This window comes from Desulfurobacterium sp. (assembly GCF_027028515.1).
Lineage (GTDB): Bacteria > Aquificota > Aquificia > Desulfurobacteriales > Desulfurobacteriaceae > Desulfurobacterium_A.
Map to the genome: position 1 here is coordinate 1 of NZ_JALVIW010000110.1, position 47,857 is coordinate 47,857.

At 40.9% G+C, this 47,857-nt stretch carries 50 protein-coding genes and 4 tRNA genes; 32 read left to right on the plus strand and 22 right to left on the minus strand.

Annotated elements, in window-relative coordinates:
- A partial coding sequence (locus tag MV676_RS09150; protein ID WP_297447049.1) for a polyprenyl synthetase family protein occupies window positions 1-881 on the plus strand: 881 nt, incomplete at its 5' end.
- Between the two features lie 295 nt (window positions 882-1,176).
- Here the strand turns inward: MV676_RS09150 and MV676_RS09155 are convergent.
- Window positions 1,177-1,416, minus strand: a complete 240-nt coding sequence (locus tag MV676_RS09155) for a hypothetical protein (RefSeq protein ID WP_297447051.1) — start codon at window positions 1,414-1,416, stop codon at window positions 1,177-1,179.
- A 92-nt stretch (window positions 1,417-1,508) separates the two neighbouring features.
- Here MV676_RS09155 and MV676_RS09160 point away from each other — a divergent pair, with 92 nt between their 5' ends.
- The 4 genes from MV676_RS09160 to MV676_RS09175 are packed head-to-tail and all read left to right on the plus strand — an operon-like array spanning window position 1,509 to window position 5,533.
- The gene (locus MV676_RS09160; RefSeq protein ID WP_297447053.1) at window positions 1,509-2,162 is read left to right on the plus strand and encodes a phosphoribosyltransferase family protein; all 654 of its coding nucleotides are present in this window, start codon (window positions 1,509-1,511) and stop codon (window positions 2,160-2,162) included.
- Window positions 2,159-3,451, plus strand: a complete 1,293-nt coding sequence (locus MV676_RS09165) for a replication-associated recombination protein A (protein WP_297447055.1) — start codon at window positions 2,159-2,161, stop codon at window positions 3,449-3,451. Before MV676_RS09160 ends, MV676_RS09165 begins: the two co-directional genes overlap by 4 nt.
- On the plus strand, window positions 3,426-4,265 hold the full coding sequence (locus MV676_RS09170) for a shikimate dehydrogenase (protein ID WP_297447056.1): 840 nt from the start codon (window positions 3,426-3,428) through the stop codon (window positions 4,263-4,265). Before MV676_RS09165 ends, MV676_RS09170 begins: the two co-directional genes overlap by 26 nt.
- Window positions 4,262-5,533, plus strand: coding sequence for an MgtC/SapB family protein (locus MV676_RS09175; protein WP_297447058.1), 1,272 nt, complete (start codon window positions 4,262-4,264; stop codon window positions 5,531-5,533). The genes MV676_RS09170 and MV676_RS09175 overlap by 4 nt, the downstream gene beginning before the upstream one ends.
- Here the strand turns inward: MV676_RS09175 and panD are convergent.
- The 4 genes from panD to MV676_RS09195 all read right to left on the minus strand — a co-directional run bounded on the left by panD (window position 5,530) and on the right by MV676_RS09195 (window position 7,628).
- Window positions 5,530-5,910 carry an aspartate 1-decarboxylase gene (gene panD / locus MV676_RS09180; RefSeq protein ID WP_297447061.1) on the minus strand — a complete coding sequence of 127 codons (381 nt, stop codon included), beginning with the start codon at window positions 5,908-5,910 and terminating at the stop codon, window positions 5,530-5,532. The two genes, MV676_RS09175 and panD, sit on opposite strands and share 4 nt — an antisense overlap.
- Before the next feature lie 115 nt (window positions 5,911-6,025).
- Window positions 6,026-6,415 carry a large-conductance mechanosensitive channel protein MscL gene (gene mscL, locus MV676_RS09185; protein WP_297447063.1) on the minus strand — a complete coding sequence of 130 codons (390 nt, stop codon included), beginning with the start codon at window positions 6,413-6,415 and terminating at the stop codon, window positions 6,026-6,028.
- A gap of 176 nt (window positions 6,416-6,591) precedes the next feature.
- Window positions 6,592-7,137 carry a hypothetical protein gene (locus MV676_RS09190; RefSeq protein WP_297447065.1) on the minus strand — a complete coding sequence of 182 codons (546 nt, stop codon included), beginning with the start codon at window positions 7,135-7,137 and terminating at the stop codon, window positions 6,592-6,594.
- Window positions 7,134-7,628, minus strand: a complete 495-nt coding sequence (locus MV676_RS09195; protein WP_297447067.1) for a hypothetical protein — start codon at window positions 7,626-7,628, stop codon at window positions 7,134-7,136. The genes MV676_RS09190 and MV676_RS09195 overlap by 4 nt, the downstream gene beginning before the upstream one ends.
- 162 nt (window positions 7,629-7,790) lie before the next feature.
- On the opposite strand from MV676_RS09195, the gene MV676_RS09200 reads away from it, so the two are divergent.
- From MV676_RS09200 to MV676_RS09215, 4 genes are all read left to right on the plus strand, one after another.
- Window positions 7,791-9,725 carry a DUF505 domain-containing protein gene (locus MV676_RS09200; RefSeq protein ID WP_297447068.1) on the plus strand — a complete coding sequence of 645 codons (1,935 nt, stop codon included), beginning with the start codon at window positions 7,791-7,793 and terminating at the stop codon, window positions 9,723-9,725.
- A gap of 21 nt (window positions 9,726-9,746) precedes the next feature.
- A complete protein-coding gene (locus MV676_RS09205; RefSeq protein WP_297447070.1) occupies window positions 9,747-10,820 on the plus strand; it encodes a hypothetical protein in 1,074 nt (357 codons plus the stop codon).
- Window positions 10,821-10,920: 100 nt separating this feature from the next.
- Window positions 10,921-12,114, plus strand: a complete 1,194-nt coding sequence (locus MV676_RS09210; protein WP_297447072.1) for an amidohydrolase — start codon at window positions 10,921-10,923, stop codon at window positions 12,112-12,114.
- 63 nt (window positions 12,115-12,177) lie between these two features.
- On the plus strand, window positions 12,178-12,675 hold the full coding sequence (locus MV676_RS09215; protein ID WP_297447074.1) for a hypothetical protein: 498 nt from the start codon (window positions 12,178-12,180) through the stop codon (window positions 12,673-12,675).
- Here the strand turns inward: MV676_RS09215 and MV676_RS09220 are convergent.
- From MV676_RS09220 to MV676_RS09235, 4 genes are read right to left on the minus strand one after another with little or no spacing between them, the layout of a single operon-like run.
- A complete protein-coding gene (locus MV676_RS09220; protein ID WP_297447076.1) occupies window positions 12,663-13,100 on the minus strand; it encodes an MGMT family protein in 438 nt (145 codons plus the stop codon). The two genes, MV676_RS09215 and MV676_RS09220, sit on opposite strands and share 13 nt — an antisense overlap.
- A complete protein-coding gene (locus tag MV676_RS09225) occupies window positions 13,100-13,753 on the minus strand; it encodes a uracil-DNA glycosylase (protein WP_297447078.1) in 654 nt (217 codons plus the stop codon). The genes MV676_RS09220 and MV676_RS09225 overlap by 1 nt, the downstream gene beginning before the upstream one ends.
- Window positions 13,746-14,570: a diaminopimelate epimerase gene (gene dapF / locus MV676_RS09230; protein WP_297447080.1), complete on the minus strand. Its 825-nt coding sequence runs from the start codon at window positions 14,568-14,570 to the stop codon at window positions 13,746-13,748. The genes MV676_RS09225 and dapF overlap by 8 nt, the downstream gene beginning before the upstream one ends.
- Window positions 14,571-15,041, minus strand: coding sequence for a DUF2062 domain-containing protein (locus MV676_RS09235; protein ID WP_297447082.1), 471 nt, complete (start codon window positions 15,039-15,041; stop codon window positions 14,571-14,573). It abuts the gene before it with no gap.
- 349 nt (window positions 15,042-15,390) lie between these two features.
- Here MV676_RS09235 and MV676_RS09240 point away from each other — a divergent pair.
- A tRNA-Phe gene (locus MV676_RS09240) sits at window positions 15,391-15,466 on the plus strand.
- 59 nt (window positions 15,467-15,525) lie between these two features.
- Window positions 15,526-15,612: transfer RNA gene (locus tag MV676_RS09245), tRNA-Leu, on the plus strand.
- 4 nt (window positions 15,613-15,616) lie between these two features.
- Here the strand turns inward: MV676_RS09245 and MV676_RS09250 are convergent.
- The 4 genes from MV676_RS09250 to MV676_RS09265 form a co-directional block, all read right to left on the minus strand.
- On the minus strand, window positions 15,617-16,579 hold the full coding sequence (locus MV676_RS09250; protein ID WP_297447084.1) for a pyridoxal-phosphate dependent enzyme: 963 nt from the start codon (window positions 16,577-16,579) through the stop codon (window positions 15,617-15,619).
- Between the two features lie 12 nt (window positions 16,580-16,591).
- The gene (locus tag MV676_RS09255; protein ID WP_297447086.1) at window positions 16,592-17,626 is read right to left on the minus strand and encodes a radical SAM protein; all 1,035 of its coding nucleotides are present in this window, start codon (window positions 17,624-17,626) and stop codon (window positions 16,592-16,594) included.
- 4 nt (window positions 17,627-17,630) lie between these two features.
- Window positions 17,631-18,830, minus strand: coding sequence for a radical SAM protein (locus MV676_RS09260; RefSeq protein WP_022847614.1), 1,200 nt, complete (start codon window positions 18,828-18,830; stop codon window positions 17,631-17,633).
- Window positions 18,831-18,938: 108 nt separating this feature from the next.
- The gene (locus MV676_RS09265; RefSeq protein WP_297447089.1) at window positions 18,939-19,742 is read right to left on the minus strand and encodes a hypothetical protein; all 804 of its coding nucleotides are present in this window, start codon (window positions 19,740-19,742) and stop codon (window positions 18,939-18,941) included.
- Here MV676_RS09265 and waaF point away from each other — a divergent pair.
- The 3 genes from waaF (at window position 19,687) to MV676_RS09280 (ending at window position 21,204) form a co-directional block, all read left to right on the plus strand.
- Window positions 19,687-20,997 carry a lipopolysaccharide heptosyltransferase II gene (gene waaF / locus MV676_RS09270; protein ID WP_297447091.1) on the plus strand — a complete coding sequence of 437 codons (1,311 nt, stop codon included), beginning with the start codon at window positions 19,687-19,689 and terminating at the stop codon, window positions 20,995-20,997. The two genes, MV676_RS09265 and waaF, sit on opposite strands and share 56 nt — an antisense overlap.
- Window positions 20,998-21,037: 40 nt before the next feature.
- A tRNA-Val gene (locus MV676_RS09275) sits at window positions 21,038-21,113 on the plus strand.
- A 12-nt stretch (window positions 21,114-21,125) separates the two neighbouring features.
- A tRNA-Asp gene (locus tag MV676_RS09280) sits at window positions 21,126-21,204 on the plus strand.
- A gap of 1 nt (window position 21,205) precedes the next feature.
- Here MV676_RS09280 and MV676_RS09285 read toward each other — a convergent pair.
- The 6 genes from MV676_RS09285 to MV676_RS09310 form a co-directional block, all read right to left on the minus strand.
- Window positions 21,206-21,937 carry a hydroxymethylpyrimidine/phosphomethylpyrimidine kinase gene (locus MV676_RS09285; RefSeq protein WP_297447093.1) on the minus strand — a complete coding sequence of 244 codons (732 nt, stop codon included), beginning with the start codon at window positions 21,935-21,937 and terminating at the stop codon, window positions 21,206-21,208.
- A gap of 2 nt (window positions 21,938-21,939) precedes the next feature.
- Window positions 21,940-24,567 carry an alanine--tRNA ligase gene (gene alaS, locus MV676_RS09290; protein WP_297447095.1) on the minus strand — a complete coding sequence of 876 codons (2,628 nt, stop codon included), beginning with the start codon at window positions 24,565-24,567 and terminating at the stop codon, window positions 21,940-21,942.
- Window positions 24,568-24,610: 43 nt separating this feature from the next.
- Window positions 24,611-25,045, minus strand: a complete 435-nt coding sequence (locus tag MV676_RS09295) for a RecX family transcriptional regulator (protein ID WP_022847608.1) — start codon at window positions 25,043-25,045, stop codon at window positions 24,611-24,613.
- Complete coding sequence (locus tag MV676_RS09300) at window positions 25,029-26,117, minus strand: PilT/PilU family type 4a pilus ATPase (protein ID WP_022847607.1); 1,089 nt, start codon at window positions 26,115-26,117, stop codon at window positions 25,029-25,031. The genes MV676_RS09295 and MV676_RS09300 overlap by 17 nt, the downstream gene beginning before the upstream one ends.
- Window positions 26,101-27,102, minus strand: coding sequence for a recombinase RecA (gene recA / locus MV676_RS09305; protein WP_022847606.1), 1,002 nt, complete (start codon window positions 27,100-27,102; stop codon window positions 26,101-26,103). Before recA ends, MV676_RS09300 begins: the two co-directional genes overlap by 17 nt.
- A gap of 80 nt (window positions 27,103-27,182) precedes the next feature.
- Complete coding sequence (locus MV676_RS09310; protein ID WP_297447098.1) at window positions 27,183-27,896, minus strand: metallophosphoesterase family protein; 714 nt, start codon at window positions 27,894-27,896, stop codon at window positions 27,183-27,185.
- A 119-nt stretch (window positions 27,897-28,015) separates the two neighbouring features.
- Here MV676_RS09310 and queF point away from each other — a divergent pair, with 119 nt between their 5' ends.
- The 6 genes from queF to MV676_RS09340 all read left to right on the plus strand — a co-directional run bounded on the left by queF (window position 28,016) and on the right by MV676_RS09340 (window position 33,038).
- Window positions 28,016-28,504, plus strand: a complete 489-nt coding sequence (gene queF / locus MV676_RS09315) for a preQ(1) synthase (RefSeq protein WP_297447100.1) — start codon at window positions 28,016-28,018, stop codon at window positions 28,502-28,504.
- A 4-nt stretch (window positions 28,505-28,508) separates the two neighbouring features.
- Window positions 28,509-29,366, plus strand: coding sequence for an MTAP family purine nucleoside phosphorylase (locus MV676_RS09320; RefSeq protein WP_297447102.1), 858 nt, complete (start codon window positions 28,509-28,511; stop codon window positions 29,364-29,366).
- 21 nt (window positions 29,367-29,387) lie between these two features.
- Window positions 29,388-29,675, plus strand: a complete 288-nt coding sequence (locus MV676_RS09325; protein ID WP_297447105.1) for a hypothetical protein — start codon at window positions 29,388-29,390, stop codon at window positions 29,673-29,675.
- Complete coding sequence (locus MV676_RS09330; protein WP_297447107.1) at window positions 29,672-30,436, plus strand: GGDEF domain-containing protein; 765 nt, start codon at window positions 29,672-29,674, stop codon at window positions 30,434-30,436. The genes MV676_RS09325 and MV676_RS09330 overlap by 4 nt, the downstream gene beginning before the upstream one ends.
- Before the next feature lie 127 nt (window positions 30,437-30,563).
- Window positions 30,564-31,592: a GGDEF domain-containing protein gene (locus MV676_RS09335; RefSeq protein ID WP_297447109.1), complete on the plus strand. Its 1,029-nt coding sequence runs from the start codon at window positions 30,564-30,566 to the stop codon at window positions 31,590-31,592.
- Between the two features lie 12 nt (window positions 31,593-31,604).
- Window positions 31,605-33,038 (plus strand): aldehyde dehydrogenase family protein, encoded by a 1,434-nt coding sequence (locus tag MV676_RS09340; RefSeq protein WP_297447111.1) that lies wholly within the window; start codon window positions 31,605-31,607, stop codon window positions 33,036-33,038.
- A gap of 6 nt (window positions 33,039-33,044) precedes the next feature.
- Here MV676_RS09340 and MV676_RS09345 read toward each other — a convergent pair whose 3' ends face one another.
- Window positions 33,045-33,470 carry a transcriptional repressor gene (locus MV676_RS09345; protein WP_297447113.1) on the minus strand — a complete coding sequence of 142 codons (426 nt, stop codon included), beginning with the start codon at window positions 33,468-33,470 and terminating at the stop codon, window positions 33,045-33,047.
- 195 nt (window positions 33,471-33,665) lie between these two features.
- Between MV676_RS09345 and MV676_RS09350 the strand changes: the two genes are divergently transcribed.
- The 11 genes from MV676_RS09350 (at window position 33,666) to MV676_RS09400 (ending at window position 44,684) form a co-directional block, all read left to right on the plus strand.
- Entirely contained in the window at window positions 33,666-34,460 is a 795-nt protein-coding gene (locus MV676_RS09350; protein ID WP_297447115.1) for a purine-nucleoside phosphorylase, read from the plus strand.
- A gap of 166 nt (window positions 34,461-34,626) precedes the next feature.
- Entirely contained in the window at window positions 34,627-34,995 is a 369-nt protein-coding gene (locus tag MV676_RS09355; RefSeq protein ID WP_297447117.1) for a hypothetical protein, read from the plus strand.
- Between the two features lie 37 nt (window positions 34,996-35,032).
- Window positions 35,033-36,145 (plus strand): hypothetical protein, encoded by a 1,113-nt coding sequence (locus tag MV676_RS09360; RefSeq protein WP_297447118.1) that lies wholly within the window; start codon window positions 35,033-35,035, stop codon window positions 36,143-36,145.
- A gap of 1 nt (window position 36,146) precedes the next feature.
- Complete coding sequence (locus tag MV676_RS09365) at window positions 36,147-37,070, plus strand: cytochrome b/b6 domain-containing protein (protein ID WP_297447120.1); 924 nt, start codon at window positions 36,147-36,149, stop codon at window positions 37,068-37,070.
- Window positions 37,070-37,810, plus strand: a complete 741-nt coding sequence (locus tag MV676_RS09370) for a hypothetical protein (protein WP_297447122.1) — start codon at window positions 37,070-37,072, stop codon at window positions 37,808-37,810. Before MV676_RS09365 ends, MV676_RS09370 begins: the two co-directional genes overlap by 1 nt.
- A gap of 4 nt (window positions 37,811-37,814) precedes the next feature.
- Window positions 37,815-38,621: an NHL repeat-containing protein gene (locus MV676_RS09375; RefSeq protein WP_297447124.1), complete on the plus strand. Its 807-nt coding sequence runs from the start codon at window positions 37,815-37,817 to the stop codon at window positions 38,619-38,621.
- Window positions 38,621-41,149, plus strand: coding sequence for a cytochrome c3 family protein (locus tag MV676_RS09380; protein ID WP_297447126.1), 2,529 nt, complete (start codon window positions 38,621-38,623; stop codon window positions 41,147-41,149). The genes MV676_RS09375 and MV676_RS09380 overlap by 1 nt, the downstream gene beginning before the upstream one ends.
- Before the next feature lie 23 nt (window positions 41,150-41,172).
- The gene (locus MV676_RS09385; RefSeq protein ID WP_297447128.1) at window positions 41,173-41,334 is read left to right on the plus strand and encodes a hypothetical protein; all 162 of its coding nucleotides are present in this window, start codon (window positions 41,173-41,175) and stop codon (window positions 41,332-41,334) included.
- A gap of 14 nt (window positions 41,335-41,348) precedes the next feature.
- Window positions 41,349-41,519 carry a hypothetical protein gene (locus MV676_RS09390; RefSeq protein ID WP_297447129.1) on the plus strand — a complete coding sequence of 57 codons (171 nt, stop codon included), beginning with the start codon at window positions 41,349-41,351 and terminating at the stop codon, window positions 41,517-41,519.
- Between the two features lie 18 nt (window positions 41,520-41,537).
- The gene (locus MV676_RS09395) at window positions 41,538-43,280 is read left to right on the plus strand and encodes an ABC transporter substrate-binding protein (protein ID WP_297447131.1); all 1,743 of its coding nucleotides are present in this window, start codon (window positions 41,538-41,540) and stop codon (window positions 43,278-43,280) included.
- A 57-nt stretch (window positions 43,281-43,337) separates the two neighbouring features.
- The gene (locus MV676_RS09400) at window positions 43,338-44,684 is read left to right on the plus strand and encodes a sodium:proton antiporter (RefSeq protein ID WP_297447132.1); all 1,347 of its coding nucleotides are present in this window, start codon (window positions 43,338-43,340) and stop codon (window positions 44,682-44,684) included.
- Window positions 44,685-44,711: 27 nt separating this feature from the next.
- Here MV676_RS09400 and MV676_RS09405 read toward each other — a convergent pair whose 3' ends face one another.
- The gene (locus MV676_RS09405) at window positions 44,712-45,686 is read right to left on the minus strand and encodes a glycosyltransferase family 9 protein (protein ID WP_297447134.1); all 975 of its coding nucleotides are present in this window, start codon (window positions 45,684-45,686) and stop codon (window positions 44,712-44,714) included.
- A complete protein-coding gene (locus MV676_RS09410) occupies window positions 45,686-45,853 on the minus strand; it encodes a rubredoxin (protein WP_297447137.1) in 168 nt (55 codons plus the stop codon). Before MV676_RS09410 ends, MV676_RS09405 begins: the two co-directional genes overlap by 1 nt.
- A 163-nt stretch (window positions 45,854-46,016) precedes the next feature.
- On the opposite strand from MV676_RS09410, the gene MV676_RS09415 reads away from it, so the two are divergent.
- Window positions 46,017-47,857: N-6 DNA methylase (locus tag MV676_RS09415; RefSeq protein WP_297447139.1), on the plus strand; the 1,841-nt coding region annotated here is incomplete at its 3' end.

Here is a 47,857-nt window from a genome sequence, read left to right on the forward strand (position 1 = left end):
TTCTTGAAGCGGGCGGTTACATATTTAACAGTGGCGGAAAGAGGGTAAGACCGGGGTTAACAATCCTTTCGGGGAAGCTTTTTAATCCTGACGATAGCCGTTTAATTCCTGTTGCTATAGCCATGGAGTATATTCATACCGCTACGCTACTTCATGATGATATTGTGGACGGTGCCTCCTTAAGAAGGGGTAAACCTTCCGCCAACGCAGTTTACGGTAATGATGTTGCCGTTTTGGTCGGTGATTACATGTTTGCTCAGGGTGTTTCAACATTTGCCACTTTTGGTGGCATGGAAGTTCTTCAAAGGGCTTTAGACGCGATTAGGGACATGTCAGAAGGGGAACTTAAGCAGCTTGAAGTTATTGGTAAGTTTGATTTAAGTGAAGAAGATTACTTTGACATAATTTACAGAAAGACGGCTTCTTTGCTCTCTACCTGCTGTGAAGCCGGAGCAATAGTTGGTGGTGCCAGTGAAGAAGAAAAGATTGCTATGAGGAAGTTTGGTAAATATATAGGTTATGCCTTCCAGCTTGTGGACGATGCGTTTGACTACATTTCAGATTCAGAGACCATAGGGAAACCTGCCGGAAACGATATCAGAGAAGGAAAAGTTACATATCCTTTAATCGCTGTTAGAAATAGCCTTTCGGAAGTTGAAAAGAAAGAAATTAATCATATTTTAAATAGAAGCAATCCTTGTGAGGAAGAAATAGAATATGTACGTATGCTGGTTGTGAAGAAAGGGGGGATAAGTCAAACGTTTGATATTGCTAAAAACTATATAGAAAAAGCAAAAGAGCTTCTTGGGGTGATTGAGGGCTCAGAGTATAAAGAATCCCTTTTAGAAATAGCGGACTTTATAGTCGCCAGAACGTTTTAAGGCGGTTTATAAGTTTTTTGGCTACCCAGGAGGGGCTGTCCCTTCTCCACACCTCCTTGACTAAATAGAGTCAGAGGTTGGGGCAGTCCCTTCTCTGCTGTTTACAATTTACATATTTTTTTGTAATTTTCAAGTTTTTAAGTAAAATTAAATCCTTATTTGTTTGAAATCCATATGAAACAGACGTTTGCTTTTGATGGTAGGTTCAGTGCCAGAAGGCATGATGGTACTTCCTCTCACTCCTTTGAACATTGTAACCACTTTAAGGCGAAAAATCTGTTTTCATTTTCGCTGATTATAATGACTGAAGAACAAACTGGAAGTTTTTTTCCTTCAGGGAGAGTGATTTTACCATGTATTTTATGCTGTAGTTTTTAAATTCTTTTAGAAGCCTCGGGTATTTTTTAGTTTTTGCGCTGGTTGTGGTAAAACTTGTAACGCTTACGATTGTTGTTTCTGAATATTTTAAGTAGTAGATATTTTTCAATGTCGGAAATGGTTGGTGCGGTATAGAGGAGATTGACTGCCATTTCACCTGAGATTGTTTTTCCAATACTATATCGGAGGTTGTGCTCATTTTAATGAGGGTAAAATTTTAAAATAAGAAATGTTTTAGAGAGGAGAGTTATGGTTTTTAGAGACAGAAGGGAAGCTGGGGAACTTCTTGCAAGGGCGTTGATTGAAAGATACGACGGAAAGCTTGTCAATCCTGTTGTTGTGGCTATTCCAAGGGGTGGCGTTGTTGTCGCAGAGCCGATAGCTAAAGCTTTAAGTGCGCCTCTCACTTTGACATTTCCAAGGAAGATAGGTGCTCCGTTTAACGAAGAGTTTGCGATAGGGGCAGTTACAGAGACGGGACACGTTCTCCTAAATCCCTCTATCACCGATGATGTAGCTGCAAGGCTTGGAATTACAAGGGAGTACATTGAGAAGAAGGCTCTTGAAAAGATAAGAGAGATTGAGGAGAGGAAGAGGAAGTTTGGCATTTCGGATATTGACCTTTACGATAGGGATGTTATCCTTGTAGATGACGGTATAGCAACCGGCTTAACAGTAAAGGCGGCTATTTCTGAAATACGTAGAGAACGTCCCTTGCGGATAATTCTTGCCGTTCCCGTTATGCCGGAAGATAAACTTGAGGAGTTTTCTTCTCTTGCTGACGACCTTGTTGTCCTCTATGCACCGGCCTTTTTCAACGCCGTTGGTCAGTTTTACCAGCGTTTTCCTCAGGTTGAAGATGAAGAAGTGATAGAGATTATCAGAGAGTTAAGAGAGAGATGAAGGATACGCTTTTTTCAAAGGGAAAGAGACCCCTTGCTGTGAGACTTCAGCCTGAAAATCTTAATGAGTTTGTTGGTCAAAAGCATATTGTAGGCGAGGGAAAACCTTTAAGGCGATTGATAGAAAGTGATGCCGTCAGATCTTCCATTTTCTGGGGTGAGCCGGGAACCGGGAAAACGGCACTGGCAAGACTGATAGCAAAGACATCTAACGCTGACTTTATAGAGCTTAACGCCGTTACCTCAAACATTAAGGAGATAAAAGAAGCCCTTGCAAAAGGGAGAAAGAATTTTGAGGTTGGCAGAAAAACAATCCTTTTCATAGATGAGATTCATCGGTTTAACAAGGTTCAGCAAGATGCTTTACTTCCTGACATAGAATCGGGCAACGTTATACTTATAGGTGCTTCAACAGAGAATCCCTACTTTTCTCTTGTTCCGGCTTTAAGATCAAGGGTAAAGCTTTACAGGTTTAATCCTCTTTCGCCTGAAGAGATAAAAACGCTGGTTTTACGTGCACTTACCGATAGACGGGGATTAAAAAGGCAAAATCTTTCCATATCTGACGGGGCACTTGAACTTCTTGCTAAACTCTCTGGAGGTGATGGCAGGAAGGCTTTAAACTACCTTGAAGAGATTGCTGCTTTAGTGCCTTCCGGTTCCAGGATAACGGAAGATACCGTTAAAGAGGTAGCTTTTGGTGAGAGTTCAAGGTATGGTAAGGGAGACTATCACTACGATGTTATTTCGGCCTTTATAAAGTCTATAAGGGGGAGTGACGTTGATGCAGCCCTTTACTATCTGGCAAGGATGCTTAAGGGCGGTGAAGACCCTGTATTTATCGCAAGGCGTCTTGTGATTCTTGCCTCTGAAGATATAGGGAACGCAAATCCTCAGGCTCTTCTGATGGCGAACGCCGCCATGGATGCAGTCTCAAAAATAGGAATGCCCGAAGCTGCTTTAACCCTTGCCCAGGTTACGATATATCTTTCAATGAGTCCAAAGTCAAACGCCGTCTATATGTCGATAAAGAGGGCTATGGAAGCGATTGAATCTGGTGATATTCTTCCTGTGCCGTTACACTTGAGAGATTCTCATTATAAAGGTGCAAGGGAGATGGGACACGGTAATGGTTACCTCTATCCTCACAATTTTCCCAAACATTACGTTAAGCAGAAGTATCTTGCTGAGGATAGAAAATTTTACTCTGATGACGGGATTGGATTTGAGAAACAGTTAAAACAGTGGCTGGAGGAGATGAAAAGTGTTGAGGATAACGGGAAAAACTGACGTTTACGGTATTTTTGGATTTCCGGTGAAACATTCTCTTTCGCCTCTTATGCAGACGGCAGCTTTTGAAGAGCTGGGAATAGATGCTGTCTATGTGCCGTTTGAGGTTAATCCTGATAATTTAGGTGGTGCCGTTTCCGGACTTCGTGCGATGAATATAAAAGGAATAAACGTTACGGTGCCTTTAAAGGAGAAGATTGTTCCGTTTCTTGATAGAATAGATGAGGTAGCAGCATTTTTGGGAGCTGTTAATACTGTTAAAAACGAAAATGGTGTCCTCTCCGGTTACAACACAGACGGCGATGGTTTTGTTGATTCCCTTGAGGAAGAGGGAGTTGACGTAAGAGGAAAGACAGTTTTGCTTATAGGTGCCGGAGGTTCCGGGAAGGCGGTTACCTTTGCACTTTTAAAGAGGGGAGCAGGAAGGGTTATTATTGCCAATCGGACGCTGGATAGAGCGGTTGCTCTTTCGGAAAAACTTAAAAGTTACGGTGATGTGGAGGCTATCTCTTTAGAGGATGTTGAAAGGGTCTTAAGTAGTGCAGACCTGATTGTGAATACTACTTCAGTCGGTATGAGGGAGATCGATCCGCCACTTTTTGATTATGAGGTTATCCCGCCTTCAGTGGTCGTTGTTGACATCATATATAAACCTTTTAAAACAGAGCTATTGAAGGTGGCAGAAGGGAAAGGTGCGAAGATTATAAATGGTCTTGGCATGCTCGTTCATCAGGGCGCACGGGCTTTTAGAATATGGACAGGGAAAGAGCCGCCTGTGGACGTGATGAAGAGGGTCATTCTGGAGCAGCTATGATAGAGTTTATGAGGGAACTTGTTGATTCTTCCGTCTGGAATCAGTACGAACCCTACTTCCTGTCTATAATTTTCGGTGCTCTTGTAGGGATAGAGAGAGAGTATAAAAAGCAACTTGAGGGGACACCGACTTTTGGCGGTATAAGGACGTTTATTCTTATATCTCTGCTTGGAACTTTATCGGCGCATGTGGCTGACGCTGTATCGCCACTTGTCGTTCCCATCGTTTTCGTGGCGGCTTCAGCTTTTATCCTCATGGCTCAAAAGAGCGAGAAGGAGCCTGGTTTAACTTCAGAGTTTGCAGCTCTTGTTACTTTCTTCACGGGTGTTCTCTGCTTTTTCAAAGAGTATCAGATTGCAGCAGTTATATCTATTGCGGTCTTTTCCGTTTTGACATTTAAAAAGCCGATGCACGAATTTGTCAGACATATCACTCTTGACGATCTTTTTGCCTTTTTGAAGTTTGCTGTTGTAACGGTTCTTATTTATCCTCTCCTTCCTGATAAAACCTTCTACGGCGTTAATCCGAGAGATGTCTGGGCAATGGTTGTTGTTATTTCTACGATAGATTTTATCGGCTACGTGCTTACAAAGTTTGTTGGAAGCAAGAAGGGAACGGTTATTACTGGACTGATAGGCGGGCTTGTGTCGAGCACTGCCGTTACCGTCACGCTCTCTTCATTTGCAAAGAGGAATCCTGTTATAGTTAGTGAGTACGCTGCAGGGATAGTTGGCGCCTCTGCGATAATGTTTTTCCGCATACTGACACTTGTTTTTATCGTTAATACTTCTCTTATAAAGTTTTTCCTCTTTCCCTGCGTTGTTGCTACCATTTTTGGCCTTTTATCTACCTACGCCAGAGCCAGGATAACAAAGGGAAATGAAAAGATAGAAGTTGAGAATCCCTACGAACTTTCAACTGCACTTAAATTCGGTGTATTTTTTGGATTTGTTCTCTTCCTCACAAAGTTTGCTGCGAGGTACGTTGGTGCCTGGGGGCTTTTTGCGATAGCTGCCGTTTCCGGCCTTTCCGATGTTGATGCCATAACGCTTTCTATGGCAAAGCTTTACTCTTCCGGTGAAATTACGGCTCTTGTTGCAGTTGCAGCGATATTCATTGCAGCAACTGTAAATACTCTGTTCAAATGGTTCCTCACTCTATTTATTGGCGGTAAGGCAATATTTAAGGAAAGCACAAAAGGGTTTCTTTTACTCCTTGCAGGTGAAACTTTGGGACTTGCAGGCGTTTTTGCGATTCTCTTTCGTTAGACAACCACACCGCCGGATTGAGAGGTGATCTTTACAGGTCTGTTCTCATCATCGACCAGAACAACCGTTGGTGAAAAGTGTTCAAGCTCATTTTCCTCAAGTTCGCAGTAGGATACGATTATGACTTTATCCCCAACTTGAACTTTTCTTGCAGCTGCACCGTTAAGACATATAACGCCACTTTCCGGCTCACCGGGGATAACGTAAGTGGAGAAACGTTCGCCGTTCGTTATGTTATATACGTCAACCTTTTCATAGGGAAGAATGTCTGCAATTTTCATAAGTGCCGAATCTATGGTAATGCTTCCTTCATAGTTAAGGTCAGCCTGTGTTACCGTTGCTCTGTGTATTTTTGACTTAAACATAAATCTTCTCATCCTGTCTCTCCGTTAGAGAGTTTATCCAGAGTAAATATATGTAAATTTAGTGTAAAAGTGCAAAGCAGAGAGTATGATGAATTATTGGTGAAAGCGGGCAGAAGCCTGCAGGAAGTTATTTTTCAGCCATTTTCATTAAAAGGTCTTTTATTTCTGAAAGCAGAATTTCTTCTTTTGAGGGTGCAGGTGGAGTTGATGGTTTCTCCTCCTCTTTCTTTTTAAGTGAGTTTATAGCTTTTATAGCTAAAAATATTGCAAAAGCTATAATTGTAAAATCAACGACAGATTGTATAAATTTTCCGTATTTAATGGTGGCTTTTCCTACAGAAATTGATAGGCCGGTAAAGTTTACGCCTCCTATTAACAGTCCTATCACCGGCATAAGCACATCACTGACGAATGATGAAACAATTTTTCCAAAAGCTGCACCTATGATGATACCGACTGCCATATCAATTACATTCCCTCTCATGGCAAAATCTTTAAACTCTTTCAGCATTCCCATGTTCATCCTCCATTTGGTCTTATTTAATTTGCAGAGATAAACATCAAGTTGCTTAAATGTGATTGTGAATTTCAGAATTTATTTTAATATAACGGGGGAATTTTTGTCAAATTTTCGTTAATTTTTTAATTTTTCAAAATTAATTGAGAAATTTTAGAGCAAGTGAGGGGTTCCCCTCACTTGCTTATGTCTTCTGCAACCTTTTTGATTACTTCAGCAATGTAGTATCCTGAAAGAAGCTCAAGTCCCCATACGATGAGTGTTGGTATAGCGGCACCGTAAGTTAAAGCCTTTACTACTAAGGCTACCGGACCTGCAACGATTATGTTCATTCCAAGTATAACAGCGAATGTAAGGACGAGGAAAAAGCCGAGATAGTAAGCATATTTAAACGGTTCCAGTGAGTTGTACCATAGTATGAGCAGTGACGCTATGCTCATTTCCTTTATCTTTTCCGCTGGCTCTTTTATCTTTGCCATCAATGTTTCTCTATCAATTTTTTCTCCTTTTAAGAATGTTGAAGCTGCATTTGCCACACCTCCATATCCAAAGATAAGTCTGTTAGCAAACAGCCAAAATCCAATTAATCCTACTAAGAAAGCTGCTGTTTCAGGGCTGGACATTGCAACTGATATCAGGGCTGCTACTCCGAATGCTGCTGCAACTATAGCGATTCCGAAAATAATCATAAAAAGCCACCATACTAATTTTTCTTTTTTCATTTTTCACCTCCCTTTTTAGCACTTTGAGCGGTAGCTTTACCGGATATTCCCATTTTAAATGGATGAATTACTGTATAAAGGTCATTTGAAAGCGGGGTTACGTAAGTAAATGTTGCCAAAACGCCGTCGCCAATTTCGAGCTTTTCGGTTCCCGGTTTAAGTTTCAAAATTACCTTTGTAACAACTCCAGGGGGTAAAGTTACTTTTACCGGAATGTTGGATACTACATAGCCTTTCTCTTTAGATTTGCTGCCTGGCGTAAATACGAAGGATTCCTGAATGATGGTAAGTGGCATTCCGCCCGGGTTGAGCATTGAGTAAGTAAGCTGGTGCTTATCTCTATTGTAGCTTACTCCTGTGACGATCGGTGATGCGGGAATAGACGCCACTACCTTTGCCACTGTTACATTGGTGAAAAACGCTCCTATGCTCCATCCAAGGAGCAGCCCGATGGCTGTTAGAAGCACTACTATCCATGCCGGTTTTTTCATTTTTCACCTCCCTGTCCGATTTGAGATAAATTAACATGATTCAATTTAAAAATCTAAAGTAGTATTGTCAACCTTAATTATTTATTGTTGCAGTTGACTTAAAAAGATTTATGATATATCTTCAAACATGAAGGGACGTGAAAATCACAACCGGAGGTGAAGATGGTAATCAGAAAGGAGCACGCACTTGCCCTTCTGAGACTGCGAGAAGTGGAAAAGGGGAAGTTCTGCACAGTTCAGGAAACTGAGAAAGCGCCATTTGTAGAACTTGAGATGGCAAACCTTGCAAGGATGGGTAAGCCGCTTGAGTACGTACTTACCTATTGGGGAGAGGCCCTTGTTAATATTTTAAAAGAAATGGTTGATAAAGGGATTCTTCCTCATCCTGAAAAGTGGGATGAGGAGTTCAGGTGGGTAGGTTCTGAAATAATAGCTATGATAGATGCGGCTGTCAGAAATGGTGATATTCCCGGAAAGCTTGCAGAGGAGTACCTTGAGGAAAGAGGTTTCATAGAGGAGAGGAAGATAGAGAAAAAAGGTACTTTTAAGGTTGTAAACGATTATGGAAAGGCCGTTTACGATATCTTCCAGAATGCAAGTCCAAGGCTTATCGTCTCAAAGGAACTTCACGACTATATCAGGTCAATTCCTTCTGGTCCTGCGGAAAGTTCTGTTCTGAAGGGTGAAAGCAGGCTTCCTCTCGTTCTTGAGTCAATGAGGCTTATTGCCTTTTCCGTTCCGGCTTCGGATATATATACGTTTACAGCTCTTGGGTATAAGGTGAAAGAGGCGTGTGAGCTGATTCCACCGGCTCTTGATGTTATTATTTCTGAAGATAAAATGGATACGCTTGCTAAGTGTTTTGATATGGGCATTGAAGAGCTTAACGAGGAAGAAAAGGAGGTTCTCTGGCAGCTTGCTCTCGTTGACGATAAAGGTGAACTACTTCCCGCAGGAGAAGCGCTCCTTGAAGTTTACAGGGTCTGGAAGGATAAAGAATCTCTTCCGGTTAAAACGATAAACGTTGAAGACATTGATGCTGAACTTCTCAAAGCTATAGAAGAGGTCTGGAAAAAGCACAAGGACAATCCTGAAGTTGTTCCGACGGTTGATGAACTTGTTCACTACCTGTTCTACAAGCCGCTTAAAGATTACAAACATGTCATGGAACATTATGGAAGGAGACTCTATCAGGATATCGGTTATCAGAAAAAAGAGGAAATTAAGAAAAAGTTTTCTGAAGTTAAAACGGTTGAAGAGCTTTTCAAGAGTTTCTACGAGAAAGGTAACAGGTGGTATGTTAAGCTTTATGACATTGTTCAGGAAAGCCTCTATACAATGGAATCTTTTAACCTTATAGAATCAAAGGATTACAATGGTAAAAAGGTTCACTATTTGACCGGCTGGGGTAAAAAGATCCTTGAAGATATGGAGACAAGGGGATTCAGAAAAATTTCTTCTACTGCCGTTAAAGCGATAACAATCAAGAATAGAGTATTTGGTGCTCCAAATGTTGAGTGGTACGAGGAGGCTGTTGCCGCTCAGCTTGTTGGTGGCGGTGAGCCGACGGTTGCTGGAAAGCTTTATGAAGAAGCTGCTTATGCTATAAGGAGGCTTCCTCACATAACAAGGTTTGAACTTCAGGTGCTTCACAAAATTCCAGACAATGGATTCTTTGTAGATGACCTTTACGAATATTTTGATGAGACATGGCACGAAGAAATAGAGTATGCCGTTAACAAGCTTGAGGCGAGAGGGTATATTGATATTCTGCCGAACAGGGCAATTGTCCTGACGGAGGTGGGAAGACTTATAAAGAGAGCCCTTGCTGGAACGCCTGAAGGTTTTGCCAATCCTATTACGCCTCTTGGTGTTAGAGTTCTTGATGCACTTAGAAAAGTTGGAACGCTTTACGTTAAAGAACAAAAGATAAGGGTTCTTCCTAAGAATCTAAAAGAAGCCATAAAACTTTCAGGCCTTGATGAGAGAACATTTGGAGAGGAGCTTTTAATCCTTAAGAAGGCGAATCTTGTCGGTAAAAACAGCATTAACGAAGCTGGACTTTTGATTCTTGAGGCCTTTGACAGGCTGAACTAAACCTAATTAGGGGAGGGTATCATGGGAAGAATTTATGGAAAAGTGGATTCACCGGAAGACATCAGACGTATCAACTGTATAATCAGAGACGAGATGCTTGAGGTGCAGGCAGTTGAGCAGTTGACAGATCTTAAAAAAAGGTCTGATTATCTGTGCACGTTAACCTACTCACCGTTCTGGCTTAAAAAGTTTGGGCCCATGATTGAAAAGCTAAGAGAAGTTGCCCTTGAAGAAAATAGGATAACAGTAAGACTTGCAAACTACATTTCAGCTTACAACGGATGGGGAAAAACTTATGATCCGTGGGGCAAGGATAACAAAACTATAGAAGAGCGTCTTAAAGAAATACCTGAAGAAATTATGAAGGAGATAAAAGAAGCTGTCACCGACCTGAAACTTTCTCCAGAAATTCTTGAGGAACTTCGCAGGGATTTCTGTGCTATAAGAAAAGCGATGGTACTTGCTGAGTCTTCAGAACTTCTGACGAAGCTAAAACGTCAGGCAGATCTGATTGTTGCGATTACTCACTTAAAGGATTTCAGAGAAAGATTTGAGGATATTCTTGACAGGATTGATGACATTGTGAATGTTGAGGAAGAAAGGACTGTTAAACTTGCCAATATAATTTCAGAGGTTAACGGCTGGAAGATAACTTACGAAGTATGGGATGAAAGTGATGTGAGAGAAGATGAAACGCTGGAGCAGTATGTGGAGAGACTTTTGGAAGAAGAGAAGAAAGCTCAGGAGTACATTCCTACCGAAGCAAAATATAAAGAAGGTAAGGTTTTATGGCTTGTGTATCACCATCCTGTAAGGAACAGAGAGTATGCTAAAAGAATATACATTCCAGGAACGGCAAGAAACATTAAAATGGAAGGGCCCGGAAAATTTAAAAACAGGTTTGGACGCGAAGTTTACGGTGTGAGAATAACTTATGAAGCGAATATCAGGCCTACAGTTATTCACATAGGCGGCAGAGTTATTCACCTTCCTGAAAGATGGGTTAAGAGGGAGAAGATTGTTCCTATTCCTGAAGGTGCCTACGATATTCGCCTTGTGGAAGAAAGGCCGGAAGTTGCTTATCCAGTTGCTTAAAATCTCTAAATTGCCGTGTGAAGCCCCGACTTAAGTCGGGGCTTTTTACTTTTAAAGGATTATATTCTAATAGTGAAATTTCCCTCTGAGAGGTGTAAAAGTGGATTTTCTAAAGGAGGCACAGGAGATAAAGGATTTCGTGGTTGGTTTAAGACGCAGGATTCATCAATATCCCGAACTTTCCGGGAGAGAGTTCAGAACTTCAGAGCTTGTGGCAGATACTCTCAGAAGCCTTGGGGTTGATGAAGTTATTGAAAACTTTGGTGATACAACGGCTGTTGTTGGCCTTATAAAGGGAAACGGTGATAAGACTGTTGCTTTAAGGGCTGATATGGATGCACTTCCAATAGGAGAGGAGACGGGGAAGCCTTACGCCTCTAAAATTAAAGGTGTTATGCACGCCTGTGGTCACGACGCCCATACGGCGATGCTTCTTGGAGCGGCAAAGTTACTTGTAAAACACAGGGATAAACTTAAAGGAAATGTAAAGCTTATTTTTCAGCCTTGCGAGGAGAGGCAGGACTGCCGCGGCGCAAAAAAACTCGTTGCTGCCGGAGTCCTTAAAAACCCTGATGTCGGTACTATTTTCGGTCTTCACGTTTTCCCGGAACTTGAGACAGGTAAGGTGGCAACCTGCCCGGGTGCTGTTCTTGCTTCTTCAGATGTATTCAGTATAAAGATTCACGGCAAAGGAACGCACGCTTCAAAACCCCACATGGGTATAGATACTGTTCTGATAGCTTCTCAGGTTGTTAATACTCTCCACCACATTGTTAGCAGACGGGTTGATCCACTTGACCCTGCTGTCCTTACCATAGGAACGATAAGAGGTGGTGAGGCCGAAAACGTTATCCCGGATACTGTTGAGATGACAGGAACGATAAGAACTTTAATCGAGGATGTTAGAAAGAAGATTCCTCTCTGGATAGAGGAAGCTTTAAGGGGTATAACCGCTGCTTACGGTGGTTCCTATGAGTTTGAGTATGCTGAAGGGACGCCACCCCTCATAAATGATAAGAAAGTTACAGAATTTGCAATGAACAGTTTGAAAGAGTTTCTTGGTGAGGAGAACGTTCTCTACCTTGAAAAACCTTCAATGGGTGGGGAGGATTTTGCGGAGTATTTGAAAATTGTTCCGGGTACTTACTTCAGACTTGGAACGGGAAACAAAAAAAAGGAAACAACCTTTCCGCTTCACAATCCGAAGTTTGACATTGATGAAGATGCTCTTCCCGTTGGGACCGCTGTTTTATCTTTTCTTGCTTTTAAGTGGCTTTCTTCTATGGTTAAATAAGCTTCTTTGTTTAAGTTTTATGTTATAATTTCGGTATATGGTTGTATAAAGGGAGAGGGGAGCATGGATTTCAAAAAAAAAGTTCAAGAAAGGGATTTGAACGCTGAGAATGTCTTTGTCGCTTCTCTGTTGGCAGGACTTAATGAGTTTGGCGTTCTCAATCAGGGTATTATTAACTTAACCGGTGCTCGTATAGGTGAATTTTTGTTTCAATACGCTGTAACTAAAGGTTTCAAGATTGATCCTGATCTTCCAACGGAAGATCAGGTAAAAGAGGCTGTAAATTTCCTTAATGAGCATCTCAGAATAGGGCAGCTCTCGATTGAATTTTCTGTAGATGGATTTTTTTTAAGGATAGTCTCTTCAACTTGTCGTTTTTGTCCAAAGGGTGTTGGAGGGGCAGAACTTGAAGGCACGCTGTGTCCGTTTCCCAAACTCATTGAAAGGTTTTTAGAGAGGGCGTGCTGCAGCAAGGTTGTTGTTGTTCCTGAGGGAATAGATAAGAAAATTCTTGTTAAAAAGGAAGGTTTTTGCATCATACACTACCGTTATATAAAGTGATTTGTTTCAAAGTTCAGCAGTAATTTTTTTATGGATATTCCAGCGGAAAAGCCGCCAATATTTCTGGATGATATAACCCTGTGGCAGGGAATGATAATTGGAAAGGGATTTCTTTTAAGTGCCTGTCCGACAGCCCTTGGCGATGTTTTAAGTGTCTTTGCGATTTGACCGTACGTTGCGGTTTTACCCGGTGGAATGGCTGTGACAGTTGAGAAAACTTTTAACTGAAAAGGCGTAAGTAACTCTTTTTTAAATGGGACAATGATTTTCCCGTATTTCTCGTAGGCTTGAAATCTTTTAACAATTAAAGGATGCCCCTTTGTTTCTACCAGCTTTTCTGCCGTTAAGTTCACTTTTGTTACGGTGTTGTCTGTGTGTTCTACTATTACGGTGACTCCAAATGAGAACTGAACAATGGTTATCATTAGATCATTCCAGCTATCCTTAAAGCAACTTCAAGGTCTCTCTGGAAGTCTGTTTCGCCTCGCCTGTTTCTTAGAAGGTACGCAGGATGGAATGTCGGTATAACTATGTAATCTTTTACCTTGAATTCCTGTCCCCTAATCTTTGATATAGGGGTTTTTTCAGGCAGGTTTAGAACCGTTCTTGCGGCGAACGCTCCGAGACAGAGGATAACCTTTGGTTTTATTATTTCTATCTGTTTATTGAGGTAAGGGTAGCAGGTTTTTATTTCGTCAGGTTTAGGATTTCTGTTTTTTGGCGGTCTGCATTTTACGATGTTGGTTATGTAAACCCTTTCTCTTTCTATGCCGAACAGATTTAAAAATCTTGTCAGCAGTTGTCCTGCCCTTCCTACAAAGGGCCTTCCCTGAAGATCTTCTTGTTCGCCAGGAGCTTCACCTATGAACATTAGATTTGTTTTTGGATTACCTTCGCCAAATACAACGTTGTGGCGTGTTTCGGCAAGTCTGCACTTTTTGCATTTAAGAACTTCCTCTTTTAATTTTTCAAGAGCTGAGATATCATTTTCTTTCTCTTTCATAAAAGCTCCTTCTATTTTTATCTCTTCGTATCCCATTTCATTTAAAAATTTTATGAACTGTTGAACCTTATCCAAAGACTTCCTCCCTCAGCTTTCCGTCACATATCCAGGTCGCTTCTCCTTCAAGGAACACTTCTTTTAACTCTTCGTCAAAGTAGATGGTGAGCGGTTTGCCGGAACGGGTGATTACAGTAATGGGAGGCTTGCGGGAAAAGAGTTTCCAAAAGGTAATTGCCGCAGCGACGGAACCGGTGCCACAGGCGAGGGTTTCCCCTTCTACACCACGCTCGTAGGTTCTGACAAACAGTTTCCCGTCTTTAAACTGGACAAAGTTGGCATTAGTTCCTTCCGGTTCAAACGTTTTGTGGGATCTTATTTTTCTTCCAAAACTTTCTACGTTAACGTTTTCTATATCTTCAACAAACACAACGAAATGGGGCACACCGGTGTTTAGAAAAGCACCTTTTACCTTTCCACCGTTTATCTCTATTTCACGGGTAAAGTTTATGCTGTGGGGCCGGGTCATCTGTACTTTTACGGTTTTACCGGTTACTTCAGCTTTTATTATTCCTGCCCCGGTTTCAAAACTCATCTTCTGAGGTGCTATTCCTTTTTCAAAAGCGAACCTTGCAGTACACCTTGCCCCATTCCCGCACATGGAAGCTCTTGAGCCGTCGGCATTAAAGAAATCCCATTTGAAGTTTGCCCGGAATGAATTTTCTATCAGAATTAGCCCATCAGCACCAATTCCTCTTTTTCTGTTACAGATTGTCTGAACGAAAGTTTCTACTTCTATTTCTTTCTTTTTAAGAAATGTTTTTATAGAGCCATTTCTGTCGTCTATTATTATAAAATCGTTTCCCGTTCCTTCTAACTTTGAAAATTCAATCACTTACGCTGTCTCCGCGTTTTGCTTCTCTCTTACATTTTCAACTAACTTTTTAAATCCAAAATATGAAAGTATGGAAAAGATTAATCCTAAAGAGGCACCGCCTACAAATGTTGGTGCTAAAAGTGCAAGGCCTGCTGAAAAGATTCTTGAAAGCGAAAATGTTGACAGTGAAACTCTCATTACCTGATATCCGAGAAGTCTCAAGATTCTACATCCAACGTAGTAGTCTATTACAAGAACGGGAACCGTGGTCCACGGATTTGTAACGTGAGTTCCTATGGCAGCGGCAATTTTGCTTGCCTTTGCAAATGCAGCTATTGTTATTGCTATGAGAACCTGGAATCCGTTTACGGGAAGGAAACCTATGAAAACGCCAAGAGCCAGCCCCCTCGCAGTTTCTTCCGGTCTATCTTTTAATTCAAGTAGTTTTTTAATGTAGAATCTGAAGGAGAAAAGCTCTTTAAGCTTCATTCCCTTTCCTCATACTAGCTGGTATTTACAACAATGTATTCTACTAAAAATATATGTTTTTGCAAATTTTCAAGCAGCCTTTTTATCTTCGTTAAAGTTCATAAGGAGCATTTCTCTACATATCGCCTAAAGAAAAAGGGAGAAAATATTAATAAGCTCAGTAAAAGACTCTCAAAGATAAAGATAATTTCAAACAGATTTAGAACAATTATCTGGTGTAGTATTACTAATTCTAGATCTCATTATGCATTGAGAAATTTGGGCGTCCATCATGTATTAAACTTGTACAAACCGTTTATAAACCATTGACATGAAGGGGCAAAAAGTTTATATTTCCTTCTACATGGTTGCCGAGGTAGCTCAGTCGGTAGAGCAGAGGACTGAAAATCCTCGTGTCGGCGGTTCGATTCCGCCCCTCGGCACCATTTTTATTTTCCCTCACTAAAATTACAATAAAAGTTTAATCTTGCATCTTTATCCGCCTGCCCGGGTGGCGGAATAGGCAGACGCACGGGACTTAAAATCCCGGGGCCGCAAGGCCGTGCGGGTTCGATTCCCGCCCCGGGCACCACGGCTTAAATATGAATCACCTGTTCTTCGTAGGGGGGATATTTTTTAACTTTTGAGTATCCCCCGCCCGTTATGTGAACAACGATCTTTTCGTTTTCTTTTACGTCTCCATTTTTTATCGCTTTCAATACGCTTGCAACAGTCACACCGCAGGAATAGTCTATTTCGTCCTCTGTAAACGCTTCGAAAGCCTTTTTCGCTGATAGTAGTTCTTCGTTTGTTATTCCGTAAATTTTTCCGTTGCTTTCTCGTATCAATTTAGACAGTAGAGGAATGTTTGTTTTTGCATTACTGAGAACCTTTGCCAGTATCTTTTCTGCAATTTCCGGTTCAGGCACCTTTTCTCCTTGTACGGCGGAAAGAACAGGTGCGTATGGAAGGTTTTGTGATAGGAAAAGTTTTGGCAAAGATTTCTTGGTGGTTTTTGCTGTTTCGTATATGCTCATAGGACCTACGCCACCGGATACAGCCTGAAAGTAGATATCAAACTGTGGAAGTCTTCTGAAAAGTCTGTAGAGGCCTTTTATTCGCCATTCATTGGAAAGGCCCCCTTCGTGCTCGTACTTTTCAGGATTTTTAGCCACTAATTCTCTTGAGAAGTCAATGGCGTCATTGTATTCGCCTTTTATTGCGTATATTGTTACAGTTTTTGAAGGTGGTACGGAGATTTTTAGTCCTTCTAAAGCATATTCAGGCAGAACGATGGTTAAGGGCCTTTTGAGGACAGATGCTTTGTAGAAGAATGCTCTTGCTACGTTACCTGCAGATACAACAACTAACTCTTTCTTTCTACGAAAGTATAAAGTTAAACCTGTTATGTAGTCTTTAAATGAACCTGTTGGACATTTTGCGCCAAATTTTTCAAAAAAGCCTGAAAGCAAAACACTTATGTTTTTCCTTCCAAAAAATTCTTCTACGAAAGGTGAATTTTCAACGAAAGAAGACATCAGAATTCGTTGGACGGTCATTTATCCTCCAGATTAACAGGAAAGGTCTGTGCAAATATCTTCTATTCTTTCTATGAGCTCTGGACAGAGAGAATTTTCTCTTACTTTACATCCGCCGCACAGTTCTTTGTATTTGCAGGAAACGCACTCTTTGAAGTAGTTTCTGTCTGCGTATATTTTAGCACCTTCACTTTCAAAGATTTTGTGCAGTTTTGTTTTTTGAAGGTTACCTATGGCTTTCTGTATTAACGGACACGGGAAGACTGAACCGTCGCTTGTTACATAAACAAAATCTTTAACGGCTCTGCATCCCGGGAACACCTTGTAGTAATAAGGCGGGACGAAAGAGCCTTTTTCTTCCATTTTTTTAAGAACGGCCCAGTAGTGGGGAATTGTTGTTGTACAGAGGGCAATATCTTTATACTTGCACTGGAGTTCGTATATAGTTCTCATCGATTCGGCAATTTCATCAAGACTCATTTCAGAATGAGGTAGCTCGATTTCACCTCTTCCAAGTTCAACGTAGTGGAAGATGATGAGGATTTCGGCGCCGAGCTGATGACTCAGCTCCGTTACAAAAGGGAGGTCTTTATAGTTGTACTTTGACATGCATGTTGTGATTCTAAGTGGTATGCCGTGTTTTTTAACGAGTTCAGCACCTTTCACTGCAAGGTCAAAATTTCCTTTTCCTCTAAGAAAGTCGTGGTTTTCCCTATTTCCATCTATGGCTATGATTATGTCGTCTGCACCGTAGTCTTTGAACTTTTTGACCAGTTCGTCCGTAAGGTATGTGCCGTTTGTAGGCAGTGAAACGTAGAATCCAAGTTTTTTGGCATATTCAAAGATTTCCCAGAATTCAGGATGTAGGGTCGCTTCACCGCCTGTTATCGTCACTTTTTTCCCGTCGGCAAATAGACCGTATTTTTCAAGGTCGAGATTCTTATACTGGTCAAGGACGTCCTTCCAGAAGGAGGCGGGAAGGACGTGTTTGTCAACATTTGTAATGTAATGACAGTACTTACATTTGAGATTACAGGCTCGTGTTATTGATAATTTCAAATCGTACATATAATCACTTCTCCTCTACGTTTTTCAGAGGGCACATTATATCTTCACCGAGGAAACTTCCCGTTTTTGCATAACCTCTTGCTCTGCATCCACCGCATTCCTGTTTATACTCACAATCTCTGCATATTCCGCCAAGCTCTGGTTCGTATCCATACTCTTTCTTAAATGCTTCTTTGAGCTCTTCAAGTTTGGCAGGATTTTTGATTTCATCAAAACCGTAAACATCAGGGTTGAAGCCCCTTGCCAATTTTATTGCTTTAAAGTCGGGTGTGTCTATGGCTATACGGCTGAGTTTTTTCTCTCTTATGTTTCCTACCTTCATGGGAACGTAAGCGCACGGCCACACGTCACCGTTTGGAAGTATATGGAATCTTGTAATTCCAGCAGGGCATCCTATGGGCTTTACCCTCGGAAATACATTTATCTTTCCGGCTTTATACTCTTCTGTCATTTTATCTTTTAGCCATGTTGTATAACACGGAGCACAGATAGGTTTTAACCATACGTTTGACGTTTTCTGCCTTTCATAGATGTATTCAAACACCTCTTTTGCCTCTTCAGGTGTCAGATCGGGAAGGTTTTTGCCTCTACCTGTTGTTATTAAGAATACGAAATATATTCTGTAAGTGCCCAGTTCTTCAGCAAGGTCTATGATTGCCGGAATTTCATCTTTGTTAAGTTTTGAGACCGTCGTATGAAACTGGAATCTCAATCCCATTTTCTTGGCAAGCTTGAGATTTTGATACACCGTTTCAAAACAGCCCTGAAGTCCCCTGATTTCGTCATGTTTTTCACCGACGCCGTCAATGGAAACACCAACACGCCACATACCGGCATCGAGGAGCTTTTTAATGTTTTCTTTGTTAAGAAGCGTTCCGTTTGTAGCCATGACAAGCTGCATTCTTGTGTTTTCAAAGGCAAACTTTATGATGTCGTAGATATCTTCTCTGAGTAGAGGTTCACCACCGGTTATTGCAAATTTAACAGGACCAAAATGTTCCCAGATATCCATGATCAGGGATTTTGCTTCTTCAGTTGTGAGTTCATCAGCCCATTTTCTGCCGTGGCCTGATTCTATTGAGCAGTGTTTGCACTCAAGGTTACATTCGTTTGTACACGCCCAGACAAACTCTCCAGGCAGATAGGAAAAACATCCTAATCCTACAGTATCGTTGTCAAAGATATACTCAAGGTTTACAGCCATTGAATCCTCCTGAAAAAGTCTTTCTACAAAGTATATCAAAAGTGAAGAGGAAAATTGGAAATTCAGGATGTGGTGAAAAGCTCCGGGACAACGCCCGGAGCGAAAAAGTTATTTTTTACAGTAGGCTATGGCCATAAACTCTTCAACTTTTCCTTTATCTTTTGTGGTAAGGCTCACGATGATAAATACAAGTAGAGCACCGGGAATGCTATAGAGGGCAGGATTGACGAGAACGGGAAGTCCCAAGAGAGTTTTTAATTTAAAAAATCTTGCGAACGTGAACAGAAGGGAAACTGCAAGACCGACCCACATGCCAGCGATGATTCCCTGTCTTGTTAGTCCTTTCCACCATACGGTAAGAACAAGGGCAGGTGCAAATGTACTTGTTGCAATTCCAAAGCTCATTCCCACTAACATTCCGACGTTTTGGTTTTTAAGCCATATTGCAAGCAGGAGGGATATTCCAGAGAGAATAAATACCGCTTTTTTAGCAAAAGAGACCTTCTGTTCGTCCGTGCTGTCGGGCCTGAGTATGGAGGCGTAAAGGTCGTGGGCAATGCTTGTTGTAGCGGTGATGAGAAGTCCTGTGCAGGTACTGAGCATTGCTGCTAAGGCACCGGCCGCTATAAGTCCTAAGAACAGTTCACCGCCTAATTTCTGACCAAGCATTGGAACTGCCATGTTTGTTGCTATTCCTTTTTTTCCGGTTGCAACTAAGGTTACAAGGTCTGGATACAGGATGTACATGATTGCAAGTCCCCCAAAGAGAACAGCAGTGTAGAAGATTGCGAGTCCCCATATGGTGAATTCGATGCTTCGTTGGGCAGCTTTTGCACTTTTAACGGTGTAAAATCTGATGAGAATATGCGGAAGTCCGAGAACCCCGAAGAAAAGTCCGAGAATAAGACTCAAATGGTTCCAGAAATCTCTAAGTCCAACGCCGGGCGTTAATCCTAAAGGTGCGCCGGAAAGGGCAGCTCTTACAGTTTTGATGGCTTCGTGGGCATTGCTTGCATTTTTAACAAGCTCCGGTGCCTGTTTTGCGGCAACAACTGGCGGGACTATCTCTTTTGCTGCTTTAACAATTCCGAAGGGATTTCCTTCTTTGTGTATAATCGACTTTGAAACATGCAGGTTGAGGAAGTATATGAAGCGGATACTTATTTTTCAGACAGCGTTTATCGGTGACCTTGTTCTTGTATCGTCTCTTATTAAGTCCGTTGCAAAAACTTATTCAGAAGCTGAAGTGTTTTTGGTGTGTAAGAAAGGATATGAGGCGATATATGAAGGGTTTCAGTATCTTAAAGGGGTTATTCCTTATGATAAAAAGGGGATCAGGGGTTTTGCCTCTAAACTGAAAAGTATAAAATTTGATGCCGTTTTCTCACCTCACCGCTCTCATAGAACGGCCACTTTGCTCTTTTTAAGTGGAATACCTTTAAGAGTTGGTTTTGATACGGCTGGTTTTTCGTTTCTCTACACCAGGCGCGTTAAGTATAAACGGAATGTTCACGAGGTGGAGAGAAATATACAGCTCCTCCTTGCCGTTAATAAAGCTGCCAGGGTTGATCTTCAGCCGGAGCTTTTCGTTTCGAAAGACGAGGTTGGGAAGGTCAGGGAAAAGTTTTCTCTGGAATTTCCCTTTGCCGTAATAGCTCCCGGTTCCGTCTGGTCTACAAAGAGGTGGCTTCCGGAATACTTTGCTTCTGTTGGAAAATATTTGATTGAAGAAAGGGGACTTGTTCCTGTCATTGTCGGTAGTGCCGCTGATATTCCTGTTGCTGAGAAGGTTTTCAGACAGATTCCTTTTGCTGTGAACACCGCCGGAAAAACGAATTTGAGAGAATTGATGGCGCTTATTGCCGGAAGCAGTGTAGTTATCACAAACGATTCGTCTCCGACCCACTTTGCTTCTGCGTTTAAAAAGCCTGTTGTTACGATGTTTGGTCCTACTGTTAAAGAGTTTGGATTTTATCCTCTTGGTGAAAAGGCTAAGGTGGCTGAAATTCCTCTTTACTGCAGGCCCTGTGGAATTCATGGTGGGAAAAGATGTCGTGAGGGACATTTTAAATGCATGAGGGACCTTACACCTGAAAAGGTTTTCCCTTTAATAGATGAAGTGCTAAAAGATGGTGATTTTGCGGAAAAAAGAGGTGTTGGTAGTTGACACCTTCGGAAATTATCCTATATTTGTTTATCGTCAATTCGGGCGGATAGCTCAGCTGGGAGAGCACCAGCCTTACAAGCTGGGGGTCACAGGTTCGATCCCTGTTCCGCCCACCATTTCCTTCCTTCGGGGACGTAGTTCAGTTCTGGTTAGAACGCCGGCCTGTCACGCCGGAGGTCGCGGGTTCGAGTCCCGTCGTCCCCGCCACTTAAATGATATCAAGATTTATTTTCTGCTTCCTGCTTTCTAAAGATAGAGCCTTTTTTCTAAAATCCTGTAAGAATTGAGATGCTTCTCTGAACGCTGTTTTTAAATCTTTCTTTATTATCAGAGCAAGCAGGGCTGATGAGAAGGCGCATCCTGTTCCTCTTACTTCTTCTCCGCTTCTTAATGTATGGGATATGATTTCCGTTTTTTTTCCGTTTTGTATAAGAATGTCTTTTACCGTATTGTTTTCAAAAATTCCCTTTACGACTATGCTTCCCCGAAAACTTTTCAGATATCCCCTGAGTTTCTGATATTCTGAATAGTTTGGTGTTATTACCGTTGAAGCTTTCATCAGAGGCTCAATTGTTTCTATCTTTTTCACAAAAGCCTTTCCAAGTGTTGGTTTTAAAACAGGATCAAAAACTGCTGGTATTTTCTTTTCTGTAATAAATTCGGCTATCCAGGTATTTAGAGTTTTATCGTAATGGGGGAGTCCTATCTTTATTCCTGCAATTGAAAAGTCTTCATCAACGGCTTTTATCTGTTTTTTTATAAGCTCTGGAGGCTGGAATAGAACGTCTGTAACGCCTTTTGTGTTTTGAGATGTGTTTGCTGTGATTACGGCAGTTCCGTAAAATCCAAAGTGTCTGAATGTTGATATGTCTCTTAATATGCCGGCTCCCCCGGTTGGGTCAAAGCCGGCTATCGTTAACAGAACATCAGGTTTTTCCATGATTATTCAAAGATCTTCTTAAATGTTTCAAAAGCTTCGTTTAGTTTTGAGATGTCCTGGGCTGACCCTTGAGCCATGTCAGGTCTTCCACCACCTTTTCCTTTAAGAATGGGAGCTATCTCTCTCATAATGTTTCCAGCTTTAAACCTGTCCGTTAAATCTTTTGTTAGTGCAATTAAGAGACTATTTTTCCCATCTTTCTGGGATGTTAACATAACGGCTGATGTTCCTGCTTTATTCCTTATTACGTCTGCAATTTCGACAAGCTCTTTCCCTGTATATCCGTCAATTCTTGCCGTTACGACTTTTATCCCGTTTATAACCGGCGCTGAAGATACGATTTCATCTATCCCTGCTATGGCGAGTTTTTTACGCAATCTCTCAATTTCTTTTTCTTTCTCTTTAAGTTCTTCTTTAAGTTTTTCCACTCTTTGAGGTATCTTTTCCTCTTTTGATTGGAGGGTCGCTTTGAGTCTGTTTATGATGTTTCTTTCTTCCCTTTCCTTTTCCCAGGCTTTAAAGCCGGTAACTGCCTCTATACGTCTTGTTCCAGATGATACGGAAGATTCAGAAAGGGTGATAAACATGCCGATATCGCCGCTTCTTTCGACATGCGTTCCGCCGCACAGTTCTACACTTACATCGCCTACGCTTACGACCCTTACAACATCGCCGTACTTTTCATCAAAAAGTGCCATTGCGCCTCTTTCAAGCGCCTTGTCGTATGGCATTTCTTCCGTAACTACGGGAAGGTTGTCTATAATCCAGCTAAAGATGAGTTTTTCTATCTCTTTCAGTTCTTCATCTTTTACCGAGTCAAAGTGTGTAAAGTCAAACCTCAGTTTATCTGGAAGGACAAGAGAACCTGCCTGTTTTACGTGGTTTCCGAGAACTTCCCTTAAAGCTTTATGTAAAAGATGAGTTGCCGTGTGAGCTCTTTTTATGGCTTCCCTGCGTTCTTTATCGACTGCCGCCTTTACAACTTCACCGGTTTTTATATTGCCTTTTTCTACTTTTACTTTGTGTCCTATCAAATTTTCGGTTACGTTCTGGGTGTCCAGAACGCGACATTTACAGTTAGAGCTTTCTATGAAACCTGTATCGCCTACCTGGCCACCCTTTTCAGGATAGAATGGGGTTTCCTCAAGAAAAACTATACCCTCTTCGCCTTCTTTCAGTTCATCTGTTAAAGTTTCACCTTTAAGAATGCCGGTTACTTTTGTCGTTGTTTCGAGTTTTTCGTATCCCCTAAATGTGGAAGGATATTTTTCTGAGAGCTCGATTATTTGAGGTGAGACAACTTTTTGAACGCCTCCTTTCCACGCTTTTCTTGCTCTTTCCTTTTGTTCTTTCAGCAGTTTTTCAAATCCTTCAACGTCCGCTTCGAGTCTTTCGTCGTTTGCAACTTCAAGTATTAAATCGAGGGGGAATCCGTAGGTATCATAGAGACGGAAAATTTCTTCACCGGGAATGGTTCCCGCGCCCTTTTCCTTAATTTTATCAACAACTTCCTGGAGAAGTTCAAGCCCTTTTTCAAGTGTTCTTGAGAACCGTTCTTCCTCTTTTTCTATGATTTGTTTAATAAGGTTTTCGTTTTCAACAATTTCAGGATAAACATCACCCATTATTTCAATAACTGCATCCACCCCTTTAAACAGAAAAGGGCGATTTATCCCGAGGAGTCTTCCGTGTCTTGAGGCTCTTCTTATAATTCTTCTTAAGACGTAACCTCTCCCTTCATTTGATGGCAAACATCCATCTGCTATAAGAAAGGTCATTGCCCTTAAATGGTCTGCAATGACTCTCATTGATATGTCGCTCTTCTCCTCTTTTCCGTAAGGGATGTCTGCCATCTCCGAGGCCCACTTGACTATCGGGAAGAGGAGGTCGGTTTCGTAGTTTGAAGGAACGTTTTGTAAAACGGATGCAATTCTTTCAAGTCCCATCCCCGTGTCTATTGAAGGTTTTGCAAGGGGTGTAAGTTTGCCGTTTTCATCCCTTTCATACTGCATGAAGACGAGATTCCATATTTCAAGGAATCTGTCACAGTCGCATTTTCCTATGCCGCAGGTTTCTCCGCAGGCAAACTCTTCTCCTCGGTCGAAGTAGATTTCGCTACACGGTCCGCAGGGTCCTGTATCACCCATTGCCCAGAAGTTGTCTTTTTCACCGAGGCGGTAGATTTTCTGTTCAGGTATTCCTATTACCTTGTTCCATATTTCAAATGCTTCGTCGTCCTTCTCGTAAACGGAAACATACAGTTTTTCTTCTGGTAGTTTAAAAACTTCGGTTACAAGTTCCCAGGCAAATTCTATTGCCTCTCTTTTGAAATAGTCACCAAACGAGAAGTTTCCGAGCATTTCGAAAAATGTGTGATGTCTTCCTGTTCTTCCAACATTTTCAAGGTCATTATGCTTTCCTCCCGCCCTCATACATTTCTGGCAGGAGGTTGCCCTTTTAAAAGGCGGTTTCTCTTTCCCCAAGAAGTAGTCTTTGAACTGCACCATGCCTGCGTTTGTGAATAGCAGGGTTGGGTCGTTTGCAGGTATTAGTGAAGAACTTTTAACTCTTGTGTGTCCTTTGCTTTCAAAGTATGACAGGAAAGCTTCCCTTATTTCTTTACCGGTCATGGTTTCCTCTCTCAAAACTATAGTTGTTCGGGTAAAAATCGGGCTATATTTTACCAGAGATTAGATTGTGGATTTCAGTGTAGGAGAATCCTCTCTGCTGGAGAAAGCGCGTCACTTTTTCCCTTTTTGTATGGAGATTATCCCCGAATCGCTTTCTCAGGGTTTTTTTAATGAAAGAGTAATCAAATTCTATTTCCATGAGTATTCTGTCTGCAATCTCTTCGGTTATGCCTTTTTGAACCATGTGAAACCGGATTTTTCGTTTTCCCCATCCTTTTTCCATTTTTGATATGGCGTAGTTGAAGCCGACTCTGTAGTCGGAAAGGTAACCGTTTTCTTTTAAATGCTTTATTACTTCTTCAGAATTAACTTCGGGGAAACGCTGCTTTATTTTGAAAAGTATTTCTCTTTCAGTGTAGTCCCTCCGGCTGAGTAGCCGGAGAGCGTAGGTTAAGGCTTTCTTAAATTTTGAGTTCACCTGAAGTGATTCCTTCCATTCTGAGTTTAAGGTCGTCTGGTCTTGTTGCATATTTGAGAGCATCTTCTCTTGTGATAAGTCCGTTTTTCCACAGTTGATAGAGTGATTGGTCAAACGTTTGAGAGCCATAAGTTTCTCTACCTTTTTCGATAAAGTTTGGAATTTCCTCTGTAAGTTCAGGATTTAAGATTCTTTCCTTTATTGCTTCCGTTGTTATCATAACCTCTACGGCGGGAACCCTTCCTTTTCCATCAGCTTTAGGTAAGAGTCGTTGAGAAATTGTTGCCTTTAGAACAGAGGCGAGCTGATATCTGATTGCCTGTTGGTGATATGGAGGGAAAAAGGAGACGATACGGTAAATGGTTTCTTTGGCATCAAGTGTGTGGAGTGTTGAAAATACGAGGTGTCCGGTTTCTGCTGCGTCAAGAGCAGTTCTAACGGTTTCCGGATCCCTCATTTCACCTACGAGGATAACGTCGGGGTCTTCCCGAAGGGCAGCTTTCAGTGCTGAGAAAAAATCCTCTGCGTCAACGCCAACTTCTCTCTGGTAAAAAATGGATTTTATGTCTCTATGAAGATATTCTATAGGGTCTTCTATCGTTATTACGACCCTTGAATCTTTATGGTTAAGTTCATTGAGCATTGCAGCTAAAGTGGTTGATTTACCTGAACCTGTCGTTCCTGTCACGAGAACAAGTCCTCTGTGCTCAAGAGCTATTTTTTTTATTATTTCTGGAAGGTTCAACTCCTCAATAGTGGGAATTTTGGTGGGAATTGCTCTCATAACTATTGCAAAGGTATTTCTCTGCTTGAAAATGTTAACCCTGAACCTTCCGACTCCGGGAATACTGTACGAAGTGTCGTAATTTTTCAGAATAGGTATTTCTTTCTTTTTCTCTATTGGAAGAATTGTCTTTACAAATTCAAATATTTCAGCACCTGTTAAAGGCGGGAAATTCGTTTTCACGAGCTTCCCCTGTATGCGAAATATCGGCACCATTTTCATTCTCAAATGGATGTCTGATGCCCCCAGGGCAAGGGCTTTTTCGAGTATCTCATTCAGAGTTGCCATAGAGCTTCTCCTTTATCTTGGTTTCGATCTCCTCTGCCACTTCCGGATGTTCTTTTAGATATTTTCTCGCATTTTCTTTACCCTGCCCGAGTCTTATGTTGCCGTAGGAGTACCAGGAACCGCTTTTCTTAATGAACCCTAATTTCTCGCCAAGAATAATGAGTTCAGCCCACCTTGAAATGCCTTCCCCGTAGTAGATATCAACAAAAGCCTCTCTAAAAGGTGGAGCCAATTTATTTTTTACTATCTTTACCCGTGCGGAATGACCGAGCCGTTCGTCATTTTTTCCCTTTATAGCGCCTGCGTTTCTAACTTCTATTCTGAGTGAAGAGTAGAATTTTAGCGCTCTTCCGCCGGTCGTAGTTTCATTGGGTCCGTAATTTGTTCCTCCAATTTTTTCTCTTACCTGATTTATGAAGATTAAGGCGGCGTTACTTTTGTTGGTTGCGGCTGTGAGTTTTCTTAAAGCTTGACTCATGAGCCTTGCCTGTAATCCTACGTGAGAGTCACCCATATCGCCTTTAAGTTCTGCTTCAGGGACAAGAGCGGCAACGGAGTCTATAACTATTACGTCAACGGCACCGCTCCTGACGAGAGTTTCCGCTATTTCAAGGGCCTGCTCTCCGCTATCAGGTTGAGAAATCAGAAGTTCATCAAGGTTTATTCCGAGTTTTTTTGCATATAGAGGGTCAAGAGCATGTTCCGCATCTATGAAAGCAGCAATTCCTCCCTGTTTTTGAGCGTTTGCTATTACGTGAAGTGCAAGGGTTGTTTTTCCGGATGATTCCGGTCCATAGATTTCTGTTATCCTTCCTCTTGGAACACCACCTATACCGGTTGCATAATCTATACTTATGGAGCCGGTGCTTATTGATGGTATTTTTTCGCTTGGTTTTTCACCCAAGAACATTATGGCGCCTTCGCCATAATCTTTCTTAATTTGTTTAAGGGCTTCTTTCAAAACTTTTGCTTTTGCATCTTCCATATTTTTTTACCTCTGAAATCTTATGAGTTTTAATGGTATTTATGTATTGCGTAATATTATAACTTAAATTCTAAGGATTTTTATACTCCTTCCAAAAGTCTTGCGGCCATAATTGTTGGCAGGTTTGCCTCTATTATTGCTTTTGCTGCTCCTTTTACATCATATTTGATTCTTTTTAGCCTGAGGGTGTTATCTTGAAGCACTATATATGAAGCAAGAGGCATGCCGTCTCTCGGTTGTCCCACGCTTCCAGGGTTGATCAAATGTTTTCTGGAGTCTATCGTGTAAACTGGAGTTTTGATAATCTCTGCACCGACAGTTGAAAGACGGTATCCTATGGGAATGTGAGTGTGTCCGAAGAAACATACATGAGCAGTGGATTTTAAAAGTACTTCTTCGGCTTCGCCTCTTGTTAAAATATACCGCATGCTCCCTGGGGACAAGGGGTTATCGTGTACAAGGGTTACGTCATCGAAAATTTTTATTACACTCTTAGTAGCAAAGTATTCTATGTAATCTTCTCTTATTACTTGTTTTGTCCATTTCAAACATGCGTTTACATATCTATTTTCTACGGATGCGAGCCCAAGAAGCATTAGTTCGTGGTTGCCCAGTATGTAAGAAGAAACATTTTCAATAACCCATTGGCAGCATTCGTTAGGGAAGGCTCCATAATTTATCGTGTCTCCAAGGCACCATACCTCATCTATTCCCTCTAAATCCATGTCCTTTGCCACGGCTTCGAGGGCGTGCAAATTTGCGTGTATATCAGATATGATTCCTATCTTCATCATGGTTAAAATTTTATAACTTATGTTTGACTCGTGAAAGGTGTTTTTTTTCGTAAATGTATTAAATGTTAAAATTTCGTAGATTGGGTATATATGCAGAGCCTTTTTAAAAGAGGTCAATTATGAGAGAGGATTTTGGAACGGTGAGTTCTCTTGGAAAAAAAACTGAATATGTTTTTGATTACAAACCGGAAGTTCTTGAAAAATTTCCCAACAGGTTCCCTAACAACATATACTGGGTCTCTTTCAACTGTCCTGAATTTACAACACTCTGTCCCATAACAGGTCAACCGGATTTTGCAACTATTTACATTCAGTACATTCCTGATAAGTGGCTTGTAGAAAGTAAATCTTTGAAGCTCTACCTTTTTTCATACAGAAACGCAAAAGATTTCCATGAAGATACCGTAAACAGGATAGCAGAGGACCTTTTCAGCCTACTTGAACCTTATTACATAGAGGTGTACGGTGAGTTTAATCCCCGCGGCGGAATTTCAATAGATCCATTTGTTCAGAAATTTAAGGAGATTGATTGGGTTAAGGAACTTGCTTCAGAGAGATTTAGACTTCACAGAATTAATCCTCCAAGGATATTGCGTAACAGGGGGTAACTTTATGATACTGATTCTTGGTGGAAGTGGTGCCTATTTTTTAGATAAAGAACGTTTTGGTAAGGTGTTGTGGAAGAAGCGGATAGAGACACCCTTTGGACTTTCCAATCCTGTTTATAAAATAAAGTCATTGGCCGGTTTTGAATTTCTCTTTCTCTCCCGCCACGGGGAAAAAGATTACGAGGTTACTGCTCCATTTGTTAATTATCGTGCCAACATCTATGCAGCAAAAGAATGTGGCGCCGAGCGGATCGTTGCCTGGACAGGTCCTGGTTCAATGAGAGAAGAATTTAAGCCGGGCGATTATGTAATTCCAGATGATTTAATAGACTTTACGAAAAAGAGAAATTATACATTTTTTGAAAATAAGGGCCTCGGTTTTGTGAGACAGAATCCTGTTTTCTGCCCCGAGATAAGGGCTGCTCTTAAGGAAGTGCTAACCAAGATGGGTTATGATTTTCATCCTGGCGGGACGTACGTGTGTACTGAGGGTCCACGTCTTGAAACGCCGGCAGAAATAAGGATGTATAGAAAGCTTGGTGGTGATCTTGTAGGTATGACCCTTGTTCCAGAAGTTTTTCTGGCTAAAGAATTAGAGATGTGTTACGGTACGGTCTGTTATGTTACTAATTATGCGGAGGGAATAAAACCTTATGAGTTTAAAGCAGGAATTCTTTTTGAGGGTATGCTTCCCGAAGAACAGAAGAAGTTAGTTGATAAAGCGGTGAGCCGCTTTCCGGAAATTATGCTTTCTCTTATGGAAGTTCTATATTCAAAAGACAGGAAGTGTCCCTGTAAGGACACGATGAAGAGGTACAGGATAAAAGGCATGATAGGTGAAGATTGGAAAGCCTGGTTTTGATGTTGCGGTTGAGAAGTTTCAATGGATTTTAAAAACAGCTTCAGAGATATACAGTATTCCGTTTTTGTCAACGCTTCAAAAGAAGGAAAAGATTTTACACTCTATCGACTTACGATTTTAAAGTACACGATTGTTATAGGACTTGTATCGATTCCTTTTGTTGCAGTTTTGCGCAATATATTGTTTGGCCAAACCAAGATAGCACTTTTTTCCGCCACCACGGAACTTTTGCTGTTTGTTGCCTATATATTTTTAAACTTAAGAATTTTGCCTTTTCAAGAGCCTTTGTTATTACGGGCGTTTTTATGATTCTTGTGGGCATACTTGTTCAGGATGTACACTACAACTACATGTGGTTTGCGCTCTTCCCTGCTGTTGCGTTCGTTCTATTCCCTGCCGGTATAGCCCTCGGGGCTTCTATTATTTTTGGAGCTGCCATAGTTTTTATTGAGTTTGTTCTCTACGGCCGTGCTTTCTGGCTAAAGTTTTACTATGTGCAGGAAGTTTTGATTTTCTACTGTTTTATGGTTTTTGGCGGTTATCTTTACTCAAAGGTTCTTGAAGAACATGAGTTGATTTTACAAAGACTCGCAACGAAAGATATGCTCACAGGGGCTTATAACAGGTGGAAATTTCTTGAAGATTTTGAGAGTGAGTTTGAAAGGGCAAGGCGTTACAACTATCCCATTTCGCTTATTATGTTTGACATAGACCACTTTAAAAAAGTGAACGACACCTACGGTCACGATGCTGGCGATAGAGTTCTTAAAAAGATAGCTAAAATAGTAAAAGATAATATAAGAAAGCTAGATACGCTGGTTAGATGGGGCGGAGAAGAGTTTATTATATTTTTACCAAATACAAAAAAAGAAGGTGCGGCTGTTTTAGCGGAAAAAATAAGACAGAAGATAGAGAAAGCCAACTTTGATGAGGTGGGAAAGGTTACCGTTAGCTTTGGTGTAGCCCAGATTGAGAAGAATGACACGATAGATGATTTATTAAAAAAGGTGGATAAAGTGCTTTACAAGGCCAAAAGAGAGGGAAGAAATAGAGTGGAAGTGGCACCTTAAATTTTCTTGCTTTATACTTGTTAACGATTAGAGATTAGAGAAATTTTTGTTACAATCTTTTTGTGTTTGTATAGTCGGTAAGGAATCTTAAATGAATTTTTATGGGTTTTTGAGGGGGATTTGAGGAATGAATGTTGAAGGTTTGAAACGGGCTTGTCGTTTGACAGACACAACTGATCTTGAAGGGTTGAGGCAGGCGATATTCTATTATCTCCTGCTGGCAGGTATATTGACTGTACCGGTATTTGGCGCTTTGAGAAACTACATCTTTGGAAAGTACGTTATCGTAGAAGCTTCTCTAATAGCAGAGTTAATACTCCTTTTTGGTTTTTTTCTCTATAAAATAGGAAAGTATGGATATTCAAAGCTTACTTTAATGTTTGCAGTTGCCGTCATACTTTTGGGCGTTGTTTTTCAGAATGTTCCGTTTATGTATATGTGGTTAGCCCTTTTTCCGGCCCTTGCTTTTATTCTTTTCCCTTCAGAAACGGCGCTTTTCCTCTCTTTTTTCTTTGGAATAGTTGTTTTTGTTGTTGATTTTCTTTTTCATAGACGGTTTTCCAGCAATGAGCTCTACTTTCTTCAGGAGATGCTGATATTTTACCTTTTTATGATAGCTGGAGGGTTTCTGTATGCTAAGGTTATGGAGAAACAGCAGTTTCTTTTAAAATGGTTAACTTCTAAAGATGAGCTTACCGGAGCAGTTTCTCGTGCACGTTTTCTTGAAAATCTTGAAAAGGAGATTCCCCGCTCAAAAAGGTACAGTATTCCGGCATCATTGATAATGTTTGATATAGATAATTTTAGAGAAGTTAATAAAACCTTTGGTTACGAAGTTGGAAACACTTTTTTAAGACAGATAGTGAAGGCAATTGAAAAAAATGTGAGAGGTGCAGATATCATTGTGAGATGGGGTGATGATGAGTTTGTCGTTTTTGCGCCCCATACTGATATATACGGGGCCATTAAACTTGCAGAGAAGTTGAAAAGAGTGATGGATGGCATTTTTGCCAAAATAGGTGGTAAAATTACAGTAAGTATGGGTGTTACATCTTTAAAGAATGATGATACTATGGATGAACTTTTGCGGAGACTTGACGAAGCTCTTTATCTTGCTAAGAATCGTGGCGGCAACCGCATAGAGTCGCTTGAGTAAAGGGAGGTTGCAATGAAAGGTTACATGTTGATAGGTGGTGAGAGGATATTTAAAGATAAAGAAATAGAAATACTGTTCCCTTACGATAATTCTGTTGTCGGAACTATTCCTGACGGTGATGAAGAGGATGCGAGAAGAGCTGTTGATGCCGCCATTAAAGGTTTTGAGAGGATGAAAGAACTTACCGCTTACGATAGGTACTCTATTCTTTCGAAGGCAGCAAGAATACTTTCAAACAGGAGTTATGAGATTGCGGAACTTCTTACAAAAGAGGTTGGAAAAACAATAAAAGAGTCAATGGGGGAGGTTGGCAGGGCAGTTAACACTTTGACTCTATCAGCGGAAGAGGCGAAAAGGATAGCTGGTGAAGAAGTGAATTTTGATGCAGCACCGGGAATAAGAGGAAAGGTCGGTTTTTACAGGAGAGTTCCTCTTGGTGTTATCGGCTGTATTACACCTTTCAACTTCCCCCTTAACCTTACCTGTCACAAAGTTGGTCCTGCGCTTGCTGCAGGTAATAGCGTTGTTATAAAACCTTCCGAGAACACATCTCTTGTTACTATAAAGCTTGCAGAAATTTTGATAGAAGCAGGATTTCCACCTGAAGCTGTAAATGTGATTACAGGTTACGGTGAGAAAGTTGGTGATGCTCTTGTGAGGGATAAAAGAGTAAGGATGATAACTTTTACGGGGAGCGTTGAAACTGGAAAAATAATAATGTCTCGAGGCGGTTTGAAAAAGTATGCGATGGAGCTTGGTTCAAATGCAGGGGTTTATGTTGACAAAGACCAATCGGTAAGACTTGATTTTGTATCTGAAAAGATCTGTCGTGGCGGATTTGCCCTTGCAGGTCAGGTCTGTATATCTGTTCAGAGAGTGTTTGTTCATGATTACCTCTTTGATGATTTTATTAACAGGGCTGTTGAATTTACAAAGACCTTGAAGATTGGTAATCCGCTTGAAGAGACTACCGATATGGGGTCTGTTATAGATGTTCAAGCGGCAGATAGAATAATGGAATGGATTGAAGAGGCAGTATCTGCTGGTGCCAAAATTGTTTGCGGGGGTAAAAGGCTTTCCGATACAGTTATAGAACCGACTATAGTTATTAATGTTCCTGAGGATGTAAGGTTATTTACTGGTGAAGTTTTCGGTCCGGTTATAGTGGTGAACAGAGTAAAAAGTGTTGATGAGGCGATAGAAAAGGTTAATCTTTCAAGATACGGTCTTCAGGCGGGTATATTTACAAATGATTTAAGGGCGGCGTTTAAGTTTTCTAAAGAAGTTGAAGCTGGTGGAATAATGGTAAATGAAATTCCAACATTTAGGGTTGATCAGATGCCTTACGGTGGGGTAAAAGAGAGTGGAATTGGACGGGAAGGTCCGCTTTTTGCCATTGAAGAGATGACGGAAATAAAAACGATCTGTTTTGATATTAACTTTTGAAGGTTGTTAAAGTGTGGAAGATGAAGTGCTGGTTTTATCTTTTTCTTTCCGGGCGCAGATCTTACACTTTCCAAAGAACGTATGCTGCGCATTTTCTATGATGTGGCCTGGTCCCTCTACAAACTTTCTTGCCGTGTCGCATATAGGGATATCGATATCAAATATTCTACCGCAGTAAGTGCAGACAAAATGGTGATGATATTCAGTCTTGTAGTCATAACGAGACTGTTTGTTAACGACGATTTCACCGATTTTTCCTTCCCTTACCAGTTCTTTCAAAACTCTGTAAACGGTGGCAAGGCTGATGATTTTAAGTTCTTTCTTTGCTCTCTCGTAAACCTGCTTGGCCGTCGGGTGGTCTTTGGATGACATAACTGTTTGATATATAACAATCTTTTGTTTTGTCTGTCTCTTATTTTTGCGGTTCTCCATGGAGGTATCTCCCGTAGTAAAAAATAAGATTTATTATTAATTATAACCTGCTTGCAAATCTTTGTAAAATTGATTTTAAATATAACGGGTAATAATGATTGTCTGGTGTTGATAAAATTCCGTTTTTTTTACAAAATTCCCTTGATAAGGTTTTTGTGTGTATAATGATTAAAACACTTTTTATGAGAGAAATTGGTGAAAAGGGCAGCAGATTACATTAAGGAACTTTCCGGGACAGAAACTTTTGACGTTGCTATTGTTCTTGGTTCGGGTGTCGAAATAGGGGATGTTTCTTTTGAGATACCTTACAATAAGATTCCTGAAATGCCCGTTCCCTCCGTCCCGGGTCATAGAGGAATCCTTAAGCTGGTTAACATAGGTGTTATTTCTGCTTTGGTTTTTTCAGGGCGGTTTCACTATTATGAAGGAAGGAGCGATGAAGAGATTAGAGCTATTCCCCGCCTGTCCCATCTGCTTGGCTGTAAGTTTTTCATAGCCACGTGTGCTGCGGGGGCTGTTTCGAGACGAGCTGCCGCTTCTCATCTTGTTGTCGTTGAGGATCATATAAACCTTATAGGCAGGAACCCTCTCACAGGATTGATAAAAACGTATGGGAGTGATGTTTTTGTAGATTTAAAGTTTGCCTACGATAGACAGTTTATTGATGCTTTTTTAGACTGTGCTTTTAAGTCTAAAGTGTCTGCTATGAGCGGAGTGCTTGCTGCAATGCATGGACCCAACTATGAGACGTTTGCCGAGATAAGAATGCTTTCAATGTTGGGAGTGGATGTCGTTAGTATGTCAACAGTTCCGGAAATTATTGCGGCGCGGTTTTACGGTATGAAAGTTGGTGCAGTAGCTGTGGTTGCCAATGATGCTTTAAGTGTGAATACAACCCATGAAGAGGTTCTTGAAAACGTCAGGTTAAAAAATGATGTGCTGTCAATTACACTAAAGCGGACATTGATAAATTTATACAATTACATATAGAGAATTAGCTTGACATGGGTGCTAATTTTTTCTAACATACATTTCAGGATTACAATATTTGTTTTATGGTGGGATAGGAGGTTTATACATAGATGGTGGTGGAAAAAGGGGAGAAGTTTACAATAACCTTTCGCATAAAAACAAATATACATAAGGATGGGTGGAGATGAAGAAAGTACTGTTTTTATCAGCAGCGGTTCTTTTTGCAGCTTCATGTGGTACCGTTCAAACAAAACCTGTTACGGAAAAACCTGTAACGGAAAATAAAACAGAGGAAGCGAAACCTAGGGTAGAAAAAAAGGTTGAAGAGGTTAAACCAAAGGTCGCTGTACCGGAAAAGGAGCTAACGCTTGCCAAGTTCAGTCACAGGGAGCACATGGCTGTGATTTCAAAGTACGGATGTTTACCCTGCCATCACTTTAACGTGGAGATGCACGTTCCTGATGTGAAAAGGGCGGAAGTGATTTCTCAGAAATTCTTAAAACCGGGTGTGGCAAGCTGTAGGGTGTGTCATGCCCATGGAGTGTCTCAATGAGAAGGAAACAAGAAACTTATAGTGTAGGGGGTCTGGAGTGAGAGCTTTCATAATGTTCTTGTTAGGAATGCTAACCCTCTGTGGAACAGCCCGTGCAAATGTAAACATAGGAGACGATGGATGTCTCTACTGTCACAGACTTAAAGGGCTGTCGGTTGTAGAGGTAAAGAAAAACGGTAAGAAGGAAATTCTGGACTGCAGCATTAATGATGCAAAGTATCTTCACTCAATCCACAGAAACATCCACTGTACTGAATGTCACACGAAGGCGACGTCTTATCCTCACAATAGAGCACTTGTGAAAGAGGTAAACTGTGCGGCAAAGTGTCATGTGATTGATCCAGCGACGAAAAGGCCGTTTTCTCATGCTGCTGTCTATAAAACATGGGAAGAAAGTGTGCACGGCAAGAATTACAAAAAGGCGCCAGACCTTTATCCGAACTGCCAATACTGTCATACTAACAGACTTCTTATCAATATAAAGAAGTTTGAGACTCTGGAAGGAAGTTTTGATAGGTGCTATATATGTCACAGAAACAAAAAATGGACAGAAGATAGGCTTGCACATGTGGCAAGCAGAATGGATATTCCTTTGATCAAAAACGGTTTCGTTTCTCAGTTTGTGGAAACCAGAAGAGATGGATGGGAGATTGTTGAACTTTGTGCAAGCTGTCACGAAGATAAGAAAAAGATGGAAAAAGCTATTAAAATTGAAGGTATTCATAACAAGTATCTTAAAGAAAGGATACTTGAGGCAGTTGATTCTTATGAAAAGACAATGCACTCAAAGATGTTGTATCTTGACAGGTCAGATACGCGGGCTGCAGACTGTCTTGACTGTCATACAAACAAAGGTGGAAACTTCCATGATATCTTCCACAAAGACGATCCAAGGTCATCCATTAATCCAAAAAATATTGAAATGACATGTGGTCGTTCAACAGAATGTCACCCGCTTGTTCCTAAGTATCATATGAAAAACTTTGCCCAAACTAAATGGGTTCACGTTGAACCTGTGCTTGGTGAGGACCTTTCTCAAACAATAGCATGGGGTGTTGAGGAAGGAATGTTTTGGATGTCCTCTTCTGTTATTCTCTTTTCAGCAATTATTGTTATTCTTGATACCCTCAAATTCATGAGGAGGAAGTAACATGGGATGGCTTAAAGAAAAATTCAGAATGAGAGAGGATTATGAGAAGCTTATCATCGTTGATGGTGATAAGTTTTATGTCGAAAAATGGACAACGATGCAGTCGCTAATGCACGTAGGTATAATGACAATGATTATCCAGGTTATAACTGGTTTTCCTCTTAAGTATTGGAATGCTCCTTGGGCTAAATACGTTGTTAAAGCACTTGGAGGAATCAGTGGCTTGATGACTATGCACAGAGTAGATGGAGCGATAATGTTTTTTGATTTCCTTTTCGTTGTTTTTTACTGTGTAATGTTCATGATAGCCAACAGGGATAGGGTTAAAAAATATGGGTTCTGGGACACTTACAGACTTCTTCCAGGCCCTTCAGATATTACAGTAGTTCATTATTTTAAATATCTTCTTGGATTCAGGAAATCTCCACCAGATTATGATGAATGGATGTGGGTTGATAAATTTGATTTCTTTGCAGTAGGTTGGGGTATGATTGCTATTGGTATTACAGGCTGGATTCTGTGGCTTCCGGAAGTTTTCACAGGATTTTTGCATCTTCCTCCCGTTACTATTCAGATAGCTTATTTAGCGCACGGTGACGAAGCTTTAGTTGCTGTTGGATGGATCGCTCTTGTTCACCTCTACATGACTCACTATGGTCCACATAAGTTTCCAATGGATTGGATATGGCTTACAGGTATTTCACCTGAAGTTGAATGGATGGAAGAAAGACCCCGCTCATGGAGAAGAATCATTAAGAGAACAGCCGAGCATGAGCCCGAGCTTCTTGAGAAGTATCCAGCTCTTAGAGAAAGGTATGAATTTGTTAAGTCTATAGAAAATCTGCCTAACGAAGAGATTGTTGCCAAAATTCACGAGTACGCACATCACCTTCTTGAAAAGGAACTTAGCGAGGAGGCAGTATAATGAGAAAACTTGTTTTTGCCATAGCAGCTATTTTTCCTGTTGCGGCTTTTGCTGAAGGTATGATAAGCCCTCTCTTGAAGGGTTCACCTTCGGACATTTCAGGGTGGGAAAAGAAAATAGAGAAACAATTAAAAGAAAAGCCTCAGTTTCCAAAGGAATCTGAGTATCCTCAGCCGTTCCATGCGCCGAACGGTTATGAGTATCCTGTAAAGGATATTTGTGTTGCATGTCACTCGTACGCAGCGCACACGAAAGATGAAACATTTGCGCCTTTTTACAATGCTCACTCAACATTTATGAGCTGTACAGTATGCCACTATAAGGAGGCGGGGCTCACATATGCGTGGGTTGAGATAACAAAAGATGGAAAGATGAAAGTAATAAAAAATACAGAAGATATGTACGGCGTTAGATACGTTAAAGCCGATGGTAGGGTTGCACTTTCAGGCCTTGACAGTGATGCAAAAATAACGCCGCTTGTTAACGGAAAACCGGTTGATATTCCGTTAAAGGGTAACGAAGGATTGCTCCACGATGCAGCAGCTGTTTCAAAGATTTACAACAATCTTGCAAAGCATCCTTACAAGTGTGCAGACTGTCATAGAGGGAAGAATCCTCTTAACCTTGTTGGGCTCGGATTTTCTCAGGAGAGAATAAACGAGATTGAGAACAACGAAATTGTTAAGGGATTACTTGAGGAAGGAAAGATCTACTTCCCAAACTTCATCTGGAAGAGGTAAGGCGATGAGATTTTTAATAGCGGTGTTGCTTGCGGTTTTTTCTTTTTCTGTTCCATCTTTTGCCGGGCAAATTAGCGGAAACTTTAAGTTCCCGTCCGATATAGCTGTCTCAGCGGGAAAGATTTATGTAGTTGACGGTCTTAATGGAAGGATTGTTGTTTTAAACAAGAATGGTGACGAAGTTGGGACTATAAAAGCTGACAATCCTTATGGTATTTCTGTTGACGGCAGTGGCATCTATGTTGCTTCTCAATCCGGTAAGGTTTTGATTTTTTCAAAGGACGGAAAGCTTAAAAAGAGTATTGATGTTTCCGGCAGGCCTATAGATGTTGTTAGAGTCGGAAATAATCTCTGGATTACGGATGGCAAAAATAATTGTGTGAAAATTGTTTCTATTAAAAGCGGCAAAGTGATTAAGCAGATCGGTGAGAAAGGCTCTGTTCCTGGAGATTTTGTTTCGCCTTTCATGATTGCTACCGATGGGAAAAATGTTTACGTGGTAGATTCTATTAATGCCAGGGTTGAGGTTTTTGATAAAAACGGCAACTTCTTGAGAGTATTCGGTGATTTTGGCGTAGAAGAAGGTGATTTTTACAGGCCTAAAGGCATTGCTGTTTTCAACGGTGAAGTTGCCGTTTCCGATGTTGTTAATGGTGCTGTTCAACTCTTCAATCCATACGGTGCTTTTGACGGCGTTGTTGCTAAAGGACTTCAATATCCAATATCTATCGCTTACGATGCAGGTGTTCTTTATGTTCTTGAGCCTCTGAAGAACAAGATACTTACATTTAATGTACAAGGGGTTAAATAATGAGAAAGACCTTAGCTATTTTCCTATCAGTAGTTGCGATGCCAACAGTTTCTCATGCGAAGCTTGAGAAAAGCATGAAGAAGGACTGTCTGGTTTGTCACCAGAACTGGCTGCTGGAAGCTAAGGTGAGTTCTCCCAGGCTTCTTACCGATAGGACTTTAATGGCAGGGGATAAAATAATGTGTTTAACCTGTCACGATGGATCTATGGCCGATGATAGGTTAACTTTTCTTAACTTTGATAAGCATTCTCACCCTGTTGACGTTAAAGTTCCTGAAGATATGAAAATTCCTAAGAAGTTCCCTCTCCGTAATGGGAAGCTTTTCTGCGGTACCTGCCATACGCCTCATTCAGAGGTCGGCAGCCAGGATAAGTTAGACTACACCTTTATGCGCTTTAAAAATACAGATTCAAGCATGTGTATAGATTGTCACAAGAACAATACAGGTCACGGTAACCATCCTATCCTTGCCGATACTGCAGGAAAGATGTCTTCATCCATTATAGCTAAGATAAAGTCTCTCCACGGAAGGGTCGGTAAGGATGACGAAGTTACCTGTCAGTCATGTCATGCTGCCCACAAAGGCCAAGGTGAGCACGCACTTATTATTTCTAACAAAAACTCTCAACTTTGCTTTGTGTGTCACATCAAGGAAGTAAATTCACCTAAACATAAAAACAATATGTCCCATCCGGTTCTTGTAAGTGTAGATTCTATGGAAGTTAAGCCTGCACAAGTAAGATTAAAGTTGGGAAGTGAAAACAAGGTTGAGTGTTACACATGCCATAAGATTCACCATTCAGCTGATAAGATGCTTCTTGCAGAATCACCCAAGTCTCTCTGTGTTGCCTGTCACGTTTCGGAGAAGACGGTTCTCCATTCAAAACATGGATTCGCAGACAAAGACGCCTGCCTTGAATGTCACACAGCGCACAAGGCAGTCGGTGCAGACCTCTGGGGTAGAAAGCTTAATGATAAAGCCACAGCTTACGCCGTTTATCTTGAGGCGTCTGATGCAGATAGAATGTGTATTTCATGTCACTATCCTGGTGGTGAAGCACCTGACATAGGTACTATTTCTCACCCAACAAATGTTGAAACGAAGTTTAGGTCTCTGCCGCTCAAAAAGGGCAGGGTTGCCTGTGTTACCTGCCACAATCCTCACAAGTGGAGCGCTGTTGGTGCTCCGGAGAGTGACAGGGCAAACGGCAGTTTCCTCAGAGTACCGGAAAAGGATCTGTGTAGCAGATGTCATCCAGGCAACTGTGCATGTAAAAAGGGTGTTCACGGTGCTATTGACGATAGAAATGTTCTCGGAGAAACGCCGAGGAGTGCTGGAAGATGTGCCGCGTGCCACGTTCCTCACAAGGCAGTCGGTGCATACCTTAAAGGAATCAAAGGAGGAGAAGGCCTTGATAATGTTTCTTCCTTCTGTATGGCGTGCCACGGTGAAGGTGGCATAGCCAGAACGAAAGTTATGGCGGGCAAGTTTAAAGATCACCCAATTGATGTCAGAACAAAAGACGGCAAAGTTGTTACATGTGCAAGCTGTCATAATCCGCACAGCGCTGATCCGTATGCTCTTGTTGTGCCGGTTGAGGGTGATTCAGCTCTCTGTCTTGAGTGTCATAAAGATAAAAATCTTAAAGGAACAGCACACTATCTTGTGGCCAAAAGTGAAAGTATTGAGAAAAACGGGCAGTGCTCTGCTTGCCACACACCTCATAATCCTAAAGGTCCGACTCTCTGGAATAGAAAGCTTGGTGAAGGCAAGACAATTAACGAGAGACAGTGTACTTCTTGTCACGCTCCCGGTAAAATGGCTGCAAACCTCACGACCGGTGAAATTTCGCATCCGCTTGGTGGGAAAGTTGAAACAGACGCGGTTCCTGCTATTAATCAGAAAACAGGTGTTCCCGGTGAAGGTGTTGTTGACTGTGCAAGCTGTCACGATCCGCACGGTAGCGCTGCCGGTAAACCATTCCTCAGGGTTACAAACAGGGGAAGCAAGCTCTGTATTTCATGCCACAAGACAGAAGCAGCAATTAAAGGGACAGTTCATGATGTTAATGGGCAGATGTGTTCTGCATGTCATGTGCCTCACCAGGCTAAAGGTGCTTTCTTGTGGAAGATGGAACTTAAGAACTTTACATATCCTAACGGCGAGACAGTTGATAGAGCATCATCCTATTGTCTCACTTGCCACAGCAAAGGTGGCGTAGCAGAAAATGCTACAGTTGAATACTTCTTCCATCCAAGGGCTGACTTTGATATTGTTGCTCAGGATAGACCCGGCAGGAAAGGTAAATGGCCTATATTTGCAGAGAATGGCACAGAAGTGGAGAGAGCTGGGGCAATTGCGTGTGAGACATGTCACGATGCACACATACATGGAAAAACTTATTTCTTAAGAAATAAGACGGTTGCTGGAAGCATTTGTGCTGACTGTCACGGCGATGAAGCTCTTATTAGGTACATGTGGTACCATAAAAAAGAGGTTAGACAGTCCACATCAAGCTATAAGTAAACCAAAGCAGGAGGAAGCTGCAGATGGCTAAAGAGATGACTGCAAGGGAGTTTGAAAGATATTCATGGAAGAAGGCATGGATAGTGCTTGCGGCTGTATTTATCATCCTTTTCCTTCCATGGATACTTGTTTGGTTTGTTAAGTTTGTTCACTGGTACGCTCAATCATTCTTTATGTGGTTATAATTGGGAGGTGAGGAATGGCTTATAGCGGAGAATTTCATAGTAAAATGGGAAAAATAAACTTCTTTAAAAGCTGGATATCTGCATTTGAACTCATAGTTGCTATACTTACGTTAGGTATGGTATCTATAAATTGTATGAAGCAGGGGCTTCACCTCTTCTATCTTTTCTTCGGTGGTGGGCACTAAATTTTAGGAGAGAAATTTTTGAAGCTGATAAAACTCAGGGGCAGGGCGCTTTTGGCGCTTCTGTCCTTTTTCTTTTTTTCCTGTTCTGAGCCTTCCGGCAAACCTGCAGGTGATGCTGTTCTTGGTGAAAGGGTGGATCCGTCAAAAGTCCATTTTCAGAAAGGTGTTTACGGGGGGACGCTTTACGACTCTTCCTCCTCTGATCCAAAAACTTTTAACCTTGTTTTTGCCCATGAGACGTCTTCTACAGGTGCTGTTGGTGGACTTTTTGAAGGTCTTACCGATGTTGACATTAAAACACTGAAACCTACAGGCAGGCTTGCAGTTTCATGGGAATTTAAGGACAACGGCAGGAGGTGGATATTTCATTTAAGGAAAAATGTCAGGTGGTTTGATGGTAAACCTTTTACAGCTGACGATGTTGTTTTTACTTACAGAGATATCTACTTCAATCCCCGCTATCCCAATTCCGTTAAAGATATGTTTGAGATTGATGGTAAGTTACCGGAAATCAGGAAGATAGATAATTACACAGTTGAGTTTGTTCTGCCTGAGCCTTTTGCTCCACTTCTCTATTCACTTTCAGTAGCTATTTTTCCCAAACATGTTCTTGAAAAATCTGTAAAGGATGGAAGTTTTGATAACGTATGGACTGTCTCAACGCCGCCAGAAGAAATTGTAGGGACGGGACCCTATAAACTTGTGAAATATGTTCCCGGTCAGTATCTGATTTATGAGAGGAATCCTTACTACTATATGAGAGATGATTACGGCGATAAATTACCCTTTGTAGAAAAAAAGGTTACATACATTCTCCCGCAGAAAGACACAGAACTTCTTAAGTTTAAAAATGGGGAGCTGGATTTTTATGGACTTTCCGGTGACGATTTTCCAGCCTTAAAACAAGAAGAGAAAAATGGCAACTTTACCATATATAACTTAGGTCCTTCTCTTACCGCTGATTTTTTGTGTTTTAACGAGCGAAAAGGTGCTGTTCCTGACTGGAAGTGGAGACTCTTTTCAAATGCGACTTTCAGGAGAGCCATTTCTCACGCCGTAGATAGAAAGGGTATTGTTCTGACGGTTTATAATGGGCTTGGTTTTCCCGTTTATACGCCTGTCACGTCTGCCAATAAACTCTATTACGATGAGAATGCACCTAAGTTTCCCTATGATCTTAAAAAGGCAAAGGCGTTGCTTGAAAGTATTGGATTAAAAGATAGAAACGGAGACGGGTGGCTTGAAACGCCGGATGGCCATAAAGTGGAGTTTAACCTCCTTACGAATTCCAACAATCCTGCAAGAGTTCAGATAGGCACGATTTTGAAGTTTGATTTTAAAAGACTTGGTATAGATGTTCACTTTCAACCTCTTGATTTTAACAATCTTGTTGATAAGCTTCTCAACACTCACGACTTTGATGCTGTGATTATAGGGCTTACAGGTTCTATGGATCCAAACGGCGGAAGGAATGTATGGAAAAGTTCTGGACAGCTTCACCTGTGGAATCCGGGGCAGAAAAAGCCGGTGACCAAATGGGAAGCCGAGGTTGATAGACTTTTTGACGAAGGGGTGAAAGAGCTTGATTTTAAAAAGAGGGTGAAGATTTATAGAAAGGCGTACAGAATAATCTGTGAACAACAACCTCTCATTTACATAGCGGCTCCTGTTGTTCTTGAGGCAGCGAGGAATAGAGTTAGAAACTATTTTCCTACTATATGGGGTGCCTATAAGCCGGAACGTATTTTCATAAAAGAGTGATATAATCTTTCCTGTTGAAATCTAAAAAAAGAATGAGCAAATCTGAGGGAGGAACCTATGGTTGAAGAGATTGGAGCCCACATGCCCCTATGGTTGACCATACCTTTTGCTGGAATTCTCCTTTCCATTGCCATTTTGCCTCTTGTTGCTTCACATTTCTGGCATAAACATTTTGGTAAGGTTTCAGCCTTTTGGGCAGTCGCATGTGCAGTTCCTTTTATTGCTATGTACAAAGGTATTGCAGTTCACGATATTTTGCACACGATTCTGGTTGAATATATTCCGTTCCTTGTTCTCCTTGGAGCTCTTTATACGATTGCAGGGGGTATCTATATAAAAGGTTCCTTTGTGGGGAAGCCGATTTTTAATACGGCTCTTCTCTTTATAGGTGCTATGCTTGCATCTCTTATGGGAACTACAGGTGCGGCTATGCTGCTTGTGAGGCCTTTAATAAGGGCTAACAGGTGGAGAAAGTATAAAACGTTTGTTATTGTTTTCTTTATTTTCTTAGTCGCAAATATTGGTGGTGCTTTGACGCCTCTTGGTGATCCGCCTCTCTTTCTTGGTTTTTTAAAAGGGGTTCCCTTTTTCTTTACTCTAAGGCTTATTCCGATATGGATAACAGCTGTGTTGATTGTTCTTGGTAGCTTTTTTGCAATTGATTCTTATTACTATGCAAAAGAAGATAAAACAACCATTCCGATAGGTGATGAGAAGTTTGAAATTCTTGGTTCTATTAATTTTCTGTTTCTTATAGGCGTTTTGGGGGCTGTTCTCTTAAGCGGCATTGTACATCTCCCTCAGATAAGTGTTTTCGGGGTGCATCTTCATCTACAGGATGTTTTGAGGGACTTGATTCTCATCGTTCTTGCGATTCTTTCAATTCTTTTAACGCCACCGCTGGTAAGAGAAAAGAACGAGTTTACCTGGTTTCCAATAAAAGAGGTCGCTATCCTCTTTATAGGTATCTTTATTGCGATGATTCCGTGTCTTAAAATTCTTGAAGCTGGTGAACATGGACCGGCAGGTGGGTTGATCCATATGCTTTCTGAACCTTATCACTACTTCTGGGCTACAGGTTCCCTTTCTTCTTTCCTTGATAATGCACCAACATACCTTACATTTTTAATGACAGCTCTTGGGAAGTTTTATCCGGGTGTTCCTGTGAAGGTTGCTGTTCATAAATTGATAGCGACACACTCTATATATCTTGAGGCTATTTCTGCGGGTGCCGTTTTTTTTGGTGCAATTACCTATATTGGAAATGCGCCAAATTTTATGGTTGCTTCTATCGCAAGGGAACAGGGCGTTGAGATGCCTTCTTTCTTTGGATATATAATCAAGTATTCAATTCCTGTTCTTGTTACGACTTTTGTGATTCTTACTGTTATCTTTTTTAAATGATAAGTCCGGGGCGTCTTTTTCGCCCCTTTACGATATCATTTGGAGTGCTTTTGTAACTACCTCTTTTGGCGGTATGTCAAGGCACTTGAGGTGTTCACATCTAACCTTCCCGTGGAGAGAGCACGGGTTACAGGGGAGTTCTTTCCTTATTACGGTTCCTTCGGATTCAAGGGGAGCAAATCCAAAACATGGATGGGTTGCACCGTAAATAACTGCTACTTTTGTTTTTACAGCCCTTGCCATGTGAACTGCAGAGGAGTCGTTGGATATGACGAATTCGGCCTGCTTTATTACCGCCATTGATTCAAGGAGGGTTAATCTTCCGCAGAAGTTCAAATTGTAAGCGCCCGTTATTTCCATACCGGCTTCCACATCTTCCTTTCCGCCGACTGTAACGACCTCAAAACCAACCCTTCTCAATATCTGTGCAATTCGCTTGTACTTCCTTATTGGGTAAGCTTTACCTTCCCATCTGGCTCCCGGTGCGATTACAACAAATTTTCTGTGGGGTAAAAGTCTTGATATGTGTAATTCCGTTTCTTCAGGAATGAATATTTCCGGGGTGGGATTTTCTTCGACCTCTATACCGGCTTTTCTGACGGCTTTTGCATAAAGTTCAGGGATGAAAAGCTGCTTTTTTCTTTTTAAAAACTTGAAGAATATTACCTCTCTTCGCCAGAGGGACTGTTTGTTGTACCGTATGGTTTTAAAAGGTAAAAACTTTGAAAGTAACCGCGTTTTCAGGATGTTATGTAAATCAAAAACATAGTCGTAGTTTTCTTTTTTAAGGTTATCCGCTAACTCTTTTACAGCCTGAAATGATAGTCTGTTTTTACTGACGCCCATAACCTTTCTGATGCGGGTATCGGGTACGAATATGGGGGCTATGGATTTATCTGTTAGTATGTCAATTTCCGCTCCGGCTTTTTTGAGTGCGTTAAAAACAGAAGAGATAAGTATAACGTCCCCTATTGAAGAAAGTCTTATGAGTAAAACTTTCATCATTCCTCTAACGGTTCAAATTTGTCTTTTGATGCCCCACATATTGGACACACCCATTCATCAGAAATTGCCTCAAGTGGTGTTCCTGGAGGCACGCTGTTTTCAGGATCACCATTCTCCTGATTATATATGTAACCACAAATTGTGCATCGCCATTCTTTAGCCATCTTTTCCCCTTAGTTTCTTTTGATAAATTGTAGCACACTTTTTTTGTATTGGAAAGCTCTAAAGAGGTTGTTCTATTTGTGTTATTATAAGTTATCAGAAATTCCGACGCCGCATTAGCAATATTTAAAATATGAGAGAAATTATATTAAGGAGATGAGAATTATGGACGAAAACATGAAGATTATAAATGCAATAATTCCAAACGCCCAAACAGAGCTATCATTATTAGCAAACCACCTGAATAAACTCAAAATATACGAAAGAGATAAGAGCAGATGGTTTATAAAAAGCCACGATGCATACGGAAAAGAAAAGTTAGTATTTGATGAAAATAAAAACCAAAAAAGACCTGAAGAGATTGTAAGGCAACTTTTTCTTTTTGAATTGACAGATAATTATGGTTATCCAATTGATAAAATTAAAGTTGAAGAGAAAGTAAGTTTTGGCAGAGAGAAGAAAAGAGCAGACATTGTTGTATATCAGCAAGATGGAATAACTCCTTGGATTTTGGTAGAAGTAAAAGCCCCACATGAGAAGCTAAATATCCCTCAGCTTAAGAGTTATTTGAATGCTGAAGGTTCTCCGATTGGTGTTGCGGTTAATGGTAAGGAAATAACAATTCTTTATAGACCATATCCAAAAGAATTTGATGATAACTTACCTGATATTCCGACATATACTGAATATTTAGAAGTAAAAGATACAAAAAACCCTGCCATAGAAGTTGCAGACATTGTTTTGAGTAGGAAATGGACTCTTGAAGAGTTAGAGAAAAAATCAAGAGAAAAGAAAAAGTCACTAAGAGAAATTATCGAACTGCTTGAAGAGTTAGTTTTAGCAAATTCTGGAGTAGATAGTTTTAATGAGATATTCAAGTTAATCTATGCCAAGCTATTTGATGAATGGGAAGCAAAAAGCAGAAAGAATAAAGAATTGAAGTTTAGAAAATATAAAGACCCGAAGACGACTTATAAAGTAATTTCCGAGCTATTTGAGGGTGCGAAGCAAGAGTGGAAAGGTATTTTTGAAAAAACAGATAAAATAAAACTTACTCCAGAACATTTGAGCGTATGCGTTGCAGAAATGCAAGAAGTAAAACTCTTTGGAGCAGATTTAAGAATAATTGATGAAGCCTTTGAATATTTAGTACCTGAAGTTTCAAAGTCAAAGAAAGGACAATATTTCACTCCAAGAGTGATAATAGATACTGCCGTAAAAATGCTAAATCCACACAAAAGGGAATACATAATTGATCCTGCCTGTGGTAGTGCAGGTTTTCTTGTTCATGCAATGCAATATGTATGGGACAAATACAATATGAAAGACAAAGATGTAAAAACTGCCTATGCAAGAAAATACTTATGGGGAATAGACTTTGAGGAAAAAGCAACGAAAATATCAAGAGCCATTATGCTAATTGCCGGTGATGGAAGATCCCACATTTACAAAGAAAACTCATTGGAGTTTATCAGATGGAGTGAAAAACTAAAAGCAGATTTGAGAGAAGAGGACCTTGTAAGAGACGATAAATTCAAGAAACTTAATTTTGACATTTTAATGACAAACCCGCCCTTTGCAGGTGATATAAAAGAAGGATGGCTTAAAGCACTTTATGATATTGTCCCCGAAAGCAAAAAGAAACCAGGTTCTAAAATAGATAGGCATATACTCTTCATTGAAAGAGCTTTGGATATGATAAAGCCAGGTGGAAGATTAGCAATTGTTTTGCCTCAGGGCGTGTTCAATAACACAAATGATAGATACATTCGGGAATTTATAATGAAAAAAGCCAGAATATTAGCGGTTATTGGATTACATGGCAATTCCTTTAAACCACATACTGGAACTAAAACATCTTTGTTGTTTTTGAGAAAATGGAAAGAAGAAGAGCTTGACGAGGGAGGGAATCCTAAAATTAAAGATTATCCTATTTTCTTTGCTGTTTCAAAAATCCCATTTAAGGATAATTCCGGAAATTATATCTTTGTAAAAGATGAGAATGG

Coding starts and splice junctions, on each gene's coding strand:
- MV676_RS09165 (WP_297447055.1), top strand. CDS start 2,159: ATGAAGGATACGCTTTTTTCAAAGGGAAAGAGACCCCTTGCTGTGAGA.
- MV676_RS09255 (WP_297447086.1), bottom strand. CDS start 17,626: ATGTACGATTTGAAATTATCAATAACACGAGCCTGTAATCTCAAATGT.
- MV676_RS09235 (WP_297447082.1), bottom strand. CDS start 15,041: ATGAAGCTTAAAGAGCTTTTCTCCTTCAGATTCTACATTAAAAAACTA.
- MV676_RS09215 (WP_297447074.1), top strand. CDS start 12,178: ATGGATTTCAAAAAAAAAGTTCAAGAAAGGGATTTGAACGCTGAGAAT.
- MV676_RS09200 (WP_297447068.1), top strand. CDS start 7,791: ATGGTAATCAGAAAGGAGCACGCACTTGCCCTTCTGAGACTGCGAGAA.
- panD (WP_297447061.1), bottom strand. CDS start 5,910: ATGAGAAGATTTATGTTTAAGTCAAAAATACACAGAGCAACGGTAACA.
- MV676_RS09160 (WP_297447053.1), top strand. CDS start 1,509: ATGGTTTTTAGAGACAGAAGGGAAGCTGGGGAACTTCTTGCAAGGGCG.
- MV676_RS09300 (WP_022847607.1), bottom strand. CDS start 26,117: ATGGCAACTCTGAATGAGATACTCGAAAAAGCCCTTGCCCTGGGGGCA.
- MV676_RS09220 (WP_297447076.1), bottom strand. CDS start 13,100: ATGATAACCATTGTTCAGTTCTCATTTGGAGTCACCGTAATAGTAGAA.
- MV676_RS09325 (WP_297447105.1), top strand. CDS start 29,388: ATGGATTTTAAAAACAGCTTCAGAGATATACAGTATTCCGTTTTTGTC.
- MV676_RS09330 (WP_297447107.1), top strand. CDS start 29,672: ATGATTCTTGTGGGCATACTTGTTCAGGATGTACACTACAACTACATG.
- waaF (WP_297447091.1), top strand. CDS start 19,687: ATGAGAATATGCGGAAGTCCGAGAACCCCGAAGAAAAGTCCGAGAATA.
- MV676_RS09250 (WP_297447084.1), bottom strand. CDS start 16,579: ATGACCGTCCAACGAATTCTGATGTCTTCTTTCGTTGAAAATTCACCT.
- MV676_RS09405 (WP_297447134.1), bottom strand. CDS start 45,686: ATGAAAGTTTTACTCATAAGACTTTCTTCAATAGGGGACGTTATACTT.
- mscL (WP_297447063.1), bottom strand. CDS start 6,415: ATGGGAATGCTGAAAGAGTTTAAAGATTTTGCCATGAGAGGGAATGTA.
- MV676_RS09345 (WP_297447113.1), bottom strand. CDS start 33,470: ATGGAGAACCGCAAAAATAAGAGACAGACAAAACAAAAGATTGTTATA.
- MV676_RS09365 (WP_297447120.1), top strand. CDS start 36,147: ATGGGATGGCTTAAAGAAAAATTCAGAATGAGAGAGGATTATGAGAAG.
- MV676_RS09380 (WP_297447126.1), top strand. CDS start 38,621: ATGAGAAAGACCTTAGCTATTTTCCTATCAGTAGTTGCGATGCCAACA.
- MV676_RS09195 (WP_297447067.1), bottom strand. CDS start 7,628: ATGAAAAAACCGGCATGGATAGTAGTGCTTCTAACAGCCATCGGGCTG.
- MV676_RS09410 (WP_297447137.1), bottom strand. CDS start 45,853: ATGGCTAAAGAATGGCGATGCACAATTTGTGGTTACATATATAATCAG.
- MV676_RS09390 (WP_297447129.1), top strand. CDS start 41,349: ATGGCTTATAGCGGAGAATTTCATAGTAAAATGGGAAAAATAAACTTC.
- MV676_RS09340 (WP_297447111.1), top strand. CDS start 31,605: ATGAAAGGTTACATGTTGATAGGTGGTGAGAGGATATTTAAAGATAAA.
- MV676_RS09310 (WP_297447098.1), bottom strand. CDS start 27,896: ATGATGAAGATAGGAATCATATCTGATATACACGCAAATTTGCACGCC.
- MV676_RS09260 (WP_022847614.1), bottom strand. CDS start 18,830: ATGGCTGTAAACCTTGAGTATATCTTTGACAACGATACTGTAGGATTA.
- MV676_RS09385 (WP_297447128.1), top strand. CDS start 41,173: ATGGCTAAAGAGATGACTGCAAGGGAGTTTGAAAGATATTCATGGAAG.
- MV676_RS09320 (WP_297447102.1), top strand. CDS start 28,509: ATGATACTGATTCTTGGTGGAAGTGGTGCCTATTTTTTAGATAAAGAA.
- MV676_RS09375 (WP_297447124.1), top strand. CDS start 37,815: ATGAGATTTTTAATAGCGGTGTTGCTTGCGGTTTTTTCTTTTTCTGTT.
- recA (WP_022847606.1), bottom strand. CDS start 27,102: ATGGAAGATGCAAAAGCAAAAGTTTTGAAAGAAGCCCTTAAACAAATT.
- MV676_RS09190 (WP_297447065.1), bottom strand. CDS start 7,137: ATGAAAAAAGAAAAATTAGTATGGTGGCTTTTTATGATTATTTTCGGA.
- MV676_RS09355 (WP_297447117.1), top strand. CDS start 34,627: ATGAAGAAAGTACTGTTTTTATCAGCAGCGGTTCTTTTTGCAGCTTCA.
- MV676_RS09285 (WP_297447093.1), bottom strand. CDS start 21,937: ATGGAAAAACCTGATGTTCTGTTAACGATAGCCGGCTTTGACCCAACC.
- MV676_RS09335 (WP_297447109.1), top strand. CDS start 30,564: ATGAATGTTGAAGGTTTGAAACGGGCTTGTCGTTTGACAGACACAACT.
- MV676_RS09175 (WP_297447058.1), top strand. CDS start 4,262: ATGATAGAGTTTATGAGGGAACTTGTTGATTCTTCCGTCTGGAATCAG.
- MV676_RS09205 (WP_297447070.1), top strand. CDS start 9,747: ATGGGAAGAATTTATGGAAAAGTGGATTCACCGGAAGACATCAGACGT.
- alaS (WP_297447095.1), bottom strand. CDS start 24,567: ATGACCGGTAAAGAAATAAGGGAAGCTTTCCTGTCATACTTTGAAAGC.
- MV676_RS09370 (WP_297447122.1), top strand. CDS start 37,070: ATGAGAAAACTTGTTTTTGCCATAGCAGCTATTTTTCCTGTTGCGGCT.
- MV676_RS09400 (WP_297447132.1), top strand. CDS start 43,338: ATGGTTGAAGAGATTGGAGCCCACATGCCCCTATGGTTGACCATACCT.
- queF (WP_297447100.1), top strand. CDS start 28,016: ATGAGAGAGGATTTTGGAACGGTGAGTTCTCTTGGAAAAAAAACTGAA.